Annotated in this window: 57 protein-coding genes, 2 other RNA genes and 3 pseudogenes (2 of these 62 only partly in view); 36 read left to right on the top strand and 26 right to left on the bottom strand. The window is 34.6% G+C overall.

The annotated features are described in order from the left end of the window. Positions 1-554, bottom strand: the 5' portion of a protein-coding gene (yidC, locus tag AAGD89_RS07025; protein WP_341808305.1) for a membrane protein insertase YidC. 1156 nt of this gene lie to the left of the window's left edge; the window shows 554 of its 1710 coding nt (coding positions 1-554); its start codon is at positions 552-554; its stop codon lies beyond the left edge, outside the window. Positions 555-689: 135 nt separating this feature from the next. On the opposite strand from yidC, the gene AAGD89_RS07020 reads away from it, so the two are divergent. Continuing rightward, positions 690-1193 carry a TIGR02281 family clan AA aspartic protease gene (locus tag AAGD89_RS07020; RefSeq protein WP_341808304.1) on the top strand — a complete coding sequence of 168 codons (504 nt, stop codon included), beginning with the start codon at positions 690-692 and terminating at the stop codon, positions 1191-1193. A gap of 162 nt (positions 1194-1355) precedes the next feature. Here the strand turns inward: AAGD89_RS07020 and AAGD89_RS07015 are convergent, their stop codons facing one another. Continuing rightward, the gene (locus AAGD89_RS07015) at positions 1356-4652 is read right to left on the bottom strand and encodes a class I tRNA ligase family protein (RefSeq protein ID WP_341808303.1); all 3297 of its coding nucleotides are present in this window, start codon (positions 4650-4652) and stop codon (positions 1356-1358) included. Positions 4653-4782: 130 nt separating this feature from the next. Between AAGD89_RS07015 and AAGD89_RS07010 the strand changes: the two genes are divergently transcribed. From AAGD89_RS07010 to secA, 6 genes are all read left to right on the top strand, one after another. Beyond that, the gene (locus tag AAGD89_RS07010; RefSeq protein WP_341808302.1) at positions 4783-5031 is read left to right on the top strand and encodes a hypothetical protein; all 249 of its coding nucleotides are present in this window, start codon (positions 4783-4785) and stop codon (positions 5029-5031) included. 184 nt (positions 5032-5215) lie between these two features. Further along, a complete protein-coding gene (locus tag AAGD89_RS07005) occupies positions 5216-6424 on the top strand; it encodes an MFS transporter (protein WP_341808301.1) in 1209 nt (402 codons plus the stop codon). Between the two features lie 46 nt (positions 6425-6470). Next, positions 6471-6794, top strand: coding sequence for an integration host factor subunit alpha (locus tag AAGD89_RS07000; RefSeq protein WP_341808300.1), 324 nt, complete (start codon positions 6471-6473; stop codon positions 6792-6794). Then, the gene (locus tag AAGD89_RS06995; RefSeq protein WP_341808299.1) at positions 6787-7107 is read left to right on the top strand and encodes a MerR family transcriptional regulator; all 321 of its coding nucleotides are present in this window, start codon (positions 6787-6789) and stop codon (positions 7105-7107) included. Before AAGD89_RS07000 ends, AAGD89_RS06995 begins: the two co-directional genes overlap by 8 nt. A gap of 215 nt (positions 7108-7322) precedes the next feature. Further along, positions 7323-8555, top strand: coding sequence for a hypothetical protein (locus AAGD89_RS06990; RefSeq protein WP_341808298.1), 1233 nt, complete (start codon positions 7323-7325; stop codon positions 8553-8555). A gap of 148 nt (positions 8556-8703) precedes the next feature. Beyond that, a complete protein-coding gene (gene secA, locus AAGD89_RS06985) occupies positions 8704-11364 on the top strand; it encodes a preprotein translocase subunit SecA (RefSeq protein ID WP_341808297.1) in 2661 nt (886 codons plus the stop codon). Between the two features lie 117 nt (positions 11365-11481). Here secA and pyrE read toward each other — a convergent pair whose 3' ends face one another. The 4 genes from pyrE to smpB all read right to left on the bottom strand — a co-directional run bounded on the left by pyrE (position 11482) and on the right by smpB (position 14926). Then, on the bottom strand, positions 11482-12072 hold the full coding sequence (pyrE, locus tag AAGD89_RS06980) for an orotate phosphoribosyltransferase (protein ID WP_341808296.1): 591 nt from the start codon (positions 12070-12072) through the stop codon (positions 11482-11484). 3 nt (positions 12073-12075) lie between these two features. Next, on the bottom strand, positions 12076-13260 hold the full coding sequence (locus AAGD89_RS06975; protein ID WP_341808295.1) for a dicarboxylate/amino acid:cation symporter: 1185 nt from the start codon (positions 13258-13260) through the stop codon (positions 12076-12078). Between the two features lie 102 nt (positions 13261-13362). After that, complete coding sequence (gene lgt / locus AAGD89_RS06970) at positions 13363-14142, bottom strand: prolipoprotein diacylglyceryl transferase (RefSeq protein WP_341808294.1); 780 nt, start codon at positions 14140-14142, stop codon at positions 13363-13365. A gap of 334 nt (positions 14143-14476) precedes the next feature. Continuing rightward, a complete protein-coding gene (smpB, locus tag AAGD89_RS06965) occupies positions 14477-14926 on the bottom strand; it encodes an SsrA-binding protein SmpB (RefSeq protein WP_341808293.1) in 450 nt (149 codons plus the stop codon). A gap of 97 nt (positions 14927-15023) precedes the next feature. On the opposite strand from smpB, the gene AAGD89_RS06960 reads away from it, so the two are divergent. Next, positions 15024-15554, top strand: coding sequence for a Na+/H+ antiporter subunit E (locus AAGD89_RS06960; RefSeq protein WP_341808292.1), 531 nt, complete (start codon positions 15024-15026; stop codon positions 15552-15554). Here the strand turns inward: AAGD89_RS06960 and AAGD89_RS06955 are convergent. From AAGD89_RS06955 to AAGD89_RS06930, 6 genes are all read right to left on the bottom strand, one after another. Further along, positions 15547-15963: a hypothetical protein gene (locus tag AAGD89_RS06955; RefSeq protein WP_341808291.1), complete on the bottom strand. Its 417-nt coding sequence runs from the start codon at positions 15961-15963 to the stop codon at positions 15547-15549. The genes AAGD89_RS06960 and AAGD89_RS06955 overlap by 8 nt on opposite strands. 326 nt (positions 15964-16289) lie before the next feature. Next, a complete protein-coding gene (locus tag AAGD89_RS06950) occupies positions 16290-17321 on the bottom strand; it encodes a quinone-dependent dihydroorotate dehydrogenase (RefSeq protein WP_341808290.1) in 1032 nt (343 codons plus the stop codon). Beyond that, positions 17318-17752 (bottom strand): EVE domain-containing protein, encoded by a 435-nt coding sequence (locus AAGD89_RS06945; protein ID WP_341808289.1) that lies wholly within the window; start codon positions 17750-17752, stop codon positions 17318-17320. The genes AAGD89_RS06950 and AAGD89_RS06945 overlap by 4 nt, the downstream gene beginning before the upstream one ends. Beyond that, positions 17752-18981 carry a cell division protein FtsZ gene (gene ftsZ / locus AAGD89_RS06940; protein WP_341808288.1) on the bottom strand — a complete coding sequence of 410 codons (1230 nt, stop codon included), beginning with the start codon at positions 18979-18981 and terminating at the stop codon, positions 17752-17754. The genes AAGD89_RS06945 and ftsZ overlap by 1 nt, the downstream gene beginning before the upstream one ends. 232 nt (positions 18982-19213) lie before the next feature. Beyond that, positions 19214-19750, bottom strand: a complete 537-nt coding sequence (locus AAGD89_RS06935; RefSeq protein ID WP_341808287.1) for a hypothetical protein — start codon at positions 19748-19750, stop codon at positions 19214-19216. 85 nt (positions 19751-19835) lie between these two features. Then, complete coding sequence (locus AAGD89_RS06930) at positions 19836-21344, bottom strand: YifB family Mg chelatase-like AAA ATPase (RefSeq protein WP_341808286.1); 1509 nt, start codon at positions 21342-21344, stop codon at positions 19836-19838. A 123-nt stretch (positions 21345-21467) separates the two neighbouring features. Between AAGD89_RS06930 and AAGD89_RS06925 the strand changes: the two genes are divergently transcribed. Continuing rightward, on the top strand, positions 21468-22298 hold the full coding sequence (locus tag AAGD89_RS06925) for a polysaccharide deacetylase family protein (RefSeq protein WP_341808285.1): 831 nt from the start codon (positions 21468-21470) through the stop codon (positions 22296-22298). Next, entirely contained in the window at positions 22256-23836 is a 1581-nt protein-coding gene (locus tag AAGD89_RS06920; protein WP_341808284.1) for a penicillin-binding transpeptidase domain-containing protein, read from the top strand. Before AAGD89_RS06925 ends, AAGD89_RS06920 begins: the two co-directional genes overlap by 43 nt. A 233-nt stretch (positions 23837-24069) precedes the next feature. On the opposite strand, the gene gatB is transcribed toward AAGD89_RS06920, so the two are convergent. The 3 genes from gatB to lepB all read right to left on the bottom strand — a co-directional run bounded on the left by gatB (position 24070) and on the right by lepB (position 27545). Then, a complete protein-coding gene (gene gatB, locus AAGD89_RS06915; protein WP_341808283.1) occupies positions 24070-25494 on the bottom strand; it encodes an Asp-tRNA(Asn)/Glu-tRNA(Gln) amidotransferase subunit GatB in 1425 nt (474 codons plus the stop codon). Between the two features lie 212 nt (positions 25495-25706). Further along, positions 25707-26705: an LD-carboxypeptidase gene (locus AAGD89_RS06910; protein ID WP_341808282.1), complete on the bottom strand. Its 999-nt coding sequence runs from the start codon at positions 26703-26705 to the stop codon at positions 25707-25709. 93 nt (positions 26706-26798) lie between these two features. Then, positions 26799-27545 (bottom strand): signal peptidase I, encoded by a 747-nt coding sequence (lepB, locus tag AAGD89_RS06905; protein ID WP_410541878.1) that lies wholly within the window; start codon positions 27543-27545, stop codon positions 26799-26801. A gap of 268 nt (positions 27546-27813) precedes the next feature. On the opposite strand from lepB, the gene AAGD89_RS06900 reads away from it, so the two are divergent. After that, positions 27814-28827, top strand: coding sequence for a DnaJ domain-containing protein (locus AAGD89_RS06900; RefSeq protein WP_341808280.1), 1014 nt, complete (start codon positions 27814-27816; stop codon positions 28825-28827). Here AAGD89_RS06900 and AAGD89_RS06895 read toward each other — a convergent pair. Next, entirely contained in the window at positions 28795-30102 is a 1308-nt protein-coding gene (locus tag AAGD89_RS06895) for a folylpolyglutamate synthase/dihydrofolate synthase family protein (protein WP_341808279.1), read from the bottom strand. The two genes, AAGD89_RS06900 and AAGD89_RS06895, sit on opposite strands and share 33 nt — an antisense overlap. Continuing rightward, the gene (locus AAGD89_RS06890; RefSeq protein ID WP_341808278.1) at positions 30099-30701 is read right to left on the bottom strand and encodes an ABC transporter substrate-binding protein; all 603 of its coding nucleotides are present in this window, start codon (positions 30699-30701) and stop codon (positions 30099-30101) included. Before AAGD89_RS06890 ends, AAGD89_RS06895 begins: the two co-directional genes overlap by 4 nt. 125 nt (positions 30702-30826) lie before the next feature. On the opposite strand from AAGD89_RS06890, the gene ssrS reads away from it, so the two are divergent. The 3 genes from ssrS (at position 30827) to AAGD89_RS06875 (ending at position 32225) form a co-directional block, all read left to right on the top strand. Continuing rightward, positions 30827-30988: non-coding RNA, 6S RNA (gene ssrS, locus AAGD89_RS06885), on the top strand. Between the two features lie 19 nt (positions 30989-31007). Next, positions 31008-31469: a type II toxin-antitoxin system RatA family toxin gene (locus tag AAGD89_RS06880; protein ID WP_341808277.1), complete on the top strand. Its 462-nt coding sequence runs from the start codon at positions 31008-31010 to the stop codon at positions 31467-31469. A 51-nt stretch (positions 31470-31520) separates the two neighbouring features. After that, on the top strand, positions 31521-32225 hold the full coding sequence (locus AAGD89_RS06875) for a thioredoxin domain-containing protein (protein ID WP_341808276.1): 705 nt from the start codon (positions 31521-31523) through the stop codon (positions 32223-32225). 155 nt (positions 32226-32380) lie between these two features. On the opposite strand, the gene AAGD89_RS06870 is transcribed toward AAGD89_RS06875, so the two are convergent. Further along, positions 32381-32722, bottom strand: coding sequence for a hypothetical protein (locus tag AAGD89_RS06870; RefSeq protein ID WP_341808275.1), 342 nt, complete (start codon positions 32720-32722; stop codon positions 32381-32383). Between the two features lie 260 nt (positions 32723-32982). Here AAGD89_RS06870 and AAGD89_RS06865 point away from each other — a divergent pair, with 260 nt between their 5' ends. Further along, positions 32983-33630 carry an O-methyltransferase gene (locus AAGD89_RS06865; RefSeq protein ID WP_341808274.1) on the top strand — a complete coding sequence of 216 codons (648 nt, stop codon included), beginning with the start codon at positions 32983-32985 and terminating at the stop codon, positions 33628-33630. A 1-nt stretch (position 33631) separates the two neighbouring features. Here AAGD89_RS06865 and AAGD89_RS06860 read toward each other — a convergent pair whose 3' ends face one another. After that, a complete protein-coding gene (locus AAGD89_RS06860; RefSeq protein WP_341808273.1) occupies positions 33632-34285 on the bottom strand; it encodes a glutathione S-transferase family protein in 654 nt (217 codons plus the stop codon). Between the two features lie 246 nt (positions 34286-34531). On the opposite strand from AAGD89_RS06860, the gene ffs reads away from it, so the two are divergent. The 8 genes and pseudogenes from ffs to AAGD89_RS06820 all read left to right on the top strand — a co-directional run. Beyond that, an RNA gene (ffs, locus tag AAGD89_RS06855) (signal recognition particle sRNA small type) lies at positions 34532-34624 on the top strand. Positions 34625-34644: 20 nt separating this feature from the next. Then, positions 34645-36228 carry a DNA polymerase III subunit gamma/tau gene (dnaX, locus tag AAGD89_RS06850; RefSeq protein WP_341808272.1) on the top strand — a complete coding sequence of 528 codons (1584 nt, stop codon included), beginning with the start codon at positions 34645-34647 and terminating at the stop codon, positions 36226-36228. 21 nt (positions 36229-36249) lie between these two features. Next, positions 36250-36564 carry a YbaB/EbfC family nucleoid-associated protein gene (locus AAGD89_RS06845; RefSeq protein ID WP_341808945.1) on the top strand — a complete coding sequence of 105 codons (315 nt, stop codon included), beginning with the start codon at positions 36250-36252 and terminating at the stop codon, positions 36562-36564. 226 nt (positions 36565-36790) lie between these two features. Then, entirely contained in the window at positions 36791-37252 is a 462-nt protein-coding gene (locus AAGD89_RS06840; protein WP_341808271.1) for a helix-turn-helix transcriptional regulator, read from the top strand. A gap of 103 nt (positions 37253-37355) precedes the next feature. Beyond that, entirely contained in the window at positions 37356-38186 is an 831-nt protein-coding gene (locus AAGD89_RS06835; RefSeq protein ID WP_341808270.1) for a P44/Msp2 family outer membrane protein, read from the top strand. A gap of 173 nt (positions 38187-38359) precedes the next feature. Further along, positions 38360-38989: a TRP75-related protein gene (locus AAGD89_RS06830; RefSeq protein ID WP_341808944.1), complete on the top strand. Its 630-nt coding sequence runs from the start codon at positions 38360-38362 to the stop codon at positions 38987-38989. Between the two features lie 26 nt (positions 38990-39015). Beyond that, on the top strand, positions 39016-40323 hold the full coding sequence (gene ispG / locus AAGD89_RS06825) for a flavodoxin-dependent (E)-4-hydroxy-3-methylbut-2-enyl-diphosphate synthase (RefSeq protein WP_341808269.1): 1308 nt from the start codon (positions 39016-39018) through the stop codon (positions 40321-40323). Positions 40324-40466: 143 nt separating this feature from the next. Then, positions 40467-40655, top strand: a pseudogene (locus AAGD89_RS06820) (IS4 family transposase); the annotation flags it as partial. 277 nt (positions 40656-40932) lie between these two features. Here AAGD89_RS06820 and AAGD89_RS06815 read toward each other — a convergent pair. After that, positions 40933-44226, bottom strand: coding sequence for a UvrD-helicase domain-containing protein (locus AAGD89_RS06815; RefSeq protein ID WP_341808268.1), 3294 nt, complete (start codon positions 44224-44226; stop codon positions 40933-40935). An 81-nt stretch (positions 44227-44307) separates the two neighbouring features. On the opposite strand from AAGD89_RS06815, the gene AAGD89_RS06810 reads away from it, so the two are divergent. The 6 genes and pseudogenes from AAGD89_RS06810 (at position 44308) to AAGD89_RS06785 (ending at position 48321) form a co-directional block, all read left to right on the top strand. Further along, positions 44308-45174 (top strand): 4-(cytidine 5'-diphospho)-2-C-methyl-D-erythritol kinase, encoded by an 867-nt coding sequence (locus tag AAGD89_RS06810; protein WP_341808267.1) that lies wholly within the window; start codon positions 44308-44310, stop codon positions 45172-45174. 4 nt (positions 45175-45178) lie between these two features. Continuing rightward, the gene (locus AAGD89_RS06805; protein WP_341808266.1) at positions 45179-45544 is read left to right on the top strand and encodes an Mth938-like domain-containing protein; all 366 of its coding nucleotides are present in this window, start codon (positions 45179-45181) and stop codon (positions 45542-45544) included. 1 nt (position 45545) lies between these two features. After that, the gene (locus tag AAGD89_RS06800) at positions 45546-46355 is read left to right on the top strand and encodes a metal ABC transporter permease (RefSeq protein WP_341808265.1); all 810 of its coding nucleotides are present in this window, start codon (positions 45546-45548) and stop codon (positions 46353-46355) included. Between the two features lie 272 nt (positions 46356-46627). Continuing rightward, positions 46628-46957 (top strand): annotated as a pseudogene (locus tag AAGD89_RS06795) (transposase family protein); the annotation flags it as partial. An 81-nt stretch (positions 46958-47038) separates the two neighbouring features. Then, a pseudogene (locus AAGD89_RS06790) lies at positions 47039-47873 on the top strand (transposase). A 43-nt stretch (positions 47874-47916) separates the two neighbouring features. After that, a complete protein-coding gene (locus AAGD89_RS06785) occupies positions 47917-48321 on the top strand; it encodes a helix-turn-helix transcriptional regulator (RefSeq protein WP_341808264.1) in 405 nt (134 codons plus the stop codon). 50 nt (positions 48322-48371) lie between these two features. Here AAGD89_RS06785 and AAGD89_RS06780 read toward each other — a convergent pair whose 3' ends face one another. Beyond that, positions 48372-49208 carry a hypothetical protein gene (locus AAGD89_RS06780; RefSeq protein WP_341808263.1) on the bottom strand — a complete coding sequence of 279 codons (837 nt, stop codon included), beginning with the start codon at positions 49206-49208 and terminating at the stop codon, positions 48372-48374. 60 nt (positions 49209-49268) lie between these two features. On the opposite strand from AAGD89_RS06780, the gene AAGD89_RS06775 reads away from it, so the two are divergent. Further along, entirely contained in the window at positions 49269-49436 is a 168-nt protein-coding gene (locus AAGD89_RS06775) for a hypothetical protein (protein ID WP_341808262.1), read from the top strand. Beyond that, complete coding sequence (locus AAGD89_RS06770) at positions 49433-49660, top strand: hypothetical protein (protein ID WP_341808261.1); 228 nt, start codon at positions 49433-49435, stop codon at positions 49658-49660. The genes AAGD89_RS06775 and AAGD89_RS06770 overlap by 4 nt, the downstream gene beginning before the upstream one ends. Before the next feature lie 124 nt (positions 49661-49784). Here AAGD89_RS06770 and guaA read toward each other — a convergent pair whose 3' ends face one another. After that, positions 49785-51347: a glutamine-hydrolyzing GMP synthase gene (gene guaA / locus AAGD89_RS06765; protein WP_341808260.1), complete on the bottom strand. Its 1563-nt coding sequence runs from the start codon at positions 51345-51347 to the stop codon at positions 49785-49787. 262 nt (positions 51348-51609) lie between these two features. Here guaA and AAGD89_RS06760 point away from each other — a divergent pair, with 262 nt between their 5' ends. The 3 genes from AAGD89_RS06760 (at position 51610) to AAGD89_RS06750 (ending at position 52700) form a co-directional block, all read left to right on the top strand. Continuing rightward, complete coding sequence (locus tag AAGD89_RS06760; protein WP_341808259.1) at positions 51610-52077, top strand: hypothetical protein; 468 nt, start codon at positions 51610-51612, stop codon at positions 52075-52077. A 236-nt stretch (positions 52078-52313) separates the two neighbouring features. Further along, the gene (locus AAGD89_RS06755; RefSeq protein ID WP_341808258.1) at positions 52314-52490 is read left to right on the top strand and encodes a hypothetical protein; all 177 of its coding nucleotides are present in this window, start codon (positions 52314-52316) and stop codon (positions 52488-52490) included. A gap of 87 nt (positions 52491-52577) precedes the next feature. After that, a complete protein-coding gene (locus AAGD89_RS06750) occupies positions 52578-52700 on the top strand; it encodes a hypothetical protein (protein ID WP_341808257.1) in 123 nt (40 codons plus the stop codon). Positions 52701-52807: 107 nt separating this feature from the next. On the opposite strand, the gene AAGD89_RS06745 is transcribed toward AAGD89_RS06750, so the two are convergent. The 3 genes from AAGD89_RS06745 to hemJ all read right to left on the bottom strand — a co-directional run bounded on the left by AAGD89_RS06745 (position 52808) and on the right by hemJ (position 55349). After that, a complete protein-coding gene (locus AAGD89_RS06745; protein ID WP_341808256.1) occupies positions 52808-54304 on the bottom strand; it encodes a proton-conducting transporter membrane subunit in 1497 nt (498 codons plus the stop codon). A gap of 64 nt (positions 54305-54368) precedes the next feature. After that, positions 54369-54833 carry a pyrimidine dimer DNA glycosylase/endonuclease V gene (locus AAGD89_RS06740; protein ID WP_341808255.1) on the bottom strand — a complete coding sequence of 155 codons (465 nt, stop codon included), beginning with the start codon at positions 54831-54833 and terminating at the stop codon, positions 54369-54371. 87 nt (positions 54834-54920) lie between these two features. Further along, on the bottom strand, positions 54921-55349 hold the full coding sequence (hemJ, locus tag AAGD89_RS06735; RefSeq protein ID WP_341808254.1) for a protoporphyrinogen oxidase HemJ: 429 nt from the start codon (positions 55347-55349) through the stop codon (positions 54921-54923). A gap of 67 nt (positions 55350-55416) precedes the next feature. On the opposite strand from hemJ, the gene pdhA reads away from it, so the two are divergent. Further along, entirely contained in the window at positions 55417-56388 is a 972-nt protein-coding gene (gene pdhA, locus AAGD89_RS06730) for a pyruvate dehydrogenase (acetyl-transferring) E1 component subunit alpha (RefSeq protein WP_341808253.1), read from the top strand. A 91-nt stretch (positions 56389-56479) separates the two neighbouring features. Here pdhA and purM read toward each other — a convergent pair whose 3' ends face one another. Next, on the bottom strand, positions 56480-57490 hold the full coding sequence (purM, locus tag AAGD89_RS06725) for a phosphoribosylformylglycinamidine cyclo-ligase (RefSeq protein ID WP_341808252.1): 1011 nt from the start codon (positions 57488-57490) through the stop codon (positions 56480-56482). 141 nt (positions 57491-57631) lie between these two features. Between purM and AAGD89_RS06720 the strand changes: the two genes are divergently transcribed. Beyond that, positions 57632-57671, top strand: partial view of a hypothetical protein gene (locus AAGD89_RS06720; RefSeq protein ID WP_341808251.1) — the 5' portion only. Its footprint extends 308 nt past the window's final position; only the first 40 of its 348 coding nucleotides appear in the window; it begins with the start codon at positions 57632-57634; its stop codon lies off the right edge, out of view.

The following is a 57671-nucleotide window of genomic DNA, read 5'->3' as shown; positions in this document are numbered from 1 at the left end:
GTATTGTTTTCAATAATTTGCTCAACCTTAAACATGTAGTTGTCGTCGAGGCTAATTTTCATTTTAAATAAAATTCCATTCTTATTGTCCCAAAATAAATTTACCTCTTTTTGATTAAGTTTATCGGCTTGCCAAACTGAGTTGGAATCTGGAGTTTTAATTTTATTGCTAGGATCAAGCCATCCAAATTCCGCGAAATATACATCTTTTGATTCTTCAGGTGATAGTAGCACTACTTGCGGAGAAGAAGAATTTGGTTCTAAGTGGTAATTACTTAAAATTAAGTCATCAAATCTTGCACCCTTTAAAAAAATTGACCCTTTAAGTATGTGATTAGCCAAATTAACCCTTTGTTCTTGAGTGGAGTTAATAATTTCGGAACGATCCTGATATATTATAGGGGCAATATCATTAAAGGATTCGATATGCTCGATATTTTCAACCGCCGGCTGATTTTGGTTCAGATTAATAAAGTTATCGTAAATAATACGCCAAAATACCATGATTAATATGGAAAGAATAGCTGCCAAGATTAGATTTTTTGCTTCTGACATAAAATTTAAGCTGAATATACCTCCCTAAAGTGTATATTAGTTATTGCGCTAAAACAATAAAATTTACTTATTTTTAATAATAACTTTTAATGCTAACCTTGAAAATTTATTTTAATAGCTTCAAATTTTAACAATATGAACGCAGTAAAAAATCTAGCTGTTTGGTTGCTGATAATAGTTATCACTGCAATGCTAATTGATTCGCAAGGAGACAAATTAAGTGATAGCTTTCTTAGTACTTTTATACCTCACCAAGGAAGGGTTCAGGGTAATGGAAGTATTGAATTTACAAAATCACGTGATGGACATTTTTACATTCTAGCTCAAATTAATAATCGCAGCATAATATTTTTGGTTGATACTGGTGCAACAGATATCGTTTTATCACAACAAGATGCATTTCGTACAGGTATTAATCTACAAAATATTCAGAATTTTAAAACATATGAAACCGCAAAAGGTCAAATAAAGGCAGGAGTAGTTCGCATCCCTCAGATTAAAATAGGGAATTTTTTGATTAATGACGTACAGGCTAGTGTAAATACTCATGCTATGTCTTACTCACTACTTGGGATGAGCTTCTTAAGATATTTTGATTTCATTGTAAAAGATAATAAATTGATATTATACCGTAGCTAAAAATTCTTTAAAGCTGCTATCGATTTTATTTTTCAAGAATCAGGTAAACCTTGTCCATGCCATTATATTCTAGGGCTGTGCATCCTAAGACTAAAATTTTCTTTAATATGATGACTATTATGCCTTACAAACTAACTGCTTAAATGTTTTCAAGACAGATTCTTAAACTACTTTGCTAACATATACGAAAATATTTTCGTAGTTGCTGGAATAGTAATTATCTACTTCAGCACTTGCATTAACTTCAATATGTAATGAAAGAGTCTGCTCTTTTATGTATTCACTCCACTTGTCTATAGCTTCATTGATTTTTTCATCTTCCGTTTTGACTATAACTTTAATTCGATCGGATATATGAAAATCTGCCTGTTTTCTAGTTTCCTGAATGAGTCTCACAACATCTCTTGCGAGTCCTTCTAAGATTAATTCACTACTTAAAGTGGTATTCAGTATCACAATACCCTTATTATTATCAAATACGGAAGAAAATTCACTATTTGCTTTTAATAACAACTCGTACTCGTCTTTTTCTATAATATAGTTTTCTGACTGATCTCCCAGTAATATTTGTTCATTTTCAATCTGCTGCCATTTCCCTTGCTTCACGTACTGTACTAATTTTTTGATTTTATCTGGCATCCTCTTGCCAAGTAATGGAAAATTTAATTTCAATTCTAGCGATGCAACTTCCTTCAATTCACCCACTATTTTCAATTCTTTTACGTTTACTTCACTTTTTATGATTTCTTGGTACTCTTTTGTAAGGAAATCACATGAAGACTTATGGTAAATCGTTACACTACTAAGTGGCTGACGCACTCTAATGTTATAAGTATTACGAATTGATAATGCAGCATTACGTATTTCTTTTACTAAATCCATTTTTGTAGTGAGTGCACCATCAAACTTCTCTAATGCTGGAAAATTAGCCAAATGAACCGATGATTCTTCATATTTAAGTCCTTGCCATATAGTTTCTGTTATAAGTGGCAATAATGGAGCTGCAGTCCTTAACATATAATAAAAAACTGTGTACAAAACATTATAAGCATCGGTTTTATCCTGGTCTAGGCTCTCTTTCCAAAAACGCTCACGACTCTGGCGAATATACCAATTGTTCAGCACCTCAAAAAAGTCCATTAGAATTTTGCAAGCTTCTTGAGAATTATAGTTATTCATGGCCGTCTGGATTCTTTGTATAGCTTCAAAGCACTTAGAAATCATGTAGCGATCGAGAGTGTTTTTATAATCCTTGCAAATTTCAGCTCTAATACCATCTGCATTCGCATACATAGTAAAGAAGTGATAGCTATTCCAAATAGGTTTTATCACGTTTCTCAGAACATCTCGTATTGAATTTCCTTCTTTATCAAGCAGCAAATTCCCACCACAAACAATAGATCCAGAAAGCATAAGAAAACGCAGTGCATCAGAACCATATTGGTCAAAAACTTCCATTGGATCTGCGTAATTGTTCAAACGCTTGGATAGTTTTTGTCCCTTTACGTCCAAAACAACCCCATGACATATGCAATTTTTAAATGGTTCGCGATCAAATAGAGCCGTGGACAATACAAAAAGCGTATAAAACCAGCCTCGAGTTTGTGCTATATATTCAGTGATAAAATCTGCAGGGAAATTATTTTCAAACCACTCCTTGTTTTCAAATGGGTAGTGGACTTGTGCAAATGGCATTGAGCCAGATTCAAACCAGCAATCAAATACGTCAGGCACACGACACATAGTTGACTTTCCTGTTGGATCATCCGGATTTGGCCTTGTTAGAGTGTCAATAAACGGTCTGTGTAAATCCTCTACATTAACATTGAAATCTCTTTCAAGCTCTTCTATTGAACCATACACATCCACTCTTGGGTACTTTGCATCATCTGACTGCCAAACAGGAATTGGAGTGCCCCAGAAGCGATTACGCGAAATTGACCAATCATGTGCTCCCTCAAGCCATTTTCCGAACTGGCCATCCCTAATATGATTTGGCATCCAATTAACTTTTTTGTTTAGCTCTGTCATTCGATGCTTAAATTTTGTAACGGCTACGTAACAAGAAGGCATAGTGCGATAAATCAAAGGAGTATCAGTCCGCCAGCAGTGTGGATAATTGTGAATATATTGCTCAGTTTTAAACCAATTTCCTTGTTCTTTTAACTTTTTTATCACTACATCATTTGTATCAAAAACGTGCATTCCAGTTAAATCCCCAACTTCAGCAGTAAATTTTGCACTGTTATCGATTGGACAAATAGCTGGAATATCATGAGTTTGGCAAAGGCTAAAGTCTTCTTCACCAAACCCAGGAGCTGTGTGCACAATTCCTGTGCCATCTCCTTCTGTGGCATAATCAGCAATAAAAACGCGAAATGCATTTTTTGTATCTTTAAAATAGTCAAACAGTGGCTTGTAAGAAAGACCCGCTAGATCATTTGCTGTAAGCTTTACACCTCTGTCTTCATATTGAATATTGTTTTGCGCACAGTGGTGAACAAATTTTTCCAAATAGCTTTCAGCGAAGATGTAAATTTCATTTTTATTTGCTGTCATTCCAGCGCTACTATCTGTTATCCCAGTGCTACTATTTGTCATCTCAGTGCTTGACACTGGGATCCATGATTCCTTTTCACTGGATTCCAGCGTCACACGCTGGAATGACACCAAAGATACTGCACAATACTTGATATCCTTTCCTATCGCTAGAGCTAAATTACTTGGCAGTGTCCATGGAGTTGTGGTCCAGGCAAGTAACTTACATTTTTGTGTAGCATTCTTAAACTGTTGCGGATTCTCTAAAAGTTCAAATGCAACCGTTACAGCTTTACTGGTCTTTTCCCTATAAGCATTATCCAGTCTTGTTTCAAAATTAGATAATGGAGTTTCGCATGCCCAGCTATAAGGAACAACACGGACTGATTCATATACCAAACCCTTATCATAAAGTTGTTTAAACGCCCACATGACAGATTCCATGAAAGACTTATCCATAGTCTTATAGTCGCTCTGAAAATCCACCCATCTTGCTTGCCTATTCACATATTTTTCCCACTCTGAAGCAAATTTCATCACGGAAGTACGGCAATGATTGTTAAACTTACCGATGCCAAATTTTTCTATCTCAGTTCTACCAGATATTCCAAGCTCCTTTTCAGCACCCATCTCAGCTGGCAACCCATGGCAGTCCCAACCAAATCTACGCTCCACTCTTTTTTGAAGCATCGTTTGATATCTTGCAAACGCATCTTTTATAAAACCGGTGAGTAGATGTCCATAATGCGGCAGACCATTTGCAAATGGAGGCCCATCGTAAAACACAAAGCAATTATCCTTAGAGCGCTCTTTCACTGACTGCTCAAATACTTTATTTTCCTGCCAGAATTTTATAATTTCCTTTTCCAGTGATGGAAAGTTAGGACTGCTTGTTGTATCAGGGTAATGCTTTAGCTTCATATTCACTTTAACTTGGCAAAGCCAAAGGATATATTGCTTTCCAGAAAATTACAAATTTAAAGGAATATATATACTAAACTCTGCATCAGTATTATTATGTAAAATATTCTTTTAATTTAAGAAATTGATTATGCCTAATAATAAGTATAACAGTTGGCCTTACCAGCAATTTCATGATGCCAATAGAAGTAGCAACGAAGCCAGTAGATCTAGTCAGGTATGTTGGGGTAGCAGAGCGTATCACTATCTTGGTACTAGAATACAAATAACGCAAAAAGAAGGTAGAGGAATATTAAAACAACCAGGTAGTAGCATACATGTTGTTAGCGTTGATCAGAGCGGAACAGTGTACGACAATGCCTATCGTCAGTATTCATAAATTTAAAAGTAATAGATTGGCTTCATATTAACTTTGACTTGGCAAAACCAAAGAGTATATCGCCTTCCAGAAAATTACAAATTTAAGAAATGCAAAACAACGTGCAAAATCCTTAGAATTATTTATAATCAACCCGCACCTTCGCACTTTGGGAATGTACAGATAATATTAAATTATAAGTCTTATGGAAAGCAGAACTAAAGCATGGCTCATTTGGCTTATTAGCAACTTAGTTGTTATATTTAGCAACATGCAAATAATATATACTTTTATAAGTGTCAATCTGGAAGAAGAGCTTGGGCTCACAATTACACAAATTGCACTGGCTAATTCATTATATACTTGGACTTTCGCCATTTTGCAGTTTTTCAGTGGATCAATGTTTAATATTTTTTCCATTAGAAAAATTTATTTTTTTTCATTATCAACTATGATCCTAGGATTCATTTTGCTTATTCACGGTAGCAATTTTTTCCATTTAATTTTATCTCAAATGCTAATAGCAACCGGAGCATCATTTGGTTTTGTGGGCGCTGCTTATGTGAGTAGCGTATGCTTTCCGATTACTCAATTTGGACTTGCATTTTCGCTGATGTTTTCATTGGTGCAGACAATTTCAAGTCTTTCTGCTTTGGTAATCCAAATATCATTCTCTGGTCTACTTTCCATAGGAGTATACTGGAAAGATCTTATTATATATATAATGCTATTTGGTTCAATGACATTAATATTTACGTCTCTTCGCTCAAACGCATTTTTGGAGAAAAATTCAAAAAAATACACAATAAAAAGCTCTATAAAAACAGTAATATATTCTATGTTAATAGTGCTAAAATTGAGAGATATTTGGATAACTTCAATAGTTGGTGCTATCACTTTTGGAACATTTTTAGCACTTAACACTCTATGGGCTCCAAGATTACTCAGCAGTGCAGGACTTGACTCTGTTCAACTTGGTATAGCAACTGCAATATTATGGCTTGGTCTTGCGACTGGTGCGCCGATTGCAGATCGAATCTCAAAGTTATTCAAAAATAGAAGGCACGTAATCTCCGCTTTTCTTACATTACAATGCATTTCAATTATTATTTTATTATGCAGTCATTTAACAGTTAACATTGTATATTTTTGTATGTTGATGTTTGGTTTTGCTGCAGGGGGGCATATGCTTAACTTCACTGTTGGTAGTGAGATCGTAAAACGAAGGTACATTAGCACATCATCATCTATTATCAATGGATTTATGTTTATTGCCAGCGGAATTATAGTTTCAATGTTGGCCCTCTTTACAGGTCATCAAATGGCACTTTTTGCAATATTTGCAATGCTAGCAGCTGCTGGTATTTTAAATTATGCCACAAAAGAGACATATCCCCAAAATACAGTAGCTTAACTCCAAGTTGATTGTTATATTATATCTTCATAGTTAGTACTTATCAATGGTGGACCATACTGAATTAAAAGAAACAACATTAACTAAGGCAAAAATAGTTGAAATTATAAATCAAGAAATAGGGTTTTCAAAGAAAGACTCTGCTGCAATAGTAGATGATATATTGAATGAAATAAAAGCAAGTCTGGTAGAAGATAAAATAGTGAAAATATCGTCGTTTGGAACATTTTTAATTAAGAAAAAGAAGGAAAGGCCAGGAAATGTGCCAAAAACATCAAAGAAAGTGGTGATTCAAGCAAGAAATTCAATTTCTTTCAGACCTTCAAAAAACATAAAAAAACTAATAAATAATAATAAATTTAATGGATAAGGTGAAATTATTCTATACGATTGGAGAAGTTGCTGAAGAGTTACATTTAGAACAGCATGTTTTAAGATTTTGGGAAAGTCAGTTTGATCAAATTGAGCCTATAAAGCGCAAGGGAAGAAGGCTATATGACCATAAATGCATAGAAGCCATAAAGAAAATAAAATATATGCTATATGACAAAGGATATACAATAAAAGGGGTGCAAAGAGAATTTGGTAATAATGCAAAAATTAATCAAAATACAGAGTATTTAGAGAATTTATTACAAGAACTTAAGAATTTAAGAGATTATTTAACTAGTAAACTTAAGTAACGAACAATAGATCAAAAGAAGTTGAGAAATTAGTGATTGACTTGTTTGCAAAGATATATAATAATTTAACTACGTTGACTTTACAACAAAGGAAAAAGGTATGGGTAATTCTGAATTATTTAAAAGTTTAATGCGAGCAATATGAAGAGGATAAGGGTATTGCTGATATTTTAAAAGATAAGCGTGAGGAAGATATAAGAGAAGTTATTCTATACATGCAAGGAAATATCACAGTAAATAGTAATATAGATTTTTCGAGAAGCAATGTTACTTCATCAACTGCGCGTCAGAGTCTTAACACCGCTATGACATTAGGAAATAGAATTATTTCTGACCTTGTAAATGGCAAATGCTCTTATTCGCCGCTTATCTATGCTATACATAAGAAAAATATTACAGCTATTAAAGATATTTTAAAATATGCCAAAGATAATAAATTTTTAAAGGAGCTTCTTGCTTCAAAAGCAATGGTACAATATGTATTCGGTGGCATTACAAGAGCACTTTTCACACCACTTACTTATGCTATAGCTTGCAAAAATAATGACGAGGTTGTTGAGCTTATTTTAAAATATGCCAAAGACGACGCAATGCTAAAAGAAGTTCTTAATGAAACGTCTACTGTAAGTTTTGCATCAACAGATGAATTTCACAACGCACTTACTTTTGCTATATCTGCACGAAATGATCAAGCTATTCTCGATATTTTAGGTTATGCAGAAGACAGTGGACTTCTAAAAGAAATTCTTACTTCAAAAATGATTGCAACTTTCAAGCCAGGTAATGTTAAAGAATTAACACCACTTGCGTATGCTATAGGTTGTAAAAATGATTCAGCTATTAGTGATATTTTAAAATATGTTGAAAAAGATAACGATATCCTTAAAGTAATGTTAAATAACACAGCAAATGATTTATATGAAGCTATTTTTGATTCGAATAACGACGCAATAGCTACATTTTATTGTATTCTCAATAAGCCTAACGTTGCTTCTCAAGTTTTTCAAAGTGGCAGGATGAGAATATTATGTATAACTGATAAAAAAGCTCAAGAATTAGCTGAAAAAATTCATGAAGGAAAATATGAAGAAGTAATAAAAACAATTAAAACACGTCAAGTACTTGCATTTGGTTTTCTTGGAACTATATTAATGGCTGCTGGAGTGGGTGCATTTGCAGGGGTTGCTACAGCAGAATCAATAACACCGGCTTTAGCTGTTATAGCTACTGTAGGAGGATCTTTTGCAATGCTTGCAGGGGTAACAATTCTTTGCTGTACAATATGTTACATGTTTAGTGAAATTAAAATTCCTGGTCATGAATCTGGTGCTGAGAAAGGGCCTGTAATCGTAGTAATTCATGAGGATAAAAAGGGTGATCCAGATACTAGTATGAATAACATTGATCCAAAGGGAAAAGGAACAGCCCAAAGAAGGAAGGAACTGTAGACAACGGTAGTGCAGCTCCACAACGTGAATGGTAATATAATTATCAAAAGGAGTGTTATCTATAGTGGCGCTCCTTTACCCAATATCTCATTGCTGTAACTTGTGTTTAGTAATATAATCTCGTATTAAGTTGATATCACTTAAGTTTATGCTAGATTCTCCACTAATTTTGACAACCATTCTTATATCTTTGATTTTGACGTTATCATTCCTTTTTATAAAAAAAATATTTGGGTCACCAAATAAGAAGATAATAAAATCCTTTAGAAATATTATTAAAAAAATAAATACATTAGAGCCGGAAATGCAGAGCTTATCCGATCAAGAGCTATTTAGTAAAACTGAAGAATTTAAGCAAGAACTAAAAAATGGAAAAACGTTAAATGACCTTCTTGTGCCAGCATTTGCAATTGTGCGCGAAGCCTCAAGAAGATTTCTCAATATGAGGCACTTTGATGTGCAACTAATTGGTGGAATGGTGCTACATAATGGCATGATATCAGAGATGAAAACAGGGGAAGGAAAAACACTTGTTGCGACTTTAGCTGCATATCTCAACTCCTTGGAAGGCAAGGGAGTGCATGTAGTCACTGTTAATGACTACCTTGCAAAGCGAGATACGGAGTGGATGAGCAAATTGTATAATTCTCTTGGTGTTTCTGTTTCATTCATTACAAACGATTTGACAGATGAGGAGAGAAAGGAGGCCTATAGCGCGGATATTGTCTATTCCACAAATAACGAACTGGCTTTTGATTACCTGCGAGATAATATGAAGTTTTCTCAGAGCGATATGGTACAAAGAGGTTTCAACTACGCAATAGTTGATGAAGTAGACTCAATACTTATCGATGAAGCTCGCACTCCGCTTATTATTTCTGGCCAGGTTGAAGAAAATAATCAGATATATAAGCATATCGATAAGATAGTCACTAAATTAGCTGACTCTGATTACGAGGTGGATGAAAAGGGCAGGACGATATTTCTCACAGAAGATGGAATTTCACGAGTGGAAGAACTATTGAAATCACATAATCTCATTGCTGAAAATTCATCACTTTATGATACCAATAACATGATAATGACCCATTATATAGATCAGGCGCTACGTGCACACAAGCTATTTACTGCCGATAAGGATTATATTGTGAAAAGCGGTAAGGTGGTGATTATCGATGAATTTACTGGCCGTATGATGGAGGGTAGGAGATATTCTGATGGTCTTCATCAAGCTCTTGAGGCTAAAGAAAATCTTGAAATTCAGCATGAAAATCAGACCCTAGCATCGGTCACATTTCAGAATTATTTTCGTATGTACAGTAAACTTTCCGGCATGACTGGAACAGCAGCAACAGAGGCAGAAGAATTTCGTGATATATACAGATTAAATGTAGTGAAAATTCCAACTAACGTAACCGTGAAAAGGACAGATCTGAATGATGAGATTTATGGTACAGAAAAAGAAAAATATAACGCTGTATTAAAATTTATAGAAGAATGCCACAAACGCCTTCAAGCGGTCCTTGTTGGTACGGTGAGCATTGAGGATTCAGAAAAACTCTCTGCTCTTTTGCATAGCCATTCTCTTAAGCATTCCGTGTTAAACGCTCGCTATCATGAGCAAGAGGCGTACATAATAGCGCAAGCAGGCGTACCAGGTAACGTTACTATAGCAACTAATATGGCAGGGCGTGGAACTGATATTCAGCTTGGCGGAAATGCTGAAATGATAGCAAAAGTAGAACTGAAGAGAGTAAAAAGTGATGATGAAAAAGAGAGAAAGTATCAAGAAATAATCGAAAGAGTGAAGAAAGATAAAGAAATCGCTATAAAAGCTGGTGGTTTGTGTGTTGTTGGAACTGAAAGGCATGAAAGCAGAAGAATAGATGATCAATTGCGTGGACGCTCTGGTCGCCAGGGAGATCCTGGGCTTTCTAAGTTCTTTTTATCACTAGAAGACGATTTAATGAGAATATTTGGCTCTGATAGAATGAGAAATTTTTTGCAAAGGGTTGGACTAAAAAATGGTGAGGCTATTCATCACCCATGGATTAATAAGGCCCTTGAAAAAGCGCAAAAGAAAGTTGAAGCTAGAAATTACGATATACGCAAATCTTTACTCAAATTTGACGATGTAATCAATAGTCAACGTAAAGTTATTTTTGAACAAAGAACTCATATCTTAGATAATGAAATTAATGATTTATTTGAAGTATATAGCGAATTAAATGAGGAGATTATAGGAAACATAGTTCAAGATGGTTATTACGAGGATTACATTGATGATATTGCCAAAGAATTCCATAAAAGGTATGGAATAGTGTTGGATGCAGAAAACTTGGCAAAGCTTATAAATAAGCAAGCTGCTTTGGATTATATAAATGATAAAGTGCAAGAGTTTTTTACTGAGAAGGAAAGATATTTTAATAGCCAGCACACTACAGATTTATGGAATACAATAGTGAAGCAAGTGATGATAATGACAGTTGATCATTTATGGAGGGAGCACCTTTCAACTTTAGAAAGCCTGAGACAAAGCATAGGTTTGCGTGCTATGGGACAAAAAGATCCACTAAATGAGTTTAAACGTGAAGCTTTCTTAATGTTTGAATTAATGCTTGAAAAGTGGAAGGAGATTACCATCCATCGTTTGGCGCACTTTAAGTTAGCAGATAATTATGATATAAGCAATAGGTTACATTCCGACAAAAAGAGCAATTTTCCTAAAGTATCAAGAAACGACAAATGTCCTTGTAACTCAGGAAAGAAATACAAGCATTGCCATGGTGCAGTTACTGTGGGAAATTGAACAATCGTCGCTTACAAAGCAAACCTCAATTAATATGACGTTTCTATGCTTTGCTTAGTTGGGGAACACTCCATGAAAGGTCACGATATTTTTCCTTAAGTTGACGCCATTGAGGGATCACCTGCTTCCAGGTTTGGTTTTGGGTAGTCGTTTTAGTTTATCAGGAAGCTCTTCTGCGTTATAGCTTTTAATATTAAGTTCGATTAAAGGTACAACGTGAAAAGGTAATTTCGTTTCATTACTTCTTTTTATAAGGGAAGCTTCAGCGATTACTTTACCACCCCTATCTTCTGCGCATTTTACTGCTTCAAGTGAAGATTTGCCTGTGGTGATCACATCTTCAACGAGTAATATTTTCTCACCTTGTTTAATTTCAAACCCGCGGCGCAGTTCAAATTTGCTACTCACACGTTCACAAAACACCGTTCTTATTCCAAGCTGCCTGCCGATCTCGTAACCCACAATTATTCCACCAATCGCAGGAGATAATATCAAATCTACTGAGTTCAAAATATCACCCAGTTCCTTTTTTATTTTGTCCACCAATAATGCACAGACTTTCATGGCTCTGATTGGATTTTCAAAAATCTTAGCGCATTGTATATATGTATCACTATGGAGTCCAGAGGACAGCACAAAATGGCCCTGCAAAATAGCTTCAGCTTCTTTAAATTCGTTTATTATTTGGTCATTCCTGTCTAGCATCATTTTTTAAGTTTCACTATTATATTCTTTATTGATTATCTGAGTCACACAAACATCAGACCACACATTTATTGCAGTTTCAAACATATCAATTATTGTATAAAGAGGCAAAATAAGACCCATAGTATGCAAAGGAATGTTCATTGATACGAGATAACTTGTTGCCATAAAATAGCACCCCATTGGAACTCCAGCGTTGCCAATTGCAGCCCCTGTAGCTAAAAAAATCAATATAAACATTTCGCTTAAGGAAAAAGTATACCCATTCATTTCTGCAACAAACATCACAGTGATCAGAATAAATGCAGCGCACGCATTCATGTTAATCGTTGTACATATTGGTAAAATAAATGATGATAACTTCTTTGGTACATTTAGCTTATTCTGTACGCATTCTATTGTTGTTGGCAGTGTTGCACTTGATGATTTAGAAAAAAACGCAAGTGTAAGTGCTGGCATAACTCCTCTCAGCGTTTGAATTGGTGATATGCCTTTATACCACATGAGTAGCGGTAAAATCAGAAACGCTTGCACAAAGTTTGCAGACATGATGCAAACAAAATACCACAAAAGACTGTAGAACTCGCTGCCACCCTTTAGTTCATGTAAAAAACATGTAATAAAGGACCACACAGCAATCGGAATAAATTTTAATAACCATTGAGCGATCTTTAATAACGCATCAAAAAGTGCAGAGAATACTTGGTGTAATATGTCTTGTTTTTCTTTTGAGAGCGAGATAATAGCGCCGCCCATTAAAAAAGCAATCAATATGCTACCAATGATGTTATTTTCAAGAAAAACCTGCACAAAATTCGAAGGAATAAGCGACTTTAAATATGAAAAATAGCTGTGGTTATTGCCATTCACACTTTCTATAGTATTGCTTATAAAATTTTTCCTTACTGGATCTATTAGTAAGTAGAAAGATAACGCAACAAGTGCAGCTATAATAGTTGTAAGCAGAGTGTAAAACAGCGTTTTTTTTACTAAAAATTTAATTTCAATTGAATCTTTGAGCCCAGAAATTGTAGACACTATAGAAAGAAAAACTAAAGGCAAACTTATCAATTTTAACAAGCTGATGAATACATCGCTGGATAGCTTTGCTACTTCAAAAATAATCTCATTATTAAAGTAATAAGCAATGACTGCGAATATCACAGCACAAAGCATAGCGAACTTGTTCATTCAAAGTAATAATACTATACAATTAATGTAGGTTAGTCTACAGGCCTTTCAACATATTTGAGGTAAAATAATATTTAGATGTACAGTTCCAGTTGAGAAGTGCTATATACTTTTTTGTTTGCGAACAAGCACGGAATATACAAGCATTCCCAGCAAAATCATAGGTATCGAGAGTAGTTGTCCCATGGTTAAATCAAACCATAAATAGCCAATTTGATAATCTGGTTCGCGAAAAAACTCAACTAAAAAACGTGCTGTCCCATACCACATCACTACAACACCAGTTAATGCACCTTGATATAGTCTGATTCTGGTTAAGAAAAACAGTGAATTTGCAACTGTGAAGAGTAACAACCCTTCAAAAAATGCTTCATACAACTGACTTGGATGGCGCAGCAAATTATCGCCACTTTCTGGGAATACCATGCCCCACGGCATGTTTGTTACTCTACCGAACAATTCTCCGTTGATAAAATTGCCTATCCGTCCTAAAAATAGACCTACGGGGATTCCACAAGAAATTAGGTCTAGTGTGTAAAATATAGGAATCTTATGTTTTTTGCATGAAATTACCACTGCACACAAAACTCCTATAGCACCACCATGGAACGACATCCCACCTTCCCAGGTCTTTAATATTTGAGTAGGATTACTTATATAAAAACCTGGTTCATATATCAACACGTAGCCAAGTCTACCAGCAATGATAATTCCTATAATAGTAAATGTTAATAATGAATCGTAAAAATTTTTAGTGAATATTTTTTGATTGTCGAGCTTATGTAAATACCAATATGCAAATGTTATTCCCAGAACATATGCTAAAGAATACCAGTATACAGATACGGGGCCGATGCTGAAAATTATTGGGTTTAAAGACATATGACTAGCTTGAATGGGATTTTCTAGGTACATAATTGCACAAATGCTGCAACTTTGAAGGCAAAAGCCCAAAAGATGGTGTCATCCCAGCACCTTTTTTCTGTCATCCCAGTGCGTGACACTGGGATCTAGGTGTAAAAATATTTGCAAATTATGCAATGGACAACAGGTTTTAGGAGCATCTAATGTCCATGATGAAAGAAAAAACAGGCTGGATCCCAGTGTCACGCACTGGGATGACAAGATAGTGGGCCACTGGAATGACAAAAGGTGGGCTACTCGGATTACGAAGGAGAGCTGTTGGGATGACAAAGGACAGGACAGGCTAGGCATATTATAAATCATTTTTAGATAATCTGCTTTTTTCACGATTCCACTCTCTTTGTTTTATGGTTGCTCGCTTATCATAAAGTTTTTTTCCTTTTACTATAGCAATTTTAGTTTTTGCTAGCCCTTTATCATTAAAATAAATCGAAAGTGGCACAACAGTAATGCCAGCAGTTTTAATCTGGCCTATCAGCTTGTTTATTTCCTTTTTATTCAAGAGTAGTTTGCGTTCTCTTTTTGGCTTATGGTTTTTTCGATTTGCAGCCTTATATTCTGCAATATGCATATTATGCAGCCATATTTCACTATTTTTTTCAATTACATAAGCATCAGAAATATTTGCTTTTCTTTCCCTTAATGACTTTACTTCACTGCTTAATAAAACCATACCAGCTTCAAATTCTTCTAAGATGAAATATTCAAATCTTGCCTTTGTATTTTCCGTAATAACTTCCATATCTCAAGGATATCTTTCAGCCTATATATTATAGAATTTTTGACTTAATTCATAATATATCTTTCCTTAAAAGGTCATTTGAGTTATATTATAGACCATGAAAAATCTCAACTTTAGGCAAGAAATCAAGTTTTTTTCTCTAGCTTTTATAACTTTATTTGCTTTATGGGTTATATTATCTGGATATTTTGAGCCTTTTTTTATCTTGTGTGGAATATTTTCTTCTGTATTTACATTATTTGTCCTTGGGCGATTGATAAACGCTGAAAGTTCTCTAAGGCATATCTTAAATGGTAAGAGCAAACTGTCATTTTTCAGGCTAGCAAGTTATATACCTTGGCTGATGTACCAAATGATTCTATCAAGCGTTTATGTAACAAAAAAGGTGCTACAAATTAAGCCCAAACTTGAGCCAATTATTATCCTAAAGAAATGCAAAGGGCACAATGATGAGAGCATTGCGTTGTTTGCCAACTCAGTAACAATCACTCCTGGAACTTTAACTATCAATGTCGAAAACAAAAAACAAATGTATTTGTCTACCATATGCTTGATAGATAAAAATCTTGAAATCGGCATTTCTGAAATAGAAAATAAAGTCTTGAAAACATTGCGTTCAACTAAGTGATTGTTTTAAATAAGTTGACGGCACCCTTATATTCTTTTACAAGACTCTCAAACATTTCTTTTGGAAGACCATTATCAATAATAGAGTATAAGTAGTTGTACAAATCTTCTAACCTTGATATGTTATTTTTCTTCTTACTGTTAAACTTATACGGGAAAATATCTTCCAAAATTTCAATAGCGGTAGCCTTGTTGCAAGATACATTTTCACTTGTTACGCTTACTTTTGCTAAAATGGTATTGGTTTCAGGTTCATCATTTGTATAAAAGTCTGATAGATCAGTTATCTTGATAACGTATAAAATTACTATTTTTGATAAGCAATTGTCAGAATATTCACAATTTTTTATCACTTCCCATTGAGTAACCTGTGATTTACTTGTTTTTGCATTGTTTGGTAATTTGCTCATTCAACTTTCTCCATTTAATTCAGTGAACAAATTATACTCACACTTTGTTAAATAAATGATAATGCAATTACAAAAATATATACTTAGAGTAGTATATTTTTAAAAATAGCACGTTATTACTAAGCTCAAACACTAAGATTAATTTATTAAAAATATATATTAATAAATGTTTAACTTAAACTGAACGTTAAGTACGTAAAGGAGGAAATAAATCATTATATCTCTTTCGAAACTCATGACATGAATTCAAAATTATAAATTAATAATCAAGTTGAACATCAAACCAACAGGAAACTTCTTTAAATGCATGTTTTCAAGACGGATTCTTAAGCACATCCTACCGCCTCACCAACATTACTAAATCCGTCTTTCCTTACTAACTCTGCAAGTTCCAGATTAATTCTGTTTATAACCTGTGGCCCATAATATACGAGAGCAGTATATAATTGCACTAAAGTGGCTCCTGCTTTGATTTTTTCATATGCATCAGCTCCATTTGAAACCCCTCCGCATCCTATAAGCAATATTTTACCTTTAGTAAGTTTGTACATATCACTCAATAACTTGGTTGAAAGTTTAAACAAGGGCTTGCCACTCAATCCACCAATTTCATTGTGATGAGAACGTAAATTATCTCTACTCACTGTAGTATTGCTTATTATTAATCCGTCAATTTTATATTCCAGTGAAAGCTCAGCTATGTTTTCTTTCGTTTGCTGATCTATATCTGGTGATATTTTTAATATTATCGGCACAGATTTAGTATTCTCAATTGATTTGCGAGCTAGTGTTATGGCTTGCAAAAAATCCAGCAGTTCTTGTTTGTTATGTAAATTACGCAAATTGGGTGTATTAGGGGATGAGATGTTTAGCGCTATATAATTGCTTTTTCCATATACCACTTTAATTAAATCGACGTAATCACTGATTTGATCTTTCGATGTGCTATTTTTCCCTATATTTATACCAAAAATGCAGTCATCAAGCTTAGTTTCGCTTAATTGCTTAAGAAAATATTCTATTCCTTTATTATTGAACCCTAATCTATTGATTACTCCTTGATCTTTGATTAACCGAAAAATTCTTGGTTTTTTGTTTCCATATTGTGGATTTTTAGTTACAGTACCGGCTTCTACAAATCCAAAACCAAATGAGAGCATGGGTCTTATAACTTCTGCATTCTTATCAAAACCCGCAGCCAGAGCTATAGGGCTTCTCAGTTTATTACCAAAAAAATTTACACTTAGAGACTCTGGTAGCTCTATAGGCTTTCTGCATGGCATCTTTTTAAACACCATAATCGCCAAAGAGTGAGCAATTTCAGGCGGCAACAAAAACAGTAGATTACGTAATATCATCTGGCAAAACTATTTTCTATACTTACTTTCAGCTTATATTCACTCATTCTTATTATTTCATTCCATTCAATTTCTGAAACTGGAGAAATTGATAGACGTGGTTGTTTTAATATAGCCATATTTTTTAAAAGTGGATTGTCCTTTATATCTTGCAGCATAACTTGATTATTTAAAGATTTGGAAAATTTTACGTCTACCAACCCAAACTTGGGGTGATCAGTACGATAATATTCTTTAAACACTTCAACTATTCCAAGTATTGCTTTCTCTTTTCCTGTATGATAAAAAAATGCAAGATCACCTAATTTCATGGCTCTCATATACTTTTGGGCTTGGTAGTTGCACACACCATCCCACTCAGCCACCCTGTCTGTTTCCATTTCTTGCCACGAATATTCACTTGGTTCTGACTTAAGCAGCCAAAATTGCATTATTTTTTCCTTAAATAAGCCGGTATATCAATATTGCTGCCCCATTTACTTCCTTGCTCAGTTGTAGCGTATTCTTTTGTTTCTAGAGGTTTATCTTGTATTCCTACACTTTGACTATAGGACCACTTAAACTTTTCTTTTTCTGAGTTCTCGCCCTGATTTAAAGATGAAGTTTCTGATTTATTATCGCGATTAACATTGCTATCAATACCAGTTGCAAGAACAGAAACTCTAACTCTTCCCTCCATTGCTTGGTCGAAAGTAGCACCAAATATTATATTTGCATTTTCATCTACCTCCTCACGCACTCTGTTTGCTGCAGCATCAACTTCAAACAACGTCATATCTCCGCCACCAGTAATGTTGATCAAGATTCCTTGTGCTCCTTTCATTGATACGTTATCAAGGAGTGGATTAGATATCGCAGCTTCTGCAGCGCTAATTGCTCTATCTTCTCCTTCTGCTTCTCCAGTGCCGATCATTGCCTTACCCATTTCACTCATTACTGTTTCTATATCAGCAAAATCAAGGTTAATGAGCCCTGGAACAACCATCAAGTCAATTACTCCTCTGATGCCAATACGGAGCACATTATCAGTAAGTTTAAACGCGTCAGAAAATGTCGTTTTTTCATTGGCAATTCTAAATAAATTCTGATTTGGAATAACAATAAGCGTATCTACGTATTTTTGTAATTCTTCAAGACCCAGCTCTGCAATGCGCATCCGCCGCACGCCCTCAAATCCAAATGGCTTAGTCACAACACCAACAGTCAATATCTTTTTTTCCTTTGGTCCTCTATCCTTAACCGCAGCTCTTGCTTCCCTTGCTGCCTTTGCAATTACCGGCGCAGCACCGGTTCCAGTACCACCACCCATTCCTGCTGTAATAAAAAGCATATGACTATCTTTTATATGCTCCATGATCTCATCAATTGACTCTTCTGCTGCACCTTTTCCAATATCTGGCAAAGCACCAGCACCAAGCCCCTTGGTTAGATTAACACCAAGCTGAATTCTTTTTTTGCATGAAGATTTTTCTAGCGCTTGAGCATCGGTATTTGCTACAATGAAATTTACTATCTCTTGAGCATCGGCATCCTCCATTACCTGCAAATATGATTGAATCATGTTATCCACGGCATTTCCACCAGCGCCACCAACCCCTATAACAGTAATCCTTGGATGTAATATAGGCAGCTCTGGCAAACCAAGATTAATAGTAGTCATTTAAATTACTCAATTTAGCGAATTCACTTGACAATAAGTTACTACTTTTTTAACAAGATGTAAATACTTTTCACTCTATAGGCCACGAACAGTAAATAAAATTCATTTATTCTTAATAATATTCAAGTACCATGAAATAGTAGTCAATAATTCTGCATTTTAGATTTGCTGGTAAATAGAAAATGTTTATAAAAAGGGATAGAAATCTATCCCTTTTTGTTTTTGCTGAAAACTAATTTGTTGTTTTTGCTGGTGCTGGTGAAAAACCAAGCACGTTCTTAAGCTCATTTATCTTGCTTTCTGGGCTATTGCCGTTAAGCAACGAACCTGCTTCCTCAATTTTATATGCAAGAACACCTTTCTCTCTACTCACTTCATCAATTTTATTCGCTTTGTCGTTGTTCATATATGCAAGAACACCAACAGTAACTACTGCAGCAATAATCGCAAAAGTAGCAATTAGTGGATGAGCAACTAAAAATGCAGATACTGCAGTAACAACAGGGCTAACAAGTGCCGCCGCTTTTACTACAGCGGTACCAACAAAAGCCGCATAAGCTGGACTTAAAAAATAAGCAGATGTAAGTGCTACCAGTGAAAGGACACCAACAAGAGTGGCTGTCTTCCATCTATTATTGTCAATCCACTGACCAAGCCCACTAGCACCACCTGTAACTCTCCAACTATCACCAGCTGTTTGATCCCAACCTGATTTAGCTGAAATCCAGGGAGCATCCCCTTTTTTATATGTATAATTTGTTTTAGTCATAACTCTACCCCTCAAATAGATTGTTAAAATTTCATTAAGGGTAGTATATAAAGAAAAGAATCTTCATGTCAAGCAAACTAATTTGTTAATATATCCTTATTCTGTAATTCAGTGCTTCTGCAATGTGCGCTCTCTTTATCTCTTCACTTTTTGCAAGGTCTGCAATGGTTCTTGCAACTTTGAGCACTCGTGTGTAGCCTCGATTAGAAATGTAGTTTTCTTTCAATACGTATTTTAGCAATTCTAACCCTGCTTGATCTGGCTCAGTGAATTTATTCAGTGCATCACCACTTACTTCTGCATTACAGCGAACATTCAATTCACTATAGCGCTCGGTTTGAATTTTTCTTGCTGCTATCACTCTTTCTCTTATAACCTCTGTGCTTTCTCCTTCTGAAGAGATTTCAGGGGAAAGTATACTCACATTTGGCATTTCAACACATATATCTATTCTATCAAGGAGCGGTCCCGATATTTTATTTCTATAATCTGTTCCGCACTTTGGAGCTTTATTGCACGATCTACTTGCATCACCCAAGTGACCACACCGGCAAGGATTCATTTCGGCAATAAGTTGAAAATTAGCGGGGTAGGTTATGTGGGCATTTGCTCTTGCAATAGTGACTTTCCTATCTTCAAGTGGTTGACGTAAAGAATCAATTACAGATCTTGGAAATTCAGGTAATTCATCAAGAAATAATACTCCGTTATGAGCCATAGTGATCTCTCCAGGTTTTGCATTTTTTCCACCTCCAATCATTGCAGGCATGGAACATGAGTGATGAGGTTCGCGAAAAGGACGAGCTACTTTGAACATTCCGTTATCAGTTTTTGTTATGCTAGAGATTATACTCACATCTATCATCTCTGATTCACTGAGATCCGGTAAAAGTCCTATAAAACGTTTAGCAAGCATAGATTTTCCTGTGCCGGGAGGTCCAACAAGAAGCATATTATGTCCACCTGCTGCTGCAATTTTAGCTGCTCTTTTTGCAACAACTTGACCTTTTATGTCCCTCATATCATGCACTGTTCTTTTTTCTTTTGGTACATTCTCATAGCTAAAGATTACCGGCTCAATTGACTGCTCACCTTTGAAATGCCTTACAATATCAGTTAATTTCTCTATAGCCAGAATTGAAACATCCTTCACCCATGCGGCTTCTACGCCATTCTCTCTTGAGCAGATTACTCCTTTGTTTTCTTGTTTTGCGTTAATTGCTGTCGGCAACACTCCTGAAACTGGAATAACTCTCCCATCCAGCGCAAGTTCACCCATAATTATATAGGACTGAACTTTTTCAACTGGTATCACATTCATTACCACAAGCAACCCAAGAGCTATCGCTAAATCATAATGGCTACCTTCCTTCAATAAATCTGCAGGTGAAAGATTAACAGTGATTCTTTTTGGGGGTAATAGCAGATTGATCGAGTTTAGTGCTGCCCTGATGCGCTCTTTGGACTCCGCAACAGTTTTATCTGGCAACCCGACAATATTAAAAGCTGGAATACCATTTGCCATATGAATCTGTGCATTAACATTTACTGTGCTAATTCCCTGAAGTGCAACAGTGTTTATATTTGCTATCATGATGCGATATATTAAATTCTTAATATAATATATTAAAAAGATGACAAAGTAAAGACTGGAAATTAAAAATAGCTCAATTTGGCAAAAAGATGCATAGTATGGTATTGTTTTGCTGATTATAAAATGTTTGTAAGGATAATCATTTTTTTCTTACTGTATTCAAATGCAGCTTTTTGCGAAAGTTGTAATTTTAATCTACCTTACAATGGTCTGAGCTGTAATCTGGATTTATCACACAAGAATTTAAGTAATATAAAAAAATTGCTCAATAAAGGCGATAAGTTTGTTGCACTGACATTCGATGACGGACCTTCGAGTAGAAGAGTGAATGATATTCTTAATGTTCTAAAAAAACATAAATCAAAAGCAACATTTTTTGTGCTTGGTGAGCGCATAAATAAAAAAACGTCTGAAATAGTAAATAAAATCCATGAAGCAGGTCACGAGATAGGTAATCATTCTTGGTCGCATAGAAAACTAACGTTGTTACCCAGCGAAGAACAGATGCAAGAGCTGGAAAAGACAAATATAGCAATTAAGAATATAACAAAAAAAGATGTAAAATGGTTTCGTCCGCCATACGGATGTCACGATGATAGTTTGATCAAAAATACCAATCAACTGAATATGTATTCAATATTGTGGACAGTTGATTCGCGAGATTGGCAAGGCGATAAGCCGGAAATCCTGGTTGAAAGAGTTGTAAGTAATGTACATAATGGAGCCATCATGTTATTTCATGACCATGATAGTCGATCAAACACTGCTCAAGCTTTACCTCACATTATTAAAATACTAAAAAAATCAGGTTACAAGCTTGTGACTTTAAGCGAGTGGGAGAAAAGGGTTTGTAATGCAATAAAAGCAAAAAGTATATTAGTAGAAAAAGAAGTGTATTTTGAAGGGATTTCATGCACACAAAAAATAAAACCTTTAACCGCAGAGCGTTTATAATAGGTGTCATTCACTTAACTATTTCTGCTGTTTTTAGCTATAAGTTATATAATTTACAAATAAGTAACAAACAAAAATATGAAGCTCTTTCTAATAAAAATAGAGTACGGGTTAGTACAATTATGCCTCAGCGAGGCAGAATAATAGACAGGAATAGTATTGAACTTGCGGTAAACAAAATTTCGTATGTTGTTTTGTTTGATGGAAAGAAAACTTCAAGCAGAGAAGTTGATTGGGAAACGTTGTCAGAAATTGAATCTGATATAGCAAAATCGCCAAAAACAAAAATAACTGCTCTTTATAAACGCTACTATCCATTTGGTTCAATATGCTCTCATGTACTTGGATATACAAAAAAGCAACAAGGCACGAACGAAATAGGAATCAGCGGCATTGAATATACACATGATGATGCATTAAAAGGTAAGCCAGGAAAATCCGAGCAGGAAATAAATTCTAGAAAACGCGTTATAAGAGAATTATCAAATATAGCGCAGCAAGACGGACAAGATGTACAGCTAACAATTGATATTAATCTGCAGAAGAAAATAGCTGAGATATTTAAGAGCCACAAAGGCTCAGTAACGGTAATCGATGTAAATAACGGAGAAATTTTAGCATTATATAATTCACCTTCTTACGATAATAATCTTTTTGCTAGCAGACTATCAAATGAGACTTGGGAAAGCTTAAATACCTCCTCTTTGCCACTCGTAAATCGCGCATTATCATATCAAATTCCGCCTGGTTCAGTATTTAAGGTTATTGTTGCGCTTGCAGCTTTAAAAGATGGAATAATAACACCAGAAAGAGAGTTTTTATGTCGCGGACATATGAAAATAGGTGAGAGGAAATTTCGCTGCTTGAAAAGTGAAGGTCATGGATACATGTCTTTAAATGAAGCGATAGCCTCGTCATGCAACACTTATTTTTATAATATAGGAAAAGAAATAAGTGTAGATTCGCTTGTAGAAGTGGCCAGCAAATTTGGTATTGGAAGTGGACCACTAATTAAAACATTTAAAGAAGAAGCATCAGGGTTGTTACCAAGCAGAGATTGGCGTGCACGAAAGCTGTATTCAGAGTGGCAATTGGGCGACACTATAAATCTAGTTATAGGACAAGGATATATACTTACAACACCATTGCAACTTGCAGTTCTTTCGGCGAGGCTTGCAACAGGAAAAGAGGTAATACCACATATTGAGATGGGTAAAACAACACAAAACTTTCCTGATATTGACGTAGACTGCAAGCATCTGAATATTGTTCAAAAAGCTATGTTTGATGTAGTTAATTCCAGAATTGGCACTGCATCAACATATAAAAGGGGGGGTAGATTTTCTAGCAACATTCAAATTGCTGGCAAGACTGGCACACCAGAAACAAACTCTAGTGGTAAAAGTCATAAAGTATTTATTGCTTATGGTCCTTACCACAATCCACGTTATGCAGTTTCTGTATTCATAGAACATGGCAAAACCCCTCGCCAAGATTTTCTTATAGCTAATGAGATATTCCAATACATGCTTATCTAAATTTAAGATGAAATCTATATAGTGTAAGATAAGGATTTATGGTATGAGAGCTTGTCCACAAACCGAGAAATGTATATTTTAATACTGATACAAACTCCAATTACTAACAAACCAAATAAGGCACATTACAAATTTGCTTAAGGAGATCCTGGGTAAGTTTCACGATAAGCGTACGTAAAATTTCCTCAAGAAGTTGTATAGAATCGTATATTTTATTTTTAATCACCTTGAAGCTAGTTGCTTAATTTTTCATTCAGAATTGAATTTACTATATCAGGATTGGCTTTGCCCTTTGTAAGTTTCATGACTTCACCAACAAAAAATCCATAAAGCCTTGTTTTACCGCTTTTGTACTCCTGAACTTTATTTTGGTGAGTCTCAATGATTTTGTTAATAATCTCAGATATTTGACCCTTATCAGTGATCTGCTTCAGATCTTGCTCTTCTATGATTGAAGCTGCGGATTTGCCAGTTTCAATCATAATGTCAAATACTTGTTTGCCAAGTTTAGCAGAGATTGTTTCATCAACAATAAAATCCAAAAGTTCGGATAAAGCACTTGCCTTGATTGGAGAGTCAGTAATATTAATTCCAGCTTTGTTTAAACGACCAAAAAGTTCAACAGTGAGCCATGTTACCACAATCTTTGAATCATGTTTCTTTATTAAATCTTCAAAATAATCAGCAATTGCTTTATCAGAGGTAATTACATCTGCATCGTATTCATTAATGCTGAGCTTTTCAATATATCGTTGCTTTTTCTGCTCTGGCAATTCAGGCAGAGATGACTTTATCAAATCAATCTTCTCTTGGCTAACCTCAACCGGCAGTAGATCAGGTTCAGGAAAGTATCTATAGTCACTTGCATCTTCTTTATTTCGCATCACTTTTGTTTTTCCTAAAGCAACGTCGAATAATAATGTATCTTGACTTATTTCTCGGCCGTTTTCTAAAATTTCAATTTGTCTTTGTATTTCATAATCTATGGCTTGTACAATATAACGTATTGAATTCAGATTTTTTATCTCGCAACGAGTTCCAAGTGTATCACTACCTTTTGGACGAACAGATACATTTACATCACAGCGAAGCGATCCTTTTTCCATATCACCATCACACGAGCCAATATAGCGTAAAATCTGCCTCAATTTTTTCATAAATTCTGCAGCTTCCTCAGATGATCTAAGGTCCGGTTCAGAAACAATTTCCATTAAAGCAACACCTGCACGATTTAAATCCACATAAGTTTTATTCTCATCGTGAATACTTTTTCCTGCATCTTGTTCTAAATGAATTCTAGCGATTCTTATCTCTTTTTTATTCTCTCCAATAAACATTCTGCCATTTTTAACTATTGGCTCAAAAAACTGTGTTATCTGATAGCCTTGTGGTAAATCAGGATAAAAATAATTTTTCCGATCAAAATAAGAACTTTTATTAATTTCTGCAGATATTGCAAGACCAGTACGTATTGCTTGTTCCACGCAGTAGTAGTTTAGTATTGGTAGTGTGCCTGGCATTGCTACATCCACTAAAGAAACTTGAGTGTTATGTTCTGCACCAAATTCAGTTGACGAGCTAGAAAATAGCTTTGTCTTAGAAGAAACCTGAGCATGCACCTCAAGTCCAATTACTGCTTCCCAATCGACTTTTGTCATGCATTGTTATAAATATAATATTATTATTCTGCAAAAATTAATACAAAAGTCAAAATAAAACCCATGTAGAGCTAGCCCAAGTAAGATTTTAGAAATATGAAGCACCTGTTTGACTCTGATAGCTTACCTCTTACAAGGGCATTGCACATAGAAAATTATGCTAAAGTGAAACATTGCTATGAAGGTGCTATTAATGGTAAATGTTAACTATATTAGCCAAAGTTGATATTTTTTACATCCATAAAAAACAAACCTTCTTTTTCATCTTGAACGCCAATAATAGCTGTGGTATTCAGAGGTAGTGGGTCATTTGCATGCCCATGACCTATTCCTTGAATTGTAAATACTGGAAAATCAACACTTTTTGCAAATCTCTCTTTTACAACTTCAACTAGATTATCATTACCTGATTTAATAAAATCACCAAAGATCACAGCGTGTACTCGATCAAAAACATTAGCTTGTCTTAAGTGATCTAAACTACGCTCTATTGAATATGGGTAGACTCTTATATCCTCTAAAAATAGAATTCTGTCTTTTGCATTGATTTGCCAAGTGGTTCCTATACTGTTTTCAACTAAAGTCATGTTACCGCCAACGATTTTGGATTCTAATCTACCGTTTTCCAATGTAGCTCCGTTACTGATCATTTTTAAATTATCAAATTTAATGGAATTTTGGTGGCCAATAATTAATTCTTTTAATTTTTGCACAGAGCTTTCTGCAACGGAATCACTCACTATCATCTCAAGCATAGTACCATGAAGAGTTTGCCAGTCGTATTTGGCTTGCAAGTAAATGTGTAAAGCAGTTATATCGCTGTAACCTATAAGAATTTTTTTGTTTTTGTTTCGAGCAATCTTTTCTTTTTTATCATCGGATAATCTTTCAAGATAAGGAATTAACCGAGAAGCCCCTTTCCCTCCTTTGATACACCAGATTATTTTACTATCATTGGTTAGTGCATCAACTAAGTCATTCGCTCTGAATTCATCAGAGTTGGAATAAAACGGATTATCACTGCTATATATTTTATCAGAGACATGAGCGCTAAAATCCAGAGATTCTACATAACTTTTTATATCGATTAGCTCTGACTCTTTTCCCTTACAAGAAGGTGCAATAATATCAACTTTTTCCACTGCGTGAATATACTGGGTGAAACAAAAAATGAAAGTGAAACATAAAAGGCGAACTATTAAGAGGTACATAAAAAAACTATTTCAACGAAAATAATTATAATATAGCTTTCATATATTATTGCCTTCAAAATCACACCGTTGTGTATAGGGCAACAGAGCTTTTTACACAATCTTATGCAATATTCTGTCTAATCTTATGGCAACAGGTAGCCTAAAATTAAATGGTAGCCAATCAACTTTTCCCAGCTTAAACGATAAACCAACCACGCTCACACGGCCAATGATATTTTCCATTGGCACAAACCCGACATCGGGGAATCTACTATCTTGAGAATTATTTCTATTGTCTCCCATAACAAAAAATTGATCATCAGGCACATAATAGGCGGGAGTATTATAAGATAGTTTATGGGAAACATTATCTATCAAAATTTCATGTTTTCTACCATTTGGAAGAGTTTCTATGTATCTAGGTATGTTACGGCTTGATTCATAATCAAAAAACCTTTCAATTTGTTCTCGTTGTATTTTTTGGTTGTTAAGGTATAAGTCGCCATCTATTATCTGCACTTTATCACCAGGTACTCCTATTACTCGCTTAACAAATCTGGTGCTATCGTTTTTTGTGGGCTTAAAAACTATTACATCACCATGCTGTGGCGGAGTGTAAAAAATTCTACCCCTGAAAATATTTGGTGAAAAAAGAAAAGAGTGCTTACTAAAGCCATATGGATACTTACTAGTAAAAAGATAGTCACCTTCTAATATGGTACTCTTCATAGAACCAGTAGGCACGTGAAATGGTTCAAATAAAAAACTGCGTACTGATAGAATAAATAGTAATGTAAAAAATAACGAAGATAAAAAATTTCTTGTGCTTATAACCAAGTTTTTGTTTAATCCTTCCAGCTTTTTCAACTTTATTTTCCTTATAAATTAAATTGTTATAACACATAAATTTGAAAATAGCATAGTAAAGTTAGTAATTGAAATTTATGAAAGAAAAGCTCTAGAAGTTGTGAAAACTGAAGGCATGGGACCTGGAGCGCCTCTAGCTAAAAACAAAGAGTCACAGATTAGTATAGTTCTTAAATTTGCAATGAAATCTTTCAATAAACTAATTGATTAAATTTAAAAAATCATATATTATATTAAATTAATCAATCTGGAGAAACATATGGGTTATAGAAGTTTAGATGAAATTGAATATGAAGCCTTCAGGCTACATCTTTTAGGGTTTGATCTTCAATGGAAGGATTGTAAAGATCAAGATACCGTAAAACTAATTAAAAAACGATACCATAATTTATCAAAAAAGTTTCATCCTGATAAAAACGACCAGGGTGGGGAAAAGATTAGAAAAATCAATCATGCTAAAGAAGTGCTTTATGAGTTTATAGTAGAACCATTAGAAAAAGGCTTAGGCAAAAGAAATAATCTAGTGAAAGAATTACGCAATAAGCTCTGGAAATGTAGTTATGAAGAATTACAAGAACGCCTTAATGCAAGAAGTCGAAACACACTGAAAGAAAAAGAGTTGTCAGTGTCGCGCAATGTGTCCACTTATTTAAAATATTCTTCTTGTTTAAAGAACTTAGGAGAAATATTAACAATCATCACATCAATTGCATTTTTAATAATCAATGGTATTTCTTGTAATATATTAATAACAGCAAGCTTTTTTGCTTTATTACTAGTACCACTTATTTCGGGTGGTATTGGTGGGGTTGTCTATCGTAAAAATGGAAAAGAATTTAACAGGAATACTATTAGATCGTTATTGTCTACCTTTGATCAAGAATGTGGAGATTTTTCAGAAAGTGATAGAACTAAATTGAAATGGGTAAAAAATTTGCTTATTTTGAATAGTACAATTTTCCCATCTCTAATGTTTTGTGGTGTGGTATTGGATTTAGTTGCTAACGGTTTTGGTGCAACTAACTCTGTGCTGTTATCCGGTTTATTACTTTCATTACCATCAGTACTTTTGGTTGCTGCTTCTGCTACACCTGTTTTAAATACTGCATGTAATTATATTCTCAAAAATACGACTATAAATCTGATTGAGGGGCAAGTAAGAAGTGATGGTAAATCTATAGCAATTGAAAATGAAAACCCAGAAAGCTTAGTTGCTACAGGTTGCTTCTCTTCACATCAATTAGCTATTACTTATCCAGAGATCTCTTGCTAGAAACAAAGAACCACAGACTAATATGGTTTTTACGTTTGGGATAGGAGCTTTTAGTATGTGATTTGATATGGCATCGCCTATGGATTCACACTCAATGGTTTCTATTCCTATATTATTAGCTTTTTCTGTAATTATACTTGTATTTGTTGCACTGGGTTCTGATTTCACACAAACTGCACACAATAGTTTGATATATGGCTTTAAATGCTTCAGAAATTCCTCTACATTTCTATTGCGAGTAACACCAAAAATTGCATAAATACCTTCAGCAAAATTATCCCTTACCCATTCAGATAACACTCTAGCACCATCATTGTTGTGAGCACCATCCAAAAATAATTTCCAGCCTTTTGGTAATGAGGAAATTAACCTACCTTCTTTTATGTGCTCTAGCCTTGCTGGCCAATAAGTATGCTGCAAACCTGAAGCAATATCCTCTTCTCCAATATCAAATCCATATTTCCCACTCAAAACACTACATGCTGCAATAGCGTTTCCTGAATTAATTACCTGATGATCACCCTTTAAAGACGGCAAAGGAAATTCTATTGATTGATCAGAGGTTTGGAAAATCATTCGATCTTCAGTGTGTGACACAGATAGTTGTTTACTGCAATTCCACTCAAACCCTCCTCTATACACAGGAGATTTTTTGTTTATTGCATGGGACTCTAGTACATTCATTATGGATGTTTCTTGCGGTGCTATTACACAAGAAACATTGGGTTTCATTATTCCAGCTTTTTCACCTGCTATAATTTCTACAGTAGGGCCAAGATATTCAGTATGATCAAGTGCAATGGAAGTGATGATTGTTAAAATCGGGTTATTCACAACATTTGTTGCGTCAAGCCTGCCACCCATACCGGATTCAATTAAAGTAATACCAGCTTTATGACGAGAAAAAGCTGAAAAAGCTGTGATCGTTGCAGCCTCAAACAAAGTAATAGGCTGCTCTGCAACCGCTGCACGGCATTCTTCTAACAAAGTATATAATTCATTATCATCAATGCAGCTACCTGCTATCACTATCCTTTCATTAAAATTCACTAAATGTGGAGAAGTGTATGCATGCACCTTATACCCTGCTGCTTGCATTATATATCTTATAAATGAAAGTGTTGAGCCTTTTCCATTAGTTCCTGCAATGTGCACTACGGGAGGCATTTTTTTCTGTGGGTTGCCTAATTTACTTAAGAAACTTTTCATGCGATCAAGAGAAAAATCTTTCGGCCTGCTACCAAGTGGCTTAGGCCAATGTGGCATGTATATCATAGATCATTATTGCACTTTAATTCTTCTATCACACTTTCTATGCCGTATGTATCAATTTTTTCACTAAATTGAGAGCGCTGGCTAATAGAAATACTCATACCACTCATTACAACATCACTTATTAGAAAGGAATTTTCGTACTCAGTGACTTTAAAATCAATATTTGTAAATTCTTCATCACCGTAAGAAAGTCTTGTGCTCACCAAGCAAGTTTTATCGTCAATTGCTCTTGCACTCATTATTATCATTTCACTGTCATTCATGTATTTATATAAAATCTTAACACAGAGACGCGTAAGATATACTCCATACTCTCGTAAAAAATCCTCTTTTTCTTTCTGTTTAACTAAAGCCCAATGTTTTCCTATAACGAATTGCGATATCCCTTTAAGGTTAACATTATCTTGAATCACTTCTTGAAGCTTTTTATATACATAGTCCCGGTTTTTTCTATTTTCCTTGAGAGATATGCTATCAACTTGTTGCTTCATGGCACGCACAAAAGTTTTGTAGCCTGCACAGCTAGTTGGCCCTTTTGTGTAAGCACTTGAAGAAATGATGATAAAAACAATAACAATTAACGTTTTGATAATATTCATAAGATATATTTATTAGTAATAGTACCTAAAATACGAAATTTTATAAAGGTTAAATAATAATTAATTTGGTTGTTAACTTCAATATAGCTATAGACATGTCCTGTATAAATTAGCTATCATAACCCTGGGGTCTGTTCTATTCGTTATGAGTTAAGTTAAATTTCCCGAGCGATAATTTCTAGTGAAGGGAATTGCCTCTGCTGGTTTCGTTGAAACTAATATGCGATGCCCACCTTAACTTCAGGTCTCAGGAATCTACTAAGGCTGACGGTAGATACGGATCCTTTTTTGATTGGTACTAAATTTATGCTTCATCAATACAGAGAACAAGGAGTTTTTCTCTGCCTACCTAGTGAAGTATTTCAAATTGTAATTGATGTTGAGAAATATCCTGATTTTGTTCCTTGGTGCAAAGCAGTTCATATAAAAGAAAAAATTGACAACCATATTATTGTAGATCTTCTAGCTTCTTTTCAAGGGATTAAAGGAAGGTATACATCAGAAGTGACTTCTGTTCCTCCAAGCAAAACAAATGAAGGGTGGATAAAGGCTGTATCATCAAATGGAATATTCAAGCATCTATACAATGAGTGGCAGTTCACTCCAATAGATAAAAATAAAACTATGGTAAAGTTTTACATAGAGTTTAAATTTAAATCTAGCTCATTTTCAATATTACTAAATTCAGTATATAAATATACACAAAGCAAAATAATTGCCGCATTTAAAGATAGAGCTGAAAGGCTCACTAAACAAAAGTTATCTTGACATTATTTATCTAAATGCATAATTTTTTGATAGGTAAATATTTATATTGTAATGATTTTTAGACTATTGTTCTTATTAATTTTCATAAGCGTTAATTCTTATGCAATCGTTAAGCAAGATTTATGCAATGACAACCACGCTCAAAAAAAAACTGATGAAATGACACCAGAGAAGCTGTTGTCGCCGTTGCCTTGTGATAAATTATTAGGAGATCCTAAAGCGCCAATTCTAATGATAGAATACGCTTCGTTAACTTGTTATCATTGCTCTCTTTTTCACAAGGACGTTTTTCCTAAAATTAAAAAGAAGTATATAGATACAGGTAAAATGTTATATATATTTCGGCATTTTCCTTTAGACCATCGAGCGCTAAAGGCTGCAATGTTAAGTCATTGCTATGAAAAACAAGAAGATTACTTTAATTTCAACAAGGCTGTTTTTAATTCAATAGATTTATGGAATTACTCCAATTCAACTGATTTAACTATATTGCAAAGAGTTGCTGCATTAAGCAATTTAAAGAAGGATGCATTTGACCAATGCGTCAATGATGAAAAAACAATGGACAAAATTATAAATGATAAGTTACTTGCAATTAATAAGCTTGATATCATGGCCACACCAATATTTTTCATCAAGCTTAACAACGATAAATCATATATAGAAGACGATAAAATTAAGCATGAAGGTTACAAAAAACTAGAGTACTTCATTAATGTAATAGATAAGCTATATGAAAAAGCCACAGTGAAGTGACATAGACGGAACAAGTAAGATTTCCCGGTGTCATAGCGCGATCCATTCGCGGTATCTTAGTGTAGACCCCGCTAACAAGCAACGGGATGACGGTGTTATTAATGAATAAATCCTACCTGAGTTAATGATATCACTGTAGCTTATAAAATAAGAACTTAAGTTGAGCAATTATCACTTTTCGCGATTGCCTGTTGCTTTTTACGTACAAACTCTCTTTTCTTAGGATCCCAAACGTAAGAAGTCATAACAGGTTTAGGTTCTATAAATATAATTGTTCCATCATCACAGTGAACAGCATCCATGTTGCTTCCGCGAGCTATATTAAGGAATTGAATAAGCCGTTCCTTATAAGCTGGGTCAAGCATCAATGCAGCCCCCACATTCTCCACACTTCTTCTGTTAGATTTTTTAGCTCCAGTTTCACTATTAACACTAACTTCACTGGTAACATTAACTTTACTAATAACTTTACGTTCACTAATAATATTTTCAGTCATATAACCCCCTCTAATTGATTATAAAAACATGTATCTTAAGAAAAGAAATGCATATAAACAGTCCCTTTGATTTTAGTGCAGCAACCTGTTAATTACTGTACTAGTTGATTATAATACAATATATAATAATCTTTGTCACTTAAAATTTTACATTATAAAATAATAACTTAAAATAAATGTTTTTATTATCTTAAACTATATTATTATATTTATAAATTTTATATGAAGCAAGCCTAATTAAATCTATAGTACAAAAGATAATGCGCAATAACTTTAGTAAAAAATCATTATATATAAGCAGTTTATTTTCAAAAGAATATAAAAAAGTAGAAGAATATTGTATTTTTGAAAAAAAGCAACACATTCAAATTAGCCCTGAGGAAGCAAAGTTATTAAGCTTGTTTATAAAAATCAATAAAATAAAAAGTATTGTCGAAGTTGGCACTTTATACGGTTATTCATCAATATGTATGGCAAAAGCTCTACCTGAAGACGGTCATGTATACACAATAGAAAATAATCCTGAACACTTAAGAATAGCAAGAAAAAATTTTAGTGCTTTTAACTTGAATAATAAAATTACTTTAATTGAAGGCGATGCATTGGAAAAACTCAATGGGTTATCAACAAAAGCACCATTTGGTATGATATTCATCGATGCTGACAAAGGAAGCTATCCTAAATATTTAGATTGGGCAGAGTTATATATAAAACAAGAAGGCTTAATTGTAGCAGACAATAGTTTGTTATTTAATACAGTGTTTTTGGAATCACCTACAGAGGAAGTATCAAAAAAATCATGGCACGCTATGAGAGAGTTTAATAATAGATTGTCAGATGAAAATAAATACCATTCCATTTTAATACCAACCGATGAAGGAATGACTGTCGCTTTAAAGCTTACATAAACTAAAAATCAAGTTCAGTATAATGCTTGGGAGGAGTTAAGCCAGACACTCTGTCTGATAATATCTCGCGGAAACAAGGCCTGGATTTAACTATGGAGTACCATTCTTTTATAATTTTGCTTTTTTTCCACGGAAAACTATTTACATAATCCATTACAGAAATATGTGATGCTAAAGCAATATCAGCTAAAGTAAACTTATCGGTTGCAAGCCAAACATTTTTGTTGATTAGGTATTCAATATACTCTATATGACAAGATAAATTATGCTTAGCTGCATGAAGAAATCTAGAATCAGGGCTGCGGTTAGTAATTACTTTTTCATTCATAATATATTTAGTAACTTCATTATAAAATTTATTATCAAACCAATTGATTAAAGCGCGTATTTTAGACCTAATGATGGCGGATGAGCCAAGAAGCTTAATATTACTGCTGTAAATTTCTTCTAGATATTCACAGATAGCACTACTGTCTGTGACAACAAAATGGTTATCTATGAGTACTGGTACCTGCCCAGTTGGATTAATTTCTGTAAATTGATCACGCTTTTCCCACGGATCTTCACACACTAAATCACAGTTCAATTTCTTTTCCTTCAACAGTGCTCTCACTTTTCGTGAAAACGGGCAAAGAGGGAAATGATATAAAATCATAATTAATTCCTATATACTATGAACCTTACTGTTATCCTATGACTTGGGTCTAGGATCCAGTGTAAAAAATCCCTGGACCCCAGTGTCACGCACTGGGATGACAAAGGTGAGTGCTGAAATGACAACCACTGAGCAACAGCTAACTTTTCGTTTATTTTAAAATAGTGCTGCAAGAAGTTTAACATATGAATTATAAGCTTAACAACAGGATATACCTTGCTAAATAAAAAAAAAAGTATAATATTTTATTAGGTATGCAGGCAAAAACTCTGTAACTTCGGTCAGATCAGAAATGAAGCAGCCATATCAGAATCTTTTTGGGTTGCATACCTACTTAATTATTTAGTTTTTCTTACGCTATGAACATAGCACTAAAATATCGCCCTAGCAGTTTTAAAGACTTAGTAGGTCAAGATATATTAGTACGTATATTGGAAAACGCTTTTGCTCTAAACAAAATTCCACAATCCATATTGCTCTCTGGCAGTAGTGGAGTTGGTAAGACTACCACTGCAAGGATAATAGCTTTATGTTTAAATTGTTATTTAGGGCCAATTTTTGAACCTTGTGGATCATGTGAAAATTGTTTAGCGATAAAAAATTCAAGTCATCCAGATGTCATCGAAATCGATGCAGCGAGCCACACTAGCATTGATGACATTAAAGTAATTCTGGGAGATGTTTGCTATTCGCCTATAAGTGCTAAATTTAAAGTCTACATTATAGATGAAGTACACATGTTATCAAATAGTGCATTTAATGCATTGCTTAAAACTCTAGAAGAGCCACCAACAAATGTAAAATTTATCTTAGCAACTACAGAAATAAAAAAAATACCAATAACTATTATCGCACGTTGTCAAAGATTTGATTTGCACAACATCCCTGTAGTCAAAATAGTAGAGCGTTTAAATGATGTTGCACGAAAGGAGAACTACTCTACTCAAAATAGAGCATTAGAACTAATCGCACATCATTCTGGGAATTCAATGCGTAATGCCTTGTTTTTGATGAATCAAGCAGTGCTATATAGTAAAGATGGTGCAATATCCACTGCAAACGTAACGAACATACTTGGTTTAGTTGATCGAAGCGTGATATTTGATCTATTAGAGGCAATATTAAGTTGTGATGTACAGAAAACGCTAATGATATTCGATAAGGCAGTAGAGGCGGCAAACTCGCTTGATATTTTTGAAGATCTATTGCAGGCAATCCAGTTGGTATGCCGTTTTTTTATTACGAAAGAAATCAGTAATCCAGTTACAGAATATGAAACAAATAGAATAAAAGGATTAAGTATAAAAAAGTCCTTAATATTTTTTTCGAGATTGTGGAGGGTTCTACTTAAAGGTATTCAAGATGTAAAAGCTTCGACATGCAATGATGTTGCTGCTGAAATGATGCTAATTAGTCTTTGCTATCTTTCTGATCTACCTTCTCCAGAACAGGTGGTGAAAAAAGTTCTTTCACAGAATGCAGAGCAAGGAAATAGACAGGGTAGACCTGTTGCACTTTCTCCCTCTGTCATCCAAGTAGCTGACACTGGGATCCAGAAAGAATGTATGGATTCCAGTGTCACGCACTGGAATGACATCCAACCTATAGGAGATAAACAACAAAATTACGATTTTGATAAGATTTTGCAACTATTACGACAAGATAATCAAATTTATCTTTACAAACAGCTGTGTAATGATCTACAATTAATCGGTTGTAAACCTGGATATTTAAAGTTAAAAGCTCTATCTAAATTAGACAGTAATTTTTGCAATGGTTTAAGGAGTTACTTAAATCAAGTTACTCGGCAAGAGTGGGTTGTTGAAATTGATACAGGCAGTGCTTACAATCAAATTAGTAACTTAACCGATGCACCTGCAGTTAAGGATATACTTAACAGTTTTAAAGGTGCAAAAGTGGTTAATATAGAAAATAAGGAGTAAGTTGTGGATCTTAGTCAAATAATGAAGCAAGCACAAGAAATGCAAAAAAAGCTTGCAGAAGCTCAGGAAAAATATATTGGGAAAGAGTTTCTAGGCGTTGCTGGCGGCGGTAAAGTTCATGTAACAGTAGAGGTTATAAAAATAGGCAGTTATAAAGCCAAAAAGGTAGATATAGATTTAGAATTCATGAGAAATGAAGAAAAAGAAATGGTAGAAGATTTAATAGTGGCAGCATTTAATGATGCCATAAAAAAAGCAGAAGAAGATATGACAAATGCAACTTCTGATCTTGCAGGTATGATGGGATTACCACCAGGATTTAAGCTCCCTTTTTGAATTTGTTTCTATATCCTTTCTCTCATCCCAGTGCGTGACACTGGGATCCAGTATGAACTATAGCTGGATATTGAAGTAGTTAGGTGTTAGTTAGGCGAGTGCTTCTTTAGTGTAGGTATTAGTAGTAATTGGCATGGTGAAGTTGTATGAAAAACTGGATTCCAGTGTCACCCACTGGAATGACACCAATGGTGGTTTTTTGGTTATAAACACAGGAGGTTGAAAAATGAATATTGATAATTTACAATATAACGTTGAAGAGAGGGCTAAAACTAATTTTGTAAACCTAGAGATAGGGAAAAAAATAAGAGAGTTACGGTTGGTGCGTGGCATGACTCAGGGCGACTTGGGAAAATTGGTGGGCATTACTTTTCAGCAAATACAGAAGTATGAAAAAGGAATAAATAGTGTTTTAGTGGGCAGGTTATACAATTTAGCAATTGCGCTTGGTGTAACGCCTGAGTACTTTTTCTCTAGTATTACAAGCACTACTGCTACTACTTCTTCATATAGCGGTTCATCAGCGTTACACGAGGATAAAGGTAGCTTCGAGTATAATCATGGTGAAGATGACGCAGAAAGTAAAGAGATATTAGGATTAGTGAGAGAATATCAGAAGATTAAGAATAAAAAGTCACGTAATGCTGTTTACTCATTAATAAAATCTTTATCTTCTCAGGAAAATTAGTTTAAATATCAAATATTTTGTGTTATCAAATTAGTACTTGACTTACTTTAGTTTTTACCTAAACTACTAAAGTGGAATTTTAATTTTTTTTTCGAGGGCAATTATGCAATATAAAAAATTTTTTTCAGCAGCAGCTTTAGTGACGTTGCTGAGTTTATCAAACTATGTTTCTGCGGATCCTATGGGTTCTGAAGATGAAAACACTAGTTACTACGTTCGTGGGCAGTATAATGTCGAGTATTTCAACATGATGAGTGGTAAGGAACTTAAATCTGATCATGCTACGTCTGGTACCTTTATTCCTCTTTTCAGTTATAAAAAAGTTGAAGGAACAAACAATGAGAATTTTTATAAACCTAGCTACAAAACTACTTTCATTACTGGTAGTGCTGCTGCTGGTTTAAAAATGGAAGACAACATCGGAGTTGAACTTGAAGTTCTTTATTCTCAGTTAGATGTTGATGGTGCAGGCTATAAGGATACTAATTCAGCAGATAAACCTGACAATGCTAAGGTGTTTGCTAAGGTCACTGCTTTCGACGGGTCTGATTCTGGTAAAGCAACGGGGACAAATGAAGGATTTAAGACTATAGCAGCAATGGTGAATGCATACTATCATGTAGATCTTGGTAATGAAAGTATCCCTGTTACTCCTTATGTTGGTGCTGGTGTTGGTGTTGCAAAAGTTAATTTTGCAGGTGCAGATCACTGGAAGCCAGCTTATCAAGCAAAAGCTGGTATTAGTTACGCTGTAACTTCAGAAATTAAGGTGTATGGTGGTTATCGTTATTTCGGCCTATATGGCAACGAGTTTAAAGATGCTATACTAAAACATACTACTTCAGGTACAACAACTGAGACAAAAATAAATCTACAACAGGAAGTTATGTATGGTGTGCATGGTGTAGAAGCTGGAGTAATGTTTCACTTCTAGTTTTTCGTGCGGGGTGCTGCTGCACACAGTCGTCATCCCGCTATATAATATCAACCGTCATTCCGCGCCGTGTTCGCGGAATTTCTCTGTGTTTTTCATGCAAATTAGTAAAATAGCGGTTTACTTAAAGTTCATTAATTGCTATCTTTAAACATGCAATGTTTATCATAAATATGCTTAAGATTTTTTCTAAAATTTTGTTTATATTAACCCTTTTGATTTTTGGCTTTTTTATTGCACATAATACTGAAGCTAAGTCTAAAGTCAAACTGAGTAAGAAATACAGGCCTCCTGGCAACCCTGGTGGTGTAAATTTTCATGCAGATGAAGATTTTGCTGAGTCATATAAGTTGTATGAAAAGCGCAGAGCCACCCTGAAGAAAAGAAAATCACAAGAACGAGCTGATATTCACATCAATAAAGAAAAGCTAATTAACAAGCTAAAAGAAAAAAAAATTATTAGTCTTGAGAATGAGTCAAGTAACGAAGAAGTGTGTATAATCAATAATGAAGAAAATACTATGATAAATCAGCATGGTATTAATATCGCACGTTTGAAGGGTGCTGTATTTGTGGATGATTCTTATCAAGGACCAATTTTTCAATATCAACAAGAAGAAAAAAAAAATAGTTCAGCACGCGAAAAAAAAATCTCTCCTATAAATGTAACCATAAAAGAAGCTCTGCCAAAAGGGGTATGCTCTCATGATTCTATTGCTAATTTAAATAATATGGGTGCTAATACGCAATATAGTTTGGATAGTGCAGAGTCGTTTGGAAGTGTAGCTGAAGTAGTAAAGTAGTATCACAATATTGGCCACTTAATAAAATGTTGAACAAAAATCTGGTGGATTGTAATGATAAAGCATACGAGCTATCACCCATTTTCAGACACAAAACTCACGTTGTAGAAGTTGGAAAAATCAAAATAGGCGGAAATAATCCTATAGTTGTTCAATCTATGGCTCTTGGTGTTCACGTAGATCCAGGTAATATAAAAAGTAGTGCAAAACAATATGCAAAAGAAATAATAGAACTAGTGCGTGCAGGTTCAGAGCTAGTGCGAATTGCTCTAAACTCAGAGGAAGTAGCAAGGGCGATACCTTACATAGTAGAAGAGCTAAATAAAGAAGGCTTGGACGGTAAGATATTGGTGGGCTGTGGGCAATATGAGCTGAGTAAATTAATTCAAGATTATTCAGATAATATTAAGCTGCTAGGTAAAATTAGGGTCAATCCAGGTAATATAGGTTTTGGTAATAAACGTGATGAAAAATTTGAAAGGGTTATAGAGTATGCAGTAAAGCATGATCTTCCTGTGAGAATTGGAGTAAATTGGGGCAGTCTTGATAAATACCTCTTGCAAAAACTAATGGATGAAAACTCTTTATCTAGTGATCCAAGGCCTTCTGATGTCATATTGCGAAAAGCACTTGTGATGTCTGCTCTTGGTAATGCAAAAAAAGCTGAAGCAATTGGTCTGAACCCAAACAAAATAATCATTTCATGTAAAGTTAGCAAAGTGCAAGATTTAATTTCAGTTTATACGGCACTTGCAAAATTTTCTAATTATGCTCTGCATTTGGGTCTAACTGAAGCTGGTATGGGTAATAGAGGCGTAATAAATACTACAGCAGGGCTTACATACCTATTACAAAACGGAATTGGAGATACCATAAGAGCTTCTTTAACTCAACGCCCTGGCGAATTGCGTATTAATGAAGTAGTAGTGTGTCAGGAAATATTGCAATCGATAGGCCTGCGCCACTTTAATCCTCAAGTCAACTCATGCCCTGGTTGTGGGCGCACGAGTAGCGATCGTTTTCGTATATTAACTGAAGAAGTTAATGATTATATAAAAATTCATATGCCGGTATGGAAGGAAAAAAATCCAGGTGTAGAGCATATGAATATCGCTGTTATGGGATGTATAGTAAATGGCCCTGGAGAAAGTAAACACGCAAATTTAGGAATCAGTTTGCCTGGATATGGTGAAAAGCCTGTTTCAGCGGTCTATAAGGATGGTAAGTATTTTAAAACTTTACAGGGTGATAGCATCTTCGAGGAATTTAAAGAAATTATCAATGATTACGTGCTAGAGCAGTATTATATTGGCACAACTGTAGGAAAAGAATAGACTTTGTATCTTGAAAAAAGGGGAATGTTCAAAAAACCATACGTGTCAAGTTAAGGAAAAGTGTAAGTAAAGTTGATAGAGTGAAGGAAAATAATGAGGTATAAGTTCTCTTAAATTTATCAAACAAAACAAGAGAATTTATGATGAACAAAATAACTAATTTATCGAAAACTCTCAACGAATTTTTTAATGAGAAAGCAGATGAAATATCAATTACAACAGGCTTTGTTAAAAGAAAGAGAAAGTTGAATGGTTCATCATTCGTAAAAGCTATAATTTTGGGTAACATAGAAGTTGCAAACTGCAGCATAGATGGAATGTGTCAATCATTATAACCCTTCTCTCAATAATCAGAATGATTCATAAGAAGGCAGAATCAACAGCCAGGCGGAAAGATTTAAAGATAGGGATGTCCTTGCCCTATTTGATAGGAAACCACTGGTGCTCAATTTCATTAAAATCAGGAGAGTATGGAGGAAGATAAAGAGAGACCGTTAAATTCTCTGGATAATCCAGAAGCTTCTAGAGGTGTGGCTACCCAAATATAGATTTTGGCTTGAGATTGATTAGAATTTGCTATAGGAACTAGTTGTTTAGTGAAAAAGTGTTTCATATGGAATCTATTATGGTTAAATCTTCCACCCAAATAACCATACACTCTATGTGCTTATTTTGGTATAATTCTTGTACTAAGGTTTTGTAGATCAACATTTGTTTTTTTATCTCATTTAATGAGGAAGTAGAAATGTTACGGTGTGATTTATAGTCAACTATAATCACTTTATCCTCCGTTATGCATAGCCTATCTAAACGTACTAAAACTGCTTCATTATCAACTATGCCACTCAGCGTAATTTCTGATTTACCTTCCAAGTCAAACAAGTAGTCATATTTTTCATTAAAGGCTAATATTTTGCTGTAAATTTCATCCTTATCTTCACTAGTGTTTACATTCTCAAGGTATTTTTTGATCCAATTTTTTCTCCTTTCTTTCTCTATTTTAGGCATATATTGCAATATGCTATGAATGATTTTTCCACGTGTGAAACCTTCTTCTTGTTTACTCTCTTCCTTAATTACACTGATTTCTCTTAAAGCTGGCGGAAGCGAAATTACCGGAATATCAAAGTAGTCACGTTTCTTATAAATATAAGGGTAATTTGAATTTACGCATGATATTTCCACTTCCTCTTTGAACATTGGAACTTGCTTCTTTTCAAATGGCCCTCCATATGAAGTTACCAAATCATACCAGGAGCCCTTTTGTACTGGCTCTTTGCCCAAAATATATAACTCATCTTCAGCACGTGTGAGCGCTACATATAGTAACCGCAAATATTCATTATAGTCCTCAATTTTTTTCTCTCTTTTTACTTGATCACAATAAGGATTATTATTTTTTCCGCACCAAAACGGTACCTCCACTCCATCAAAGATAATGCTTTCATTATTTCTTGGCACTGTGTTTGTATCCACCAAAAACACTATCGGAGCTTGCAAGCCTTTTGATTTGTGAATAGTCATTATTCGCACAGCATTGCGACTGAGTTGCATATCATTTTTAATCTCTGGATTATTCTCCTTTATCCACTGAGCAAACGCTTGAAGAGATGGATTCTCAAATTGCAATACAAGGTGCATAAATTCATCTATAACTTCAAAGCACTCAAGGCCGAGTCTTGCAGCGAATTTTTTCTTACCTGTGCGTAGTACATGTGTAAATAACGCAAGCGGTGATTCTTTATGAGATAGATTGATGAGGTTATTTAATTCGCTATAAATGCTTTCAGAATAATTCTGCAATCTCTTCCATAGTGATTGTTCTTTTCGATCATATGCAATGTTAAATAAATCATCTTCGGTAAAATTAAATAGTGGTGATTTTAAAACATTTGCAAGAGCAAGGTCATTTTCTGGAAGGAGCAAAAATTCAGCCAAAGCTATGAGATCTTGCACAGCTATGTAATCCATAATTCTAAAATAATCCCGTCCTACAACTGGTACGTTGGCTTTTTTGAGTTCACTTATTATATAATCAACTAATACATTTCGTTGTCGCACCAAAATCATGATATCCCTTGGCTCTATATGACGATCTTTAGCAACTAAAATTCGCCCTTCATTTAACCAATTGTGAATTTTGTGAGCTATCGTTTTGGCTAGTAATCGGTCCGCTATTGTATAGCCTTTTCTAAATGTCAGAGGAATTCGCAAAGCCTGCCGTTCTTCCTCTTTGCATTTTGGTAATAATGGCCAAATTTCAATGTATCCTTGATCATTTCCTCTGTTTGGGACGTGCTTTATCTCATTATCATTAAAAGATATTTCTGCGCGGAAATTGTTAAATAATCTATCTACGAGCATCAAAACTTCTGGAGTTGAGCGAAATGACTTTTCAAGTTGGCATGATATCCAATCTCTGCTGCCAGTTTTCGTGTGAAAATATTGCTGCATATAGTGAAATAAATGAGGATTTGCTCCTTGAAACCTGTAGATAGATTGTTTTACATCACCAACAACAAATAAGGTTCGCTTTTCACCGTTACCTGCAAAAAACTCATCACAAAGATTTGTTATAATCTTCCACTGACTGATGCTGTTGTCCTGTGCCTCGTCAACCAAGATATGATCTATTTTTTGATCTAAATTAAACAATACCCAATCTTTGTAATCTGGATTGCTTAAGAGATTTGTTGCTAAGTCAATTATATCATTGTAGTCAAGCAGGGCATTTTCCGATTTTTCGCTATTATATAAATCAATGTATACCTTAAATATTCTGAGCAAATGGTGAGTTCTTTCAAATATTTGATAAGAATTCATATCGCTTATATAAGAGAACACTGCATCCTGAACACTTTCTATTATTTGCCCTGCCTCTGGAAATTTCTCAAGAACACCTTTTGTTATGATGGATGATATGCTTTTCTTTTCATTCGATTCTGATTTTATGAATACCTTTGCTAGGTCTTCTATTTTATTGTCATCCAAGCAGCTGACACTGGAATCTACTAGATCTGCAGTGCGTGACGCTGGAATCTGCATATTTTCTTTCTGGATCCCAGTATCAGTTACTTGGATGACGGTAGAATAAAGTATTGCACTGTAATTTTGATCTCTCTTACTGCCTTCACTTAATATTTCAGCTAATCTTTTTATATGTTCAGTCGTTCCACTCTGTAAATCATAAATTTCATCTGGGGCATTCAGCTTATCTTTGATGTATTCCAAGCTATTAGATATCACGCACGTATTTTTTTCATGGATCCCAGTGTCAGCTACTCGGATGACAGAAAACGCTCTTTTCATACATAAAGTATAAAGCAAATCACGTAGTTTATTTTCGTCAATTTCAGCTGCAACAAGATTGATACTATCCTGCACAGTTTCGTTATGCAGGACTTTATCAAACACGGAGGAATGTAATTCTTTGCATTCACTCAACGCACAATTTGGAGCAATTCCAGCTTCTATAGGAAAGTTGGAGATTAATTTATAACAAAAAGCATGTATGGTTTGTATAGTTAAACCAAAATTTTCCAATTCAGATAAAAGTTTCCTTGCTTGAGTAAAATAATGGTCAGATATTTTATCATAGTTTTCTGTCATTCCAGTGCTTGACACTGGGATCCAGGTTTCTTTTTTTCTGTTCTGCAAAAGATCTAACTGCTCTAAATCCACCATTAACTCACTATTTGAACATATTGCCCACTTACTTAGCGTGTTATGAATGCGATTTTCCATCTCATTTGCTGCAGCGTTGGTAAACGTTAAGCAGAGGATGTTTTTTTTATTCTCTAGTAAGAGCCTTAATACTCTGTCTATTAAGATTTTTGTTTTGCCTGTACCAGCAGATGCATTTACCCATACAGAAAAATTAGGGTTTATTGCGTTTGTTCTCATCAGAAGTGTATAAGGTGCATAAAAGTTGACTGAAATGACATTATAACTATACTATAAAAGTGGTTTGAGTGAAGATATATAATGAAAAGTTTTTGTGTGAAGGCGCCTGCAAAGATCAACCTTTTTTTGCATATAGTAGACAAAAAGGAATCAGGATTTCACCTAATCGAAGGCTTATTTGTTTTTGCCAACCTTTCTAATTTTTTGGAGATAAAGATAGGTGAAAAAGATTTTAGGTATGATCATTCTGAGGTTGAATTTGTAAATTCTGAATCCAGAATAAACAATCAATATAATACTGTAATGAAAGCAGTGAACATGCTTATCAGATATGCTCCAAATCGCACTAAAGTCTTTATAAAGGTTGTAAAGAATATACCAAATGCTGCAGGTTTGGGCAGTGGATCCTCAGATGCTGGGGCTGTGATACGCACATTGGGCAAGTTATGGAAGGTTGATAGACCAATTTTAAACGAAGTAGCCTTAAACGTTGGTGCTGACGTTCCAGCAAGTGTAGACAGTAAGCCTGTTTTTGTTAGGGGTATTGGTGAAGAATTGTACCATGTTAAAAAATTTTCCTTACCTCAATATGTAGTGCTTATAAAGCCAAAAAAGAAGTTTTTGAGCACACCTGAGGTATTTTCCAAATATAAAGGAGAATTCACAAAGCCAATTGAGTGGAGCGATGAAACTGAAAAGGATTTATTAAAGCTCGTCAAAGAGACAAAAAATGATCTTCAAGAAGCAGCAATAGACCTTGTTCCTGAAATTAAAGATGTGATATCAGCACTAGATTCACAAAAAGGTTCTATACTTTCTCGCATGACAGGTAGTGGTGTGGCGTGTTTTGGAATGTTTGATAGTGAAGAAAATGCAAAGGCTGCTGCAGTTAATATTAGAGAAAAGCAGCCAGAATGGTGGGTATGTAATACTCAATTAATAGTTTGACTTTATGGATATAACTCCCTTAATCTTCCAGAATAAGAATCTTATCAATGGTTATGAGAAAGGAAAATTTTTGGTAAATAATCGCGAATATTGCGGTTCAATTATAATTTTTCCTGAAGAGGTGGTTGAGTTGAGTGAATTTGATATAAATAACAGAGAATGTTTTGAACGTTTTTTAATAGAAGGTATAGAAATTTTGTTAATAGGTACTGGTAAAGCACGAAATACACCAAATTCATCAATTAAATCTTATCTTGCTGAGCAAAAAGGTTTGAATTTTGAATTTATGGCAACGGGTGCTGCATGCAGAACCCATAACATTTTAATATCCGAAGATAGATTTGTCGTTACTTATCTAATAGCCATATAGCATGCTTGAAATATTTGCGCAGGATTTTTTCATAAATAGCCTAATTGCGGTAGTTATAATTAGCTTGATAACAGGCGCTTTAGGATCATTTATGATATGGCAAAGGCTATCATATTTAGGTGATAGCTTGTCTCACTCTTCATTGCTTGGTGTCGCACTGGCTTTAATCTTTAAGATCAGTCCATCAATAAGCATAATGCTCATTGCAATTACATTTGCTATACTGCTTTCACTTAATTTTAATAGATTATATTCCGCTGATACGATACTCAACATTGTTACCAATGTAGTTTTATCATTAAGTTTAATATTGATGTCTGTTCTACCATCGGGCAATAGTAGTATTATTAGCTCGCTATTTGGTGATATATTAACATTGGAACAGGGTGATATAATATTAATTTTTTCAACCTCTATAGTAGTTGCCCTGATATTAATATTTAGATGGCGCTATTGGCTAATGATTTCAATCAATCAAGATTTGGCAATGGTTGAAAAAATCAACGTAAGTTTGGTGAGGCTAGAATTTTTAATTACTCTTGCCATATTTATAGCAATTGCTGCTCAATCAATAGGGATATTGCTTATTGCTGCGTTTTTGTTAATACCTGCTGCGTCTGCAAGGCTAATTTCAAAAACTCCAATGCAGATGATTATTATTGCAACAGTTTTTTCTGTGATTTCTGGAATATCAGGCCTCATGTTATCTGCAAGTTTTGATTTATTAACTGGACCTGCAATCATACTTATTGCAGCTGTATATCTAATTATTACTTATTTTATAAGATTGGCACTAAGTTTATTGAGATAGCTGATTGCAAAAGAAGTTAAAATAATAAAGAAAATAGTGTATTATTTTACTAGACATAGTATGTAATTTAGGAGATTGATAATGCTCGTCACTCATAAAATCCCATGATGAAGTTAATAAAGATACAAAACAAGCCCCCTGCGAAAAGGTAAAAAACAGATGAAAAGCACTAAAAAGCGTATAAAATGAAAATTTTAGAAGAGTAAAATGGCAATAAGTTACGCAAAAGTTGCAAAAACCCAGTATATTTTTAGGCAATTAACGGGTATGACAACATTACAAAAGACAGAACGCTGACTCCAGAAAGGATTTTAAAAATTTTAGCAGACGTCACGGAGCAACCGATACAGCAGCCGAAAGACAGCAAAAAACGTAAAAAATCTTATTCCGGAAAGAAAAAAATGACCACAATAAAAACCGAAATTGTGATTGAGGGAAATGGGCAGATTTTGTCGATTTCAAAGTCACATCGAGGTCGAATGCATGATTTTCGCATAAGAAGACAGGAAAAATTGTTGCCCAAAGATAGCATAAAATATGCTGATTCTGGCTATCAAGGTTGGCAAAAACTGCAGAAAAACGTTGTGATTCCATACAAAAAACAATAGACCCCCTGCGAAAAGGTAGAAAGTAGGTAAAAACGACTAAAAAGCATGTAAAATGAAAGTTTTAGGAGAGGGAAGATGGCAATAAGTTACGTAAAAATAGCAAGAACACCATATATTTTTAGACAATTGACAGGGCTCACAACATCTGAATTTGAAAAAATTGTGGCAAAAGTGCGTCCAGAGTGGGAAAAAATGGAGGCGAAAAAGAAATGTCACGGAAGAAAATCGCATGTTGAGGAGCTAGAAGACAGGATTTTATGTGTTCTAATTTATTACAGAACGTACATAACGCATCCATTTTTAGGGTTTTTGTTTAATTTGCACAACTCAAATATTTGCCGACTTTTTAAGAAAATGTAGCCATTATTGGCCAAAAAAATTACTATAAAAAAGGATAGAACGCTGACGCCAGAAAGGATTTTAAAAATTTTAGCAGACGTCACGGAGCAACCGATACAGCGGCCGAAAGACAGCAAAAAACGTAAGAAAAGTTATTCCGGAAAAAAGAAAGCAACCACAATAAAAACCGAAATTGTGATCGAGGGAAATGGGCAAATTCTGTCGATTTCGAAGTCGCATAGAGGTCGAATGCATGATTTTCGCATAAGGAAACAGGAAAAATTGTTGGCCAAAGATAGCATAAAATATGCCGATTCTGGGTATCAAGGTTGGCAAAAACTGCAGAAAAACGTTGTGATTCCGTACAAAAAACACCGTAAAAAGCCACTATACGGAGGAGCAAAAGGAGCATAATCGGAAGCTGGCATCGTTCAGGATGCGTGTGGAAAATAAGATTCGCGAGATAAAAATCTTCAAAATAATGTCAAATGTTTACCGCAATTTTCAGAAGAAATACAACATGAGATTTAATATTATAGCAGGAATTGTGAATTTGAGGCATAGTTTTTAATAATTTTTGGGCTGGGGATTTCTTACCAGATTTTATCAGCAACTTGCTTCACGTTGTTTCGCAGGGGGTCTTAGGAAAGAAAATAAGGGAGAGAAGACTAATTTGTGGTTTAAGCCAAGCAGACTTAGCGAAAAAGGCTGGCATTTCACCTCAACAGGTACAAAAATATGAGACTGGAGTAACTCGCGTTACAATTGATAAATTATACGAATTAGCAGAAGCTTTATCAGTTGATATATCATATTTCTTAACAAATATTTCTGAAAATGCAGCAGAGTTACACTGTGAAAAAAAGACGTTTGATTATGATAACAGCAATGTAGATGGTGAAGAAATGTTAAAATTCGTGAAAGAATACAGAAAGATTAAAGATGAGGTGTCATGCAATCTTATCTATTCGCTAATAAAGCACATCCTTTCAATGGAGCAGCAGAAAACAGATGAATAACAACTCTCAATTCAAAGAAATTGTGTATGCTCCAGAAAGGATGCTATGCATCAGTGGATTGTTCTGGTAGTGGCCTGTATTACTGGTTTTGTTTCTTGGTCTTTTATTTTGCCCACCCAAGATATAGTTTCACTACGCTTAATGACCTCAGTAGACTGTTGGCTGCCCCATCTTCCAGAGCTAAAAAACCCTCCTTTTTCGACAGCTTCGCTAACAGACATTCCTCCAAACAGGCAGCCATTTCCTACAATTTCTCCTTTCTTTTGTAGCTCATTCCACATTTTTTCATCTTTGACTTCAACGTGTACTTGATGATAACTTTCTAAATTATGGTAAATTATGACACTTAGATTTCCCAGACTAGTTGAAAATGTGACTTCAAATGCACTATTATCAGATACATCCACGTAATTTCTTTTGCCATTTTGCTCGGTTTTAATTTTTACCTCAGCGTCACCTAGCCTTACGATGTTACCACCTAAATTTAAGTCGCCTTTGTTTAAGCCTAAATTTCTTGCACCATTAAAAACCTTACCAATATCAACCCTGCTATCTTGAGAGAATTCCATAAAAAATGTTTTATTGTCTACCTCAACATTACAAACTGTCCCTTCTATAGTGGCGCTTTCTGCAACTTCTCTAAGCATTTTAAGCCGTTCATGTACTAGTGGCTCAATTTCCTTTTGTACCTTATTGCAAATTTCAATGGTTTTTTTACTGTGCTGTATGAAACTCTTGTAAAAATCTGCTCCATTTATTGCTAATTTCCTTATTATATTTTCTTGCTTATCACCTTTAAATTTATCTTTACACAGCATAAATATTGTAATATTAGAAAAGCTATACCCATCTTCGTTGTGTGCATTTATTCTTATCCCTGAATCCACCGGTCTACTCTCCCTGCTAGTGAAATTTATAATAATGTTCTTCAAGAAAAAACTATTAGAGTGACTCAGCATAGGCAGGATCCAGTACCTTCTTCAGCACCAGGTAGTTTTGGGTACTCTCACGTTGGTGCGCAATTGAGAGTTCAAACACCACAAACACATAGTGTTCATAAAATTGATGGTTATTATCAAGCCATTAATGCAATGGAGGAAAAAGATTTTAAGTGAATAATGATGTTTCTCTATTTTACTATCCTGCCAGAGCGTTAAGCCAAGTGAACCGTGTAATTTTAGGGAACGCTCAGTACTATGCTAATAACTTAAGTGAATATGCTTTTGGTAAATCAAATTTCTTTCAAGAAGTAAAGGCACGATATAAAAATGCCTCTTGGCTTAAGGAAGTAAAAATTGAGGAAGTAAACGATAGTTTTTTAAATATCACATGTTTATAGATTATTATGGGGCGATGAAAATTGCTCCATACATCAAACAATAAACCTTTCTATTTTTGTTTTCAAAGCTTTCTGTGCGTTGGATTTTACTCAGTATATTTAACTTACTTTAGAGCCCTCGTGACTATTCCCACTCAATAGTTGCAGGTGGCTTGGAAGTTATATCATACACAACTCTACTTACCCCAGAAACTTTATTGGTAATTATATTACTGACATTCTGTAGAAAATCCCAAAATACCAGCGCGTGTTGGGCCTTATCTTCAAATGGAAATGCATCAGCTGTCATCCCATCGGATGATGTTACAGCTCTCAGAGCGCAAACGTATCCGTAGGTACGGCCATCTCCCATTACCCCTACAGTTCTTATCGGTAATAATACGGCAAAAGCCTGCCATATTTCACTATATAACTTATAGCTCTTCATTGTGTTGATGTATATTTCATCTACCTCTTGCAGTATTTGCACCTTTTTTTCATCAACTTCGCCTATAATCCTTACTGCAAGTCCGGGTCCAGGAAATGGATGTTGAAATATTATCTCATCTGCAAGCCCAATTTCTTTTCCAAGTAACCTTACCTCATCTTTAAATAGATAGCGTAAAGGTTCTACTAACTTAAGGTTCATCTTTTCTGGCAATCCGCCAACATTGTGATGGGATTTAATTGTACTAGTGTTGTCTGAAGCATGCCCTGATTCCACTACATCAGAATAGATTGTACCTTGCATTAAAAAATCTACATTACCTATTTTTTTTGCCTCTTCTTCAAACACCTCAATGAAAGTGTTGCCGATAATTTTACGCTTTTCTTCTGGGTCAGTTATTTCCTTTAGCCTGCTCAAAAATAAATGTGATTTATCAATATAATTTATTGGAATCTCTTTTAACATAGCGCTGTTCTGGCTCTTGCGTAGCAACCCAGTGTCAATAAAAACACAGTTCAATTGTTTTCTTATAGCTTTATATGTGAGCGCTGCTGCAACACTTGAGTCAACACCACCACTTACTGCAGCGATTACTTTTTTATCTCCCACTGCATTTTTAATTTTTTCCTTCTGTTCCTCAACAAATGACTTCATCGTCCAATTTCTCTCGCAATTTGCAATGTCTAAGAAATTAGAAAACAACTTACTACCATCCGCCGTATGTTTCACTTCAGGGTGGAATTGAGTGCAGTAAATCTTCCGCTGTTCATTGACAATTATTGCAATCGTTTGGTTTATTACACCCGATGCGATGACAGTAAATCCTTGTGGTACAGTATCAACACTATCTGCGTGATTCATTAACACATCCACCTCAGAATTAACATCCCACGTATCTTTTATAATAGGAGACTCTTTCAGCACCTTGATCTTAGTTTTGCCAAACTCCTGTTTAAAACCCTCTCTTACTTTTGCTCCAAAGTAATGACAGATAAGTTGTTGTCCATAGCATATCCCAAGTATAGGAACACTTGTCGTCTCATTAAATTTTATAATTTCATGTGCTATTCCATTAATTTCTAAGTGGCCACCATTTACAGATTGTGGCCCTCCAGAGAGAATAAATCCATTAAATTTTGATATTGTTTCAAAGCTGATGTTGCTCGAAAATATCTCGCAATACACACCCATTTCCCTAATTTGTCTTGCGATAAGTTGTGTAAACTGTGAACCAAAATCAATAATAGCAATTGTTGACAATTTTCTTCTCCGCTTAATTTTAAACAATATGTAATAATAAAGAAAATAGTAAGGAAAGTAAACCAAGACATCTTACAAGCTGCTTATAATTGCAAGTTTTAGTGCAAACCTGCCACCAAAAATTGATTAAACTATTCAAAAAATGGTCTGTTATAATAAACCTAATAACCAAGAGCATATTCTCTCCAGCAGGGAACATGCCTGTTATGGAAAATTTTACTATGAATCTATATTATGTGCTTTATATATAAGGTATAAAAATATGACACACGAGCTAAAATTAGAAAATGTTATTAATTACCAGTCTTATGTTGATCCAACAAACATCAAGCGTGAGTATTATAGTTCTACAGCAAGAAATAAAAATGCTGAGATCATCTGTTATTTCACCCTTGATAACGGAAATTATATATCACCCGAGGTGGTCAGTCAGTTACATATTGACGACAAAAATCATGTTAGTGCTACTATGTCTGATGACGATGGTATAGGAGCTAGTAGAACGTTTGACTGTAAATTTGACTACGTTACTGCCAAGGAACCTTCTGCAACTAAGGAGATTTTGGAAATCAAAGGTTTAAAAATCAAAGGAAAAATTGAGTATGACGGTGAAAAGCATGTTTTGACTGCAAGAACAGACCAAAATCAAAATTTCACTGTTGAATATTCAGGTCCTCAGGACGACGATAAATTTTGTATACATAGTCATGATTTCAGTATCCATCTTTAACAGCACTAAAGGGATTAGAAGTAATTTCTTAACCCCAGATGGTAATTGCTGACAATTTTCTTCTCCGCTTAATTTTAAACAATATGTAATAATAAAGAAAATAGTAAGGAAAGTGAACCAAGACATCTTATTTGGTAAATTTAGATGTTTGCAATTATGCCTAAAATTTCATTAGGAAAAACTTAACTATTGTTCTCTATAATCCATTTTATATTAATCAAATAGAGGGATATAATATGGTACACCAAATAAAATTAAAAAATGTCGCTTCTTTCAGTAATGATGTTAGCCAAGAAAATATTAAACCTAAATTCTATGATATTACAGCGGAAAATCGAGATGGGACTAGTAGCAAGTTAACTCTTAGCAATGCATATTATATACATGATGCTGTTCATCATGGTGGTAATTAGACAGAAGCTAGTAAAACATTTGACTGCAGGTTTTATAATATCAATAGAGACACTGGTGCAAGTGAAGAAATTTCTTACATCAGAGGTTTGAAGATTGATGGAGGAATTCAATATGACTCTGAAAGCCACACTTTTACGGCAACAGCAGATGAAGGTCAAGCAGCAAGAAGCCTTGATTCTTTAATCAGTGATTATTTTTTCGGTCAATAACAGCACTAAAGGGATTGTAAAAAATTGATTTTCAAGCCCTTTCTGCAATCTTCTCCTCTGTTTAATTTTAAGATACAATAATAAGGTAAAGTTAATTTCTGATCTTTTTAAAACATAGCTTGATAACAGCAGAACATAACCAAAGTGCATATAGCTGTAATAACTGGTGGTAAAATAAGGAAAATAGGTGTCTTTTTAATAAAGGAATTCTGAGAAGATTTTGAAAAAAAGGCATTATAAATTATCGGCAAAAAATATAGGGCATTAAGTGCAGTGCTGACGATTAACACTAGCGTTACAAATATAGAAAGCGCTACATTACCAGAATTAAAAATAGCTTGAAATATTAGGAATTTGCTCCAAAAAGTCGGAGCAGGTGGCACTCCTATCATAGATAATGCACCTATAGTAAATGCTATCATGGCAAGTGGCATGCTACGTCCTATACCATGCATTCTATCTATATATTTCTCACCTGTTTTCGTTATTATGGCACCTGCAACAAAGAACAAAGTAATTTTAGCAAATCCGTGACAAACTAACTGAAAAATTGCAACCTTTAAGCTGAGCTCGCTAAAAATTGAGGCAAACAATATAATATACGATAATTGAGAGACTGTGGAATAAGCGAGTAGTTTTTTCAATTCCTTCTGTTTTAATGCAATCAGTGATGCAGGAATTATGGTAAATCCTGCAGCATATGTTAGCCATCCTCCAGCAAACCAATTTTGCTGCACAAAACGTTGCAGATTATCAATACCGAAAGTGTACAATATAACTTTTATAATGATAAAAACTCCGGATTTTACAACAGCAACAGCATGTAACAGAGCACTCACAGGAGTTGGTGCAACCATTGCTTTTGGCAGCCAAAAATGCATTGGCATCAGTGCAGCTTTTCCTATTCCATAAATCAGCATAGCAAAACATACTGCAGCAAAAGTAGTAAGCGAAGTATCAAATTTAAATATTCCTCCACTTACGAAATCTAAAGTATTGAATTCGTTGTATAACATCCCTATTGCAGGAAAAAATAGCACTAAAGAGGAGAAAAATAATACTCCAAAGTAATAGCGTCCAGCAACTATTGATTCTCTTGTTGCATTGTAAGTAACTAAAGGATAGGTACTGATAGTAAGGAGTTCATAGAAAACAAATGTAGTAAGCAAGTCGCCTGAAAAAGCAATAAACATTGCACAGCTTATTGATACCGATAGAAAGCACAAAAAACTTGAATAATTGCTTCCAGCATAGTTATTTTGCATGTAGCATATTGCATATATGCTAGTTAACATCCATAAAAATGATATTAGCAAACTAAAGACTACCCCTGTTGACTCTAGCATTAAACTGATATGCAGATTATTACCAAAATCCATAAGGATAAATTGAGGGTGATCGCCATACGCCCAATATAAAGTACATAGGCATACATACATGAATAAAAGTATAGAAGAAGCAATAGTGACGCTGTTGCTTATCTTTGGCCACTTTCCAGTGAAAAGAATGGCCAATGCACTAAAAAGTGGAATTAATGCAGTGATTAAAAGATAATTTTCAGTAATTGAAAACAGTAAAGACAGAAGTGTTAATATATAGTCCATCATCTCCCTAAGTTAAATTATCTTTTCACTTGTGTAAAGCTGGATTTTTGTTACATCTAGTCATTTATACTGTGCTTTTCTTAAACCATAGTGGTTCTTTTCTGCCTTTTTCCCATTTAGCAAAGTGATACTTTTCATTTATATAGTATTGTCTATAGGCCTCAACTGGATCTCCCGATCTATATTGTTCTGGCATCGTTTGCACAAAGCGAGTCTGTTCATATAGAGTAAATTTAAGCATGCTTTTATTTGCATCACACCAGTGAATAACTTCTTCTGATTTATGAATTTTATTATATCTATAGCTATATTCTTTACATAATACGATGCCATATTCTATTAACCAATTAAAATTTCCTTGCGATTCCCTTACCCAAACTGAACAAGGATGATTGTGGTGGGTCATTTTGTAAGGAATTGATATATTGGCTTGGGTCAAACTACTGGACTTTAGAAAAACCCAAAATACACCACACAAAAGCTGGGCAGTTTCAAGAGGCATTTTAACTATATGCTTATCACAGAGCATTTTGACTGCATTACTTGGACTGGTGTCTAATATGAATATATTCATAAAAAGGGAAGGTGGTGAAGGCTAGACCATCTTATTGATGATCTAAAACGGTTTCACAACAACCATAATAACTATAATTATTATTAATACTGTCACTACTTCATTTAAAATACGAAAATAAACATGTGTTTTCTTATTTACATTCTTTACAAAATCTTTTCTATATTTTGCAAGCAATCCATGAATAGTGAACATAATAAATAATGCTAATGCCTTTACATGAAACCAGCCTTCACTATATGCTTCTCTTATAATCATCAACGCCACTCCGAACCCAAATGAGAAAAGCATTGCAGGATTTATGATATATCTTAAAAGCCTTTTTTCCATTATTTGGAGCAAGCTATCGTTTTCAGAGCCTGATTTCACGTTTGCATGATAAACATAAAGCCTTGGTAAATAAAGCATACCTGCCATCCACATTATGACAGAGATGATATGAAAAGCTTCAAGCCAGTGATAGTAATCCATGCAGATTTATTATAAAATGTTTAAAATTTCTGATATTATGTGTTAGTTTAATGAAAAAGAAATCAATATGAAAGCGGAAAATTTCACTAAAGAACAGGTTATCTTGTTCTACAAGAAAATGCTACTCATACGTAGATTTGAAGAAAAATCAGGGCAATTGTATGGAATGGGATTAATAGGTGGTTTTTGTCATTTATCAATAGGACAAGAAGCAGTTGCAGTTGGAACCCACGCTGCATCAAGGTCTGGCGACTCTTTTATTACAAGTTACAGGGATCATGGCCTAATGCTCGCATGCGATTCCGATCCAAATGTTGTAATGGCAGAGCTTACCGGCAAAGAAACAGGCTGCTCAAAAGGTAAAGGCGGTTCAATGCATATATTTGATACAGAAAAAAAATTCTTTGGCGGACATGGGATAGTTGGAGCACAAGTTCCGATCGGAACAGGAATAGCATTTGCTAATAAATATAAGAAAAAAGATAATGCTGTATTTACATATTTTGGTGATGGTGCTGCAAATCAAGGGCAAGTATACGAATCATTTAATATGGCGTCTTTATGGAAATTGCCTGTGATTTACATTATAGAAAATAATGAGTATGCGATGGGGACTTCTGTGCAAAGATCAACTTTAGTAACTGAACTGTATAAAAGAGGAGAGAGCTTTGGTATTCCTGGAAAACAAGTTGATGGAATGGATTTTTTCTCTGTTTATGAGGCTACAAAAGAAGCCGCTGAGTATGCACGTAGTGGAAAAGGTCCTATGCTACTTGAAATGAAAACATATCGATATCGTGGTCACTCAATATCAGATCCTGCAAATTACCGTTCAAAAGAAGAAGTTGAAAATGTAAAACAAAATCATGACCCTATAGAAACTTTGAAGAAATATATGGTAGATAACAAAATTGCCTCAGAAGAAGAATGCAAACAACTTGATAAAGGAATACGTGCTTTAATTAAAGAGTCAGAAGATTTTGCTAGGAATAGTAAGGAACCAAGCATTGATGAATTATATACTGATGTTTACAAATAAACCAATTAATGCATCCGTTCAGCCAATGGAGCGAATGGATACGCTAAAAAATAATATTTACTGAAAGTTTACTTAAACACCGCTCTTTAGATTAGGCAACTTTGCTATTAAGCTTTCCTATAACCTCAATTTTTTCTCCACGTTTTTTGAAGTGATCCTCTAGATCTTTCATATTTTCAGGATCTACAATAAGCGCCATACCAATGCCACAATTGAATGTTTTGAGCATCTCTTTTTTCTCCACTTTACCTTCCTTTGCCAGCCATAAAAATATTTCAGGCCATTCCCAGGAATTGATATCTATGTCTGAAAATAAACCCTCAGGAAGAATTCGCGGAATATTGTCTACCAACCCTCCACCTGTTATATGTGCGATGCCTTTTACCTTTTGCATTATGGGTAATAGAGAATCAACATATATTTTTGTTGGCTCGAGCAATACTGCTCCCCAAGATTTGTTATTCCATGGAGATGGGTCGTTATAATTTATATCCAAGTTTTTGAAGATATGACGCACTAAAGTAAATCCATTTGAGTGGATTCCATTTGATTCTAAGCCAACTATGTAATCACCTGCTTTCATGGAGTTGCAGTTTGGAAGGATTTGTTTTTTATCTACTACACCAACCACAAAACCAGCAAGGTCATAGTGATTATTACCATACATTCCAGGCATTTCGGCAGTTTCTCCACCAACCAAAGCTATTTTAGCTTGCTTGCATCCATCTGCAATACTGCGTACCACAGATAATAACACGTCTTTACTTAAAATCCCTGTTGCAAAATAATCAAGGAAAAATAAAGGTGTTGCTCCTTGCGCAAGTAAATCATTTACACACATTGCAACCAAATCTATACCTATAGTATCATGTTTGTTTACTTCTTGGGCTATTAATAATTTTGTGCCTACTCCATCAGTTGAGGAAACAAGAACGGGATGATCGTACTTTTTACTTAATTCAGCAAAATCAAATAACGCAGAAAATGTGCCTACTTCGCTTATCACTTCTTCCCTAATGGTTTCTTGAGCAACAGGCTTGATTTCTTTTATTAGTTTGTTATATAACTCAAGATCTATTCCTGATTTGGCATAAGTGCTCATAACCTTTTTATAAATTTTATAATTATTAATGCTATATTAATGCCTTGGTGCAAAAAATGCAACGATACTTTCTAGCAATTGACTATCATATGCCTACCGATATAGGGTAACTTAAATTTTGTCATCATTTATAATTATCAAATGAACGAAAATATCAAAAACACACTATTAATAATGGAGT

It is taken from the genome of Wolbachia endosymbiont (group E) of Neria commutata (genome assembly GCF_964026735.1).
In the GTDB taxonomy this organism is placed as follows: domain Bacteria; phylum Pseudomonadota; class Alphaproteobacteria; order Rickettsiales; family Anaplasmataceae; genus Wolbachia.
The sequence above is the reverse complement of the archived record's forward strand: the minus strand, read 5'-3'. Positions and strand labels throughout refer to the sequence as shown.

What these genes read in the sequence shown, in the direction of transcription:
- AAGD89_RS07020 (WP_341808304.1), top strand. Translation starts at nt 690, where the DNA reads ATGAACGCAGTAAAAAATCTAGCTGTTTGGTTGCTGATAATAGTTATC.
- AAGD89_RS07015 (WP_341808303.1), bottom strand. Translation starts at nt 4,652, where the DNA reads ATGAAGCTAAAGCATTACCCTGATACAACAAGCAGTCCTAACTTTCCA.
- AAGD89_RS07010 (WP_341808302.1), top strand. Translation starts at nt 4,783, where the DNA reads ATGCCTAATAATAAGTATAACAGTTGGCCTTACCAGCAATTTCATGAT.
- AAGD89_RS07005 (WP_341808301.1), top strand. Translation starts at nt 5,216, where the DNA reads ATGGAAAGCAGAACTAAAGCATGGCTCATTTGGCTTATTAGCAACTTA.
- AAGD89_RS07000 (WP_341808300.1), top strand. Translation starts at nt 6,471, where the DNA reads ATGGTGGACCATACTGAATTAAAAGAAACAACATTAACTAAGGCAAAA.
- AAGD89_RS06995 (WP_341808299.1), top strand. Translation starts at nt 6,787, where the DNA reads ATGGATAAGGTGAAATTATTCTATACGATTGGAGAAGTTGCTGAAGAG.
- AAGD89_RS06990 (WP_341808298.1), top strand. Translation starts at nt 7,323, where the DNA reads ATGCAAGGAAATATCACAGTAAATAGTAATATAGATTTTTCGAGAAGC.
- secA (WP_341808297.1), top strand. Translation starts at nt 8,704, where the DNA reads ATGCTAGATTCTCCACTAATTTTGACAACCATTCTTATATCTTTGATT.
- pyrE (WP_341808296.1), bottom strand. Translation starts at nt 12,072, where the DNA reads ATGATGCTAGACAGGAATGACCAAATAATAAACGAATTTAAAGAAGCT.
- AAGD89_RS06975 (WP_341808295.1), bottom strand. Translation starts at nt 13,260, where the DNA reads ATGAACAAGTTCGCTATGCTTTGTGCTGTGATATTCGCAGTCATTGCT.
- lgt (WP_341808294.1), bottom strand. Translation starts at nt 14,142, where the DNA reads ATGTCTTTAAACCCAATAATTTTCAGCATCGGCCCCGTATCTGTATAC.
- smpB (WP_341808293.1), bottom strand. Translation starts at nt 14,926, where the DNA reads ATGGAAGTTATTACGGAAAATACAAAGGCAAGATTTGAATATTTCATC.
- AAGD89_RS06960 (WP_341808292.1), top strand. Translation starts at nt 15,024, where the DNA reads ATGAAAAATCTCAACTTTAGGCAAGAAATCAAGTTTTTTTCTCTAGCT.
- AAGD89_RS06955 (WP_341808291.1), bottom strand. Translation starts at nt 15,963, where the DNA reads ATGAGCAAATTACCAAACAATGCAAAAACAAGTAAATCACAGGTTACT.
- AAGD89_RS06950 (WP_341808290.1), bottom strand. Translation starts at nt 17,321, where the DNA reads ATGATATTACGTAATCTACTGTTTTTGTTGCCGCCTGAAATTGCTCAC.
- AAGD89_RS06945 (WP_341808289.1), bottom strand. Translation starts at nt 17,752, where the DNA reads ATGCAATTTTGGCTGCTTAAGTCAGAACCAAGTGAATATTCGTGGCAA.
- ftsZ (WP_341808288.1), bottom strand. Translation starts at nt 18,981, where the DNA reads ATGACTACTATTAATCTTGGTTTGCCAGAGCTGCCTATATTACATCCA.
- AAGD89_RS06935 (WP_341808287.1), bottom strand. Translation starts at nt 19,750, where the DNA reads ATGACTAAAACAAATTATACATATAAAAAAGGGGATGCTCCCTGGATT.
- AAGD89_RS06930 (WP_341808286.1), bottom strand. Translation starts at nt 21,344, where the DNA reads ATGATAGCAAATATAAACACTGTTGCACTTCAGGGAATTAGCACAGTA.
- AAGD89_RS06925 (WP_341808285.1), top strand. Translation starts at nt 21,468, where the DNA reads ATGTTTGTAAGGATAATCATTTTTTTCTTACTGTATTCAAATGCAGCT.
- AAGD89_RS06920 (WP_341808284.1), top strand. Translation starts at nt 22,256, where the DNA reads ATGCACACAAAAAATAAAACCTTTAACCGCAGAGCGTTTATAATAGGT.
- gatB (WP_341808283.1), bottom strand. Translation starts at nt 25,494, where the DNA reads ATGACAAAAGTCGATTGGGAAGCAGTAATTGGACTTGAGGTGCATGCT.
- AAGD89_RS06910 (WP_341808282.1), bottom strand. Translation starts at nt 26,705, where the DNA reads ATGTACCTCTTAATAGTTCGCCTTTTATGTTTCACTTTCATTTTTTGT.
- AAGD89_RS06900 (WP_341808280.1), top strand. Translation starts at nt 27,814, where the DNA reads ATGGGTTATAGAAGTTTAGATGAAATTGAATATGAAGCCTTCAGGCTA.
- AAGD89_RS06895 (WP_341808279.1), bottom strand. Translation starts at nt 30,102, where the DNA reads ATGATATACATGCCACATTGGCCTAAGCCACTTGGTAGCAGGCCGAAA.
- AAGD89_RS06890 (WP_341808278.1), bottom strand. Translation starts at nt 30,701, where the DNA reads ATGAATATTATCAAAACGTTAATTGTTATTGTTTTTATCATCATTTCT.
- AAGD89_RS06880 (WP_341808277.1), top strand. Translation starts at nt 31,008, where the DNA reads ATGCTTCATCAATACAGAGAACAAGGAGTTTTTCTCTGCCTACCTAGT.
- AAGD89_RS06875 (WP_341808276.1), top strand. Translation starts at nt 31,521, where the DNA reads ATGATTTTTAGACTATTGTTCTTATTAATTTTCATAAGCGTTAATTCT.
- AAGD89_RS06870 (WP_341808275.1), bottom strand. Translation starts at nt 32,722, where the DNA reads ATGACTGAAAATATTATTAGTGAACGTAAAGTTATTAGTAAAGTTAAT.
- AAGD89_RS06865 (WP_341808274.1), top strand. Translation starts at nt 32,983, where the DNA reads ATGCGCAATAACTTTAGTAAAAAATCATTATATATAAGCAGTTTATTT.
- AAGD89_RS06860 (WP_341808273.1), bottom strand. Translation starts at nt 34,285, where the DNA reads ATGATTTTATATCATTTCCCTCTTTGCCCGTTTTCACGAAAAGTGAGA.
- dnaX (WP_341808272.1), top strand. Translation starts at nt 34,645, where the DNA reads ATGAACATAGCACTAAAATATCGCCCTAGCAGTTTTAAAGACTTAGTA.
- AAGD89_RS06845 (WP_341808945.1), top strand. Translation starts at nt 36,250, where the DNA reads ATGAAGCAAGCACAAGAAATGCAAAAAAAGCTTGCAGAAGCTCAGGAA.
- AAGD89_RS06840 (WP_341808271.1), top strand. Translation starts at nt 36,791, where the DNA reads ATGAATATTGATAATTTACAATATAACGTTGAAGAGAGGGCTAAAACT.
- AAGD89_RS06835 (WP_341808270.1), top strand. Translation starts at nt 37,356, where the DNA reads ATGCAATATAAAAAATTTTTTTCAGCAGCAGCTTTAGTGACGTTGCTG.
- AAGD89_RS06830 (WP_341808944.1), top strand. Translation starts at nt 38,360, where the DNA reads ATGCTTAAGATTTTTTCTAAAATTTTGTTTATATTAACCCTTTTGATT.
- ispG (WP_341808269.1), top strand. Translation starts at nt 39,016, where the DNA reads ATGTTGAACAAAAATCTGGTGGATTGTAATGATAAAGCATACGAGCTA.
- AAGD89_RS06815 (WP_341808268.1), bottom strand. Translation starts at nt 44,226, where the DNA reads ATGAGAACAAACGCAATAAACCCTAATTTTTCTGTATGGGTAAATGCA.
- AAGD89_RS06810 (WP_341808267.1), top strand. Translation starts at nt 44,308, where the DNA reads ATGAAAAGTTTTTGTGTGAAGGCGCCTGCAAAGATCAACCTTTTTTTG.
- AAGD89_RS06805 (WP_341808266.1), top strand. Translation starts at nt 45,179, where the DNA reads ATGGATATAACTCCCTTAATCTTCCAGAATAAGAATCTTATCAATGGT.
- AAGD89_RS06800 (WP_341808265.1), top strand. Translation starts at nt 45,546, where the DNA reads ATGCTTGAAATATTTGCGCAGGATTTTTTCATAAATAGCCTAATTGCG.
- AAGD89_RS06760 (WP_341808259.1), top strand. Translation starts at nt 51,610, where the DNA reads ATGACACACGAGCTAAAATTAGAAAATGTTATTAATTACCAGTCTTAT.
- AAGD89_RS06755 (WP_341808258.1), top strand. Translation starts at nt 52,314, where the DNA reads ATGGTACACCAAATAAAATTAAAAAATGTCGCTTCTTTCAGTAATGAT.
- AAGD89_RS06745 (WP_341808256.1), bottom strand. Translation starts at nt 54,304, where the DNA reads ATGGACTATATATTAACACTTCTGTCTTTACTGTTTTCAATTACTGAA.
- AAGD89_RS06740 (WP_341808255.1), bottom strand. Translation starts at nt 54,833, where the DNA reads ATGCTCTGTGATAAGCATATAGTTAAAATGCCTCTTGAAACTGCCCAG.
- hemJ (WP_341808254.1), bottom strand. Translation starts at nt 55,349, where the DNA reads ATGGATTACTATCACTGGCTTGAAGCTTTTCATATCATCTCTGTCATA.
- pdhA (WP_341808253.1), top strand. Translation starts at nt 55,417, where the DNA reads ATGAAAGCGGAAAATTTCACTAAAGAACAGGTTATCTTGTTCTACAAG.
- purM (WP_341808252.1), bottom strand. Translation starts at nt 57,490, where the DNA reads ATGAGCACTTATGCCAAATCAGGAATAGATCTTGAGTTATATAACAAA.